At 69.9% G+C, this 57,419-nt stretch carries 49 protein-coding genes and 3 pseudogenes; 24 read left to right on the top strand and 28 right to left on the bottom strand.

Translation table 11 applies throughout. From position 1 onward, the window contains the following. Positions 1-40: 40 nt before the first annotated feature. The 3 genes and pseudogenes from ABT137_RS43570 to ABT137_RS43560 form a co-directional block, all read right to left on the bottom strand. Positions 41-751 (bottom strand): cation efflux transmembrane domain-containing protein, encoded by a 711-nt coding sequence (locus ABT137_RS43570; protein WP_351717917.1) that lies wholly within the window; start codon positions 749-751, stop codon positions 41-43. Positions 752-770: 19 nt separating this feature from the next. After that, positions 771-1,094, bottom strand: a pseudogene (locus ABT137_RS43565) (ArsR/SmtB family transcription factor); the annotation flags it as partial. A 71-nt stretch (positions 1,095-1,165) separates the two neighbouring features. Beyond that, positions 1,166-1,567, bottom strand: a complete 402-nt coding sequence (locus ABT137_RS43560; RefSeq protein WP_351717915.1) for a heavy metal-responsive transcriptional regulator — start codon at positions 1,565-1,567, stop codon at positions 1,166-1,168. A 121-nt stretch (positions 1,568-1,688) separates the two neighbouring features. Between ABT137_RS43560 and ABT137_RS43555 the strand changes: the two genes are divergently transcribed. Beyond that, entirely contained in the window at positions 1,689-2,618 is a 930-nt protein-coding gene (locus ABT137_RS43555; RefSeq protein WP_351717913.1) for an alkylmercury lyase family protein, read from the top strand. An 87-nt stretch (positions 2,619-2,705) separates the two neighbouring features. On the opposite strand, the gene ABT137_RS43550 is transcribed toward ABT137_RS43555, so the two are convergent. From ABT137_RS43550 to ABT137_RS43540, 3 genes are all read right to left on the bottom strand, one after another. Further along, positions 2,706-3,374 carry a hypothetical protein gene (locus ABT137_RS43550; protein WP_351717911.1) on the bottom strand — a complete coding sequence of 223 codons (669 nt, stop codon included), beginning with the start codon at positions 3,372-3,374 and terminating at the stop codon, positions 2,706-2,708. Positions 3,375-3,636: 262 nt separating this feature from the next. Beyond that, positions 3,637-4,044, bottom strand: a complete 408-nt coding sequence (locus tag ABT137_RS43545) for a hypothetical protein (RefSeq protein WP_351717910.1) — start codon at positions 4,042-4,044, stop codon at positions 3,637-3,639. 56 nt (positions 4,045-4,100) lie between these two features. Further along, positions 4,101-4,532, bottom strand: coding sequence for a hypothetical protein (locus ABT137_RS43540; protein WP_351717908.1), 432 nt, complete (start codon positions 4,530-4,532; stop codon positions 4,101-4,103). A gap of 46 nt (positions 4,533-4,578) precedes the next feature. On the opposite strand from ABT137_RS43540, the gene ABT137_RS43535 reads away from it, so the two are divergent. Further along, positions 4,579-5,124 carry a zinc-binding dehydrogenase gene (locus ABT137_RS43535; RefSeq protein ID WP_351717906.1) on the top strand — a complete coding sequence of 182 codons (546 nt, stop codon included), beginning with the start codon at positions 4,579-4,581 and terminating at the stop codon, positions 5,122-5,124. Here ABT137_RS43535 and ABT137_RS43530 read toward each other — a convergent pair. Then, positions 5,061-5,450 carry an Lrp/AsnC ligand binding domain-containing protein gene (locus tag ABT137_RS43530; protein WP_351717904.1) on the bottom strand — a complete coding sequence of 130 codons (390 nt, stop codon included), beginning with the start codon at positions 5,448-5,450 and terminating at the stop codon, positions 5,061-5,063. The genes ABT137_RS43535 and ABT137_RS43530 overlap by 64 nt on opposite strands. Here ABT137_RS43530 and ABT137_RS43525 point away from each other — a divergent pair. Further along, positions 5,362-5,829, top strand: a pseudogene (locus ABT137_RS43525) (thioesterase family protein); the annotation flags it as partial. The gene ABT137_RS43530 and the pseudogene ABT137_RS43525 sit on opposite strands and share 89 nt — an antisense overlap. 9 nt (positions 5,830-5,838) lie before the next feature. On the opposite strand, the gene ABT137_RS43520 reads toward ABT137_RS43525, so the two are convergent. The 11 genes and pseudogenes from ABT137_RS43520 to ABT137_RS43470 form a co-directional block, all read right to left on the bottom strand. Further along, a complete protein-coding gene (locus ABT137_RS43520; protein WP_351717903.1) occupies positions 5,839-6,924 on the bottom strand; it encodes an MSMEG_0565 family glycosyltransferase in 1,086 nt (361 codons plus the stop codon). A 22-nt stretch (positions 6,925-6,946) separates the two neighbouring features. Continuing rightward, positions 6,947-7,783 carry a carbon-nitrogen hydrolase family protein gene (locus ABT137_RS43515; RefSeq protein WP_351717901.1) on the bottom strand — a complete coding sequence of 279 codons (837 nt, stop codon included), beginning with the start codon at positions 7,781-7,783 and terminating at the stop codon, positions 6,947-6,949. Next, a complete protein-coding gene (locus ABT137_RS43510) occupies positions 7,780-8,631 on the bottom strand; it encodes a carbon-nitrogen hydrolase family protein (RefSeq protein WP_351717900.1) in 852 nt (283 codons plus the stop codon). The genes ABT137_RS43515 and ABT137_RS43510 overlap by 4 nt, the downstream gene beginning before the upstream one ends. Next, positions 8,628-9,452 (bottom strand): annotated as a pseudogene (locus ABT137_RS43505) (MSMEG_0567/sll0787 family protein); the annotation flags it as partial. The pseudogene ABT137_RS43505 and the gene ABT137_RS43510, both read right to left, overlap by 4 nt. Positions 9,453-9,706: 254 nt before the next feature. Beyond that, on the bottom strand, positions 9,707-11,101 hold the full coding sequence (locus ABT137_RS43500; RefSeq protein ID WP_351717898.1) for an MFS transporter: 1,395 nt from the start codon (positions 11,099-11,101) through the stop codon (positions 9,707-9,709). A gap of 570 nt (positions 11,102-11,671) precedes the next feature. Next, the gene (locus ABT137_RS43495) at positions 11,672-13,003 is read right to left on the bottom strand and encodes an acyl-CoA dehydrogenase family protein (protein WP_351717897.1); all 1,332 of its coding nucleotides are present in this window, start codon (positions 13,001-13,003) and stop codon (positions 11,672-11,674) included. Between the two features lie 264 nt (positions 13,004-13,267). Then, a complete protein-coding gene (locus ABT137_RS43490) occupies positions 13,268-13,783 on the bottom strand; it encodes a nuclear transport factor 2 family protein (RefSeq protein WP_351717896.1) in 516 nt (171 codons plus the stop codon). Then, positions 13,780-15,135: an acyl-CoA dehydrogenase family protein gene (locus tag ABT137_RS43485; protein WP_351717895.1), complete on the bottom strand. Its 1,356-nt coding sequence runs from the start codon at positions 15,133-15,135 to the stop codon at positions 13,780-13,782. The genes ABT137_RS43490 and ABT137_RS43485 overlap by 4 nt, the downstream gene beginning before the upstream one ends. Positions 15,136-15,246: 111 nt before the next feature. Beyond that, positions 15,247-16,545, bottom strand: coding sequence for an acyl-CoA dehydrogenase family protein (locus ABT137_RS43480; RefSeq protein ID WP_351717894.1), 1,299 nt, complete (start codon positions 16,543-16,545; stop codon positions 15,247-15,249). Between the two features lie 74 nt (positions 16,546-16,619). Then, positions 16,620-17,195, bottom strand: a complete 576-nt coding sequence (locus ABT137_RS43475) for a flavin reductase family protein (protein WP_351717892.1) — start codon at positions 17,193-17,195, stop codon at positions 16,620-16,622. 36 nt (positions 17,196-17,231) lie between these two features. Then, complete coding sequence (locus tag ABT137_RS43470) at positions 17,232-18,530, bottom strand: acyl-CoA dehydrogenase family protein (protein ID WP_351717890.1); 1,299 nt, start codon at positions 18,528-18,530, stop codon at positions 17,232-17,234. Between the two features lie 131 nt (positions 18,531-18,661). Here ABT137_RS43470 and ABT137_RS43465 point away from each other — a divergent pair, with 131 nt between their 5' ends. Continuing rightward, a complete protein-coding gene (locus ABT137_RS43465; RefSeq protein WP_351717888.1) occupies positions 18,662-19,366 on the top strand; it encodes a TetR/AcrR family transcriptional regulator in 705 nt (234 codons plus the stop codon). Between the two features lie 364 nt (positions 19,367-19,730). Then, the gene (locus ABT137_RS43460) at positions 19,731-21,038 is read left to right on the top strand and encodes an MFS transporter (protein ID WP_351717886.1); all 1,308 of its coding nucleotides are present in this window, start codon (positions 19,731-19,733) and stop codon (positions 21,036-21,038) included. 78 nt (positions 21,039-21,116) lie between these two features. Here ABT137_RS43460 and ABT137_RS43455 read toward each other — a convergent pair whose 3' ends face one another. Then, positions 21,117-21,734, bottom strand: coding sequence for an NADPH-dependent FMN reductase (locus ABT137_RS43455; protein ID WP_351717884.1), 618 nt, complete (start codon positions 21,732-21,734; stop codon positions 21,117-21,119). Between the two features lie 63 nt (positions 21,735-21,797). Then, positions 21,798-22,685: a nuclear transport factor 2 family protein gene (locus ABT137_RS43450; protein ID WP_351717882.1), complete on the bottom strand. Its 888-nt coding sequence runs from the start codon at positions 22,683-22,685 to the stop codon at positions 21,798-21,800. A 142-nt stretch (positions 22,686-22,827) separates the two neighbouring features. On the opposite strand from ABT137_RS43450, the gene ABT137_RS43445 reads away from it, so the two are divergent. The 5 genes from ABT137_RS43445 to ABT137_RS43425 all read left to right on the top strand — a co-directional run bounded on the left by ABT137_RS43445 (position 22,828) and on the right by ABT137_RS43425 (position 28,329). Next, positions 22,828-24,291, top strand: coding sequence for a benzaldehyde dehydrogenase (locus ABT137_RS43445; RefSeq protein WP_351717880.1), 1,464 nt, complete (start codon positions 22,828-22,830; stop codon positions 24,289-24,291). A 49-nt stretch (positions 24,292-24,340) separates the two neighbouring features. Continuing rightward, positions 24,341-25,894, top strand: a complete 1,554-nt coding sequence (locus ABT137_RS43440) for a carotenoid oxygenase family protein (protein ID WP_351717879.1) — start codon at positions 24,341-24,343, stop codon at positions 25,892-25,894. Positions 25,895-25,932: 38 nt separating this feature from the next. Next, positions 25,933-26,427, top strand: coding sequence for a VOC family protein (locus ABT137_RS43435; RefSeq protein WP_351717877.1), 495 nt, complete (start codon positions 25,933-25,935; stop codon positions 26,425-26,427). A 216-nt stretch (positions 26,428-26,643) separates the two neighbouring features. Continuing rightward, positions 26,644-27,498, top strand: coding sequence for a fumarylacetoacetate hydrolase family protein (locus ABT137_RS43430; RefSeq protein ID WP_351717876.1), 855 nt, complete (start codon positions 26,644-26,646; stop codon positions 27,496-27,498). Between the two features lie 42 nt (positions 27,499-27,540). Then, positions 27,541-28,329 carry an IclR family transcriptional regulator gene (locus ABT137_RS43425; protein WP_351717874.1) on the top strand — a complete coding sequence of 263 codons (789 nt, stop codon included), beginning with the start codon at positions 27,541-27,543 and terminating at the stop codon, positions 28,327-28,329. 111 nt (positions 28,330-28,440) lie between these two features. Here the strand turns inward: ABT137_RS43425 and ABT137_RS43420 are convergent, their stop codons facing one another. Continuing rightward, the gene (locus ABT137_RS43420; RefSeq protein ID WP_351717872.1) at positions 28,441-30,129 is read right to left on the bottom strand and encodes a bifunctional 3-(3-hydroxy-phenyl)propionate/3-hydroxycinnamic acid hydroxylase; all 1,689 of its coding nucleotides are present in this window, start codon (positions 30,127-30,129) and stop codon (positions 28,441-28,443) included. Between the two features lie 814 nt (positions 30,130-30,943). Here ABT137_RS43420 and ABT137_RS43415 point away from each other — a divergent pair. Both ABT137_RS43415 and ABT137_RS43410 read left to right on the top strand, forming a co-directional pair. After that, positions 30,944-31,306 carry a hypothetical protein gene (locus ABT137_RS43415; RefSeq protein ID WP_351717870.1) on the top strand — a complete coding sequence of 121 codons (363 nt, stop codon included), beginning with the start codon at positions 30,944-30,946 and terminating at the stop codon, positions 31,304-31,306. Continuing rightward, the gene (locus ABT137_RS43410) at positions 31,303-32,991 is read left to right on the top strand and encodes a sodium:solute symporter family transporter (RefSeq protein ID WP_351717869.1); all 1,689 of its coding nucleotides are present in this window, start codon (positions 31,303-31,305) and stop codon (positions 32,989-32,991) included. Before ABT137_RS43415 ends, ABT137_RS43410 begins: the two co-directional genes overlap by 4 nt. 338 nt (positions 32,992-33,329) lie before the next feature. Here the strand turns inward: ABT137_RS43410 and ABT137_RS43405 are convergent, their stop codons facing one another. The 5 genes from ABT137_RS43405 to ABT137_RS43385 form a co-directional block, all read right to left on the bottom strand. Beyond that, positions 33,330-35,717 carry an ATP-binding SpoIIE family protein phosphatase gene (locus tag ABT137_RS43405; protein ID WP_351717867.1) on the bottom strand — a complete coding sequence of 796 codons (2,388 nt, stop codon included), beginning with the start codon at positions 35,715-35,717 and terminating at the stop codon, positions 33,330-33,332. Positions 35,718-35,840: 123 nt separating this feature from the next. Next, positions 35,841-38,306, bottom strand: coding sequence for a SpoIIE family protein phosphatase (locus tag ABT137_RS43400; protein ID WP_351717865.1), 2,466 nt, complete (start codon positions 38,304-38,306; stop codon positions 35,841-35,843). Positions 38,307-38,582: 276 nt separating this feature from the next. Further along, positions 38,583-39,767: a cytochrome P450 gene (locus ABT137_RS43395; protein ID WP_351717863.1), complete on the bottom strand. Its 1,185-nt coding sequence runs from the start codon at positions 39,765-39,767 to the stop codon at positions 38,583-38,585. 30 nt (positions 39,768-39,797) lie between these two features. Next, positions 39,798-41,153: an NAD(P)/FAD-dependent oxidoreductase gene (locus ABT137_RS43390; protein ID WP_351717862.1), complete on the bottom strand. Its 1,356-nt coding sequence runs from the start codon at positions 41,151-41,153 to the stop codon at positions 39,798-39,800. Then, positions 41,143-41,352, bottom strand: coding sequence for a ferredoxin (locus ABT137_RS43385; RefSeq protein ID WP_089107210.1), 210 nt, complete (start codon positions 41,350-41,352; stop codon positions 41,143-41,145). Before ABT137_RS43385 ends, ABT137_RS43390 begins: the two co-directional genes overlap by 11 nt. A gap of 334 nt (positions 41,353-41,686) precedes the next feature. On the opposite strand from ABT137_RS43385, the gene ABT137_RS43380 reads away from it, so the two are divergent. From ABT137_RS43380 to ABT137_RS43360, 5 genes are all read left to right on the top strand, one after another. Beyond that, complete coding sequence (locus ABT137_RS43380) at positions 41,687-42,115, top strand: hypothetical protein (RefSeq protein ID WP_351717860.1); 429 nt, start codon at positions 41,687-41,689, stop codon at positions 42,113-42,115. Between the two features lie 325 nt (positions 42,116-42,440). Beyond that, entirely contained in the window at positions 42,441-42,860 is a 420-nt protein-coding gene (locus ABT137_RS43375; RefSeq protein ID WP_351717858.1) for an SsgA family sporulation/cell division regulator, read from the top strand. A gap of 41 nt (positions 42,861-42,901) precedes the next feature. Further along, entirely contained in the window at positions 42,902-43,231 is a 330-nt protein-coding gene (locus tag ABT137_RS43370) for an NIPSNAP family protein (RefSeq protein WP_351717856.1), read from the top strand. 46 nt (positions 43,232-43,277) lie between these two features. Continuing rightward, positions 43,278-43,994: a Clp protease N-terminal domain-containing protein gene (locus tag ABT137_RS43365; RefSeq protein ID WP_351717855.1), complete on the top strand. Its 717-nt coding sequence runs from the start codon at positions 43,278-43,280 to the stop codon at positions 43,992-43,994. A gap of 125 nt (positions 43,995-44,119) precedes the next feature. Further along, entirely contained in the window at positions 44,120-44,488 is a 369-nt protein-coding gene (locus ABT137_RS43360; RefSeq protein ID WP_502984668.1) for a transposase, read from the top strand. A 168-nt stretch (positions 44,489-44,656) separates the two neighbouring features. On the opposite strand, the gene ABT137_RS43355 is transcribed toward ABT137_RS43360, so the two are convergent. After that, on the bottom strand, positions 44,657-45,289 hold the full coding sequence (locus ABT137_RS43355) for a TetR/AcrR family transcriptional regulator (protein ID WP_351717853.1): 633 nt from the start codon (positions 45,287-45,289) through the stop codon (positions 44,657-44,659). Positions 45,290-45,531: 242 nt separating this feature from the next. Here ABT137_RS43355 and ABT137_RS43350 point away from each other — a divergent pair, with 242 nt between their 5' ends. From ABT137_RS43350 to ABT137_RS43340, 3 genes are all read left to right on the top strand, one after another. Beyond that, the gene (locus tag ABT137_RS43350; RefSeq protein ID WP_351717851.1) at positions 45,532-48,753 is read left to right on the top strand and encodes a bifunctional cytochrome P450/NADPH--P450 reductase; all 3,222 of its coding nucleotides are present in this window, start codon (positions 45,532-45,534) and stop codon (positions 48,751-48,753) included. Between the two features lie 160 nt (positions 48,754-48,913). After that, a complete protein-coding gene (locus ABT137_RS43345) occupies positions 48,914-49,960 on the top strand; it encodes a zinc-binding dehydrogenase (RefSeq protein ID WP_351717849.1) in 1,047 nt (348 codons plus the stop codon). A 114-nt stretch (positions 49,961-50,074) separates the two neighbouring features. Beyond that, on the top strand, positions 50,075-50,704 hold the full coding sequence (locus tag ABT137_RS43340) for a TetR/AcrR family transcriptional regulator (protein ID WP_351717847.1): 630 nt from the start codon (positions 50,075-50,077) through the stop codon (positions 50,702-50,704). 51 nt (positions 50,705-50,755) lie between these two features. Here the strand turns inward: ABT137_RS43340 and ABT137_RS43335 are convergent, their stop codons facing one another. Further along, entirely contained in the window at positions 50,756-51,391 is a 636-nt protein-coding gene (locus tag ABT137_RS43335; RefSeq protein WP_351717845.1) for a TetR/AcrR family transcriptional regulator, read from the bottom strand. 137 nt (positions 51,392-51,528) lie between these two features. On the opposite strand from ABT137_RS43335, the gene ABT137_RS43330 reads away from it, so the two are divergent. The 4 genes from ABT137_RS43330 to ABT137_RS43315 are packed head-to-tail and all read left to right on the top strand — an operon-like array spanning position 51,529 to position 57,263. Then, on the top strand, positions 51,529-52,674 hold the full coding sequence (locus ABT137_RS43330; RefSeq protein WP_351717844.1) for a VOC family protein: 1,146 nt from the start codon (positions 51,529-51,531) through the stop codon (positions 52,672-52,674). Further along, positions 52,671-53,609: a fumarylacetoacetate hydrolase family protein gene (locus ABT137_RS43325; protein ID WP_351717842.1), complete on the top strand. Its 939-nt coding sequence runs from the start codon at positions 52,671-52,673 to the stop codon at positions 53,607-53,609. The genes ABT137_RS43330 and ABT137_RS43325 overlap by 4 nt, the downstream gene beginning before the upstream one ends. Beyond that, on the top strand, positions 53,606-55,228 hold the full coding sequence (gene mhpA, locus ABT137_RS43320; protein WP_351717841.1) for a bifunctional 3-(3-hydroxy-phenyl)propionate/3-hydroxycinnamic acid hydroxylase MhpA: 1,623 nt from the start codon (positions 53,606-53,608) through the stop codon (positions 55,226-55,228). Before ABT137_RS43325 ends, mhpA begins: the two co-directional genes overlap by 4 nt. A gap of 43 nt (positions 55,229-55,271) precedes the next feature. Beyond that, on the top strand, positions 55,272-57,263 hold the full coding sequence (locus ABT137_RS43315) for an acetoacetate--CoA ligase (RefSeq protein ID WP_351717943.1): 1,992 nt from the start codon (positions 55,272-55,274) through the stop codon (positions 57,261-57,263). Positions 57,264-57,419 lie beyond the last annotated feature (156 nt).

Here is a 57,419-nt window from a genome sequence, read left to right as displayed (position 1 = left end):
ACAGCGCTGATCGGTGCGATGGAGCAGAACGCCAGGGAGGTCAGTTGCAGCAGTCCCAGCCGGGGCGGCAGCCGCAGGCGTCCGCCTCCTGCCGCTGGGCGGGCATCGCGGCGGTGGGAGCCGCGCAGCAGCCCTTGCCCTGCCAGGCGTCACGGCCCTCCTTGATGGCGATGGCGGCGATGACCAGGGCGGCGACCGGGTCGGCCCAGGACCAGCCGAGGGCGGCGTTGAGGACCAGGCCGGCCAGGAGGACGGCGGAGAGACAGGTGCACAGCAGGGTCTGCCTGGAGTCGGCGACCGCGCTGGCGGAGCCGAGTTCATGTCCGGCCCTGCGCTGGGCGGCGGACAGGAACGGCATGACCGCCAGTGACAGGGCGGCGAGCACGATGCCGGGGACGGACCGTTCGGCTGCGCCGGTGCCTGTCAGGGCGCGGACGGCGTCGACGGTGACGTACGCGGCGAGGGCGAAGAACGAGATCGCGGTGATCCGCAGGGTGCGCTGCTCGCGCGCTTCCCGTACGGCGTGGCCGGCTGCGGAGAACCGCCAGACGACCGCGGCGGCCAAGGAGACCTCGATGACGGAGTCCAGGCCCAAGCCGATCAGGGCGGTGGAGGAGGCACGGATGCCGGCGGTGATGGCGACGACCGCCTCGATGACGTTGCAGGTGATCGTGGCGGCGACCAGCAGCCGTATTCGCCTGGCGAGAGCGTCGCGGCGGACAGGTGAGGGGCCGAGGGATATCGCGGTCATCAGCAGCACCCCTTGGTCTCTTGGTCTCGGCGTCGACGCACGTGCGGTCGGTCTCGACGGCCACGACGGCGGTGCGCAGGCCGTCCAGGGCGTGGCCGAGGCGTTCGCCGGCGAGTTCGTAGCGGGTGCGGCGGCCGTCGGGGGCGGTGACGACCAGGCCGCAGTCGCGCAGGCATGCCAGGTGGTTCGACAGTCGGGTACGGGAGATGCCGAGGGCGTCGGCGAGGTCGGCGGGGCAGGCGGGCGCGTCGCGCAGGGCGAGCAGGATGCGGCAGCGGATCGGGGCGGCGAGCGCGCGGCCGAACCGGGCCAGCACCTCGATGCCGGAGGCAACATTCAGCACACCATCACAGTGCACAACTGAATTCAGGGAATCATGGATTGTCGATGCGCCGGGGGCTGCCGGTGTGGACTTCAAGCGGGCCGGCTGAAGATGCGGCAGATGTCGGCACCGCTGCAAGAAGCCGGGTCGGTTGCGACGGCACGCTGGGCGAGTTCCTTGAGCGCGCTGCGGGTTTTGCGCAGTTCGGCCAGGCGGCGGTCGATGTCGTCGAGGTGTTCGTGGATGAGGTCGCTGACATGGTTGCAGGGGGCTTGCCCGCTGTCGCGCAGGGTGAGGATGCCGCGGATTTCAGCGAGGGTGAGCCCGGCGTGCTGGGCGTCACGGATGAAGGTGAGCCGCGTGGCGGCTCCGGCGGGGTAGTCGCGGTAGCCGCCCGTGGTGCGCGGGGGCTCGGGCATGAGGCCGACCTGTTCGTAGAAGCGGACGGTCCTGGCGGGGACTCCGCTCGTGGTGGCCAGCTCGCCGATGCGCATACTTCCAGGCTAGCCCTTGACCTTCCAGTGCGCTGGAAGGTCTAGCGTCAGGCTTCGAACGGGGAGGTCGACGGCAATGCGGATCACGGTACTGGCGGTTCCGGACTGTCCGAACGCACCCGTGGCACATGAACGGGTCCGTGCCGCGCTGGCGGGACGGACGGCCAGGGTCGAGGCGGTGGAGGTGCGCGATGCGGCGGAGGCGGCCCGGTGGGGCATGGCCGGCTCGCCCACGGTGCTCATCGACGGAACCGACCCGTTCGCGCAGGCCGGGACGGTGCCGAGCGTGTCCTGCCGGATCTACCGGCACGCGGACGGGACCGTGGACGGGGCACCGCGCGTGGACGAACTACGCCAGGCCCTGGGCGCCGCCGGTGGGCCCGGGGCCGTGGAAGAGGGGTGCTGCGAGTCGGACCTGCTCGACCCGACCGGCCGGGCCGGACGCGGGCGGCGGGCCCCGGCCGAGCGTGGGCTGCGCGCCGTGCACCAGGCGGTACTGCGGTCCTTCACCGCCACCGGCCAGGCCCCGCAGACCGCCACGCTCACACCATTCGCGGCGAGCGCCGGACGCCCTGCGCACGAGGTCCTGGCAGAGCTGGCGCGCGAGGACTTCCTCACGCTGGACGCGAACGGCCAGATCAGGGCGGCATACCCGTTCTCGGCAGTACCCACCGCGCACCGGGTGACTTTGGAGAGCGGGGTGAGCATGTGGTCGATGTGCGCGATCGACGCGCTGGGCATCCCGGAGATGCTCGGCACCGACGCGGTGATCGCCTCCCCGGATCCGGTCACCGGCGAGCCGGTCACCGTTTCCAGCGAGAACGGGCACATGGTGTGGGAGCCCGACTCGGCAGTGGTGGTCGCCGGCCGCCGCTCATGCTCCGGGCCGGCCGCTGCCGTGTGCTGCGACGCGCTGAACTTCTTCACCAGCGCTGACTCGGCCCGGTCCTGGCTGGAGCAACACCCGGACGTGCAGGGGAAGACCCTGAGCCAGCAGCAGGCAGCAAAGATCGGCCGGCAGATCTTCGGGCCGCTCCTGGCTGCCGGCTGAACCACGGGGGCAAGCGCCCGCCACACCGGCGGCGGGACCGTCGGGCAGCCACAGCGCGATGACGCCAGTCGACGGCGCCGGCTTAAGTCAGCTGATGCCGAGCGTGGTGAGCGCCGTGGTCCAGTCGGTGACGATCGCCTGCTGGGCCTGGACGAGGGTGATCCTGCCGGCGCAGACCGCGGTGTGCAGTTTGGTCTCCACGGGGTCCTTCTTGTTGTTGACGCCCTGGCTGCTCTTGTGGCCCGGATCCGAGGGTTCGATCCACAGGTTGCGCGGGTCGTTGGGATCGCCGCCCAGCTGAAGGCTGATCAGATGGTCGTACTCGACCTCACTCATGGCGCCGGTGTAGCCGTAGGAGGCGGCGTTGAGCTTCTTCTCCTTGCCGGTGATGTAGGCGGAGGGACGGATGCCGGAGGTGTAGCCGCCCTTGCGGCAGATCGTCGTCTTCAGGTTGGCCTGGGTCACGGCCGGGGAGACCGCGCCCGGGGTGCACGCCGCATCCTCCAGCGGCTCCCCCTTCTCATACCGGAAGTGGCACGACCCGGCGGCCGGCTGCTGCTGCACCGTGTACTTCTTCTGCGGGCCCGCGCCGACCGCGATCGCATGCCCCGCGCCCGCGGCCCCGGACCGGGACACCTCCGGCGCCGAAGCACCCGACGAAGAAGGGTCCGACGTGCCCAGCGGGACAGACGAACAGCCCGCCAGCAGCAGACAGGTCAGCAGCGCGGGCACGACGGCAGGGCGGACAGGTGGCATGACGACCCCTCACGGGCAGGTGACAGCTGAGCAGATGCTGCCCTACCGGCCATCCCGCACGCCGGGCAGGGGGTGCGGGCAGGAGCACAAGCATCAGACGCCGGGGCGCACGGCGGGGCAGCCGAGGCGCCGACGGTCCCCCGGGTGCCCAGGCTGTGTACGCCGTTGACGTGCCACTCACGGTGAGCGGCACACCAACGGCTGCCGGGCCGCGGGGGGTGTGCCGGGCCCGTACGGTCACCGGCCCGCGGGACCGTGCCGGTCAGCGGCGCGCGTCGCGGCGCCCGCCATCACGGTCGCCGCGCTCGTCGCAGCCGCCGCCGTCCCGGTGCTCACCGTGGTGGTGGCTCCAGGAAGCGTCGACGACGAAACGGCCGACCTCGTCGCGCAGGGTCGCGGTGGAGTCGTCGCTGTTCCGCACGTAGTTGCGGCGGCCCTGGTAGACGTCGATCGCGGTGTCGCGGTCCTCGCCGGCGTGGACGCGGACCGCAGCCCGCCCCTCTCCAGCCGGAAGCGGCGGAAGGTGTAGGTGTGGCCGGCCCTCGACGCCACGACTGGCCTCACCGGCATCGCTCACGGCCTGCTGCCCACGGCCGGCCCTGAGCGATGCCCTCACCGCGAAGACCGCCGCCCACAGGGCGCGGGTCTTCCCGGTGGAACCAGCCGCCACGGGAATGCGTCGTGCCGGTGCTCTGCCGTGGGGTGACCGCTCGGGTGGGTGCCGGGTCAGCCGATGCCGGTGACCGCCGGCGCCGTGGCCCAGTTGGTCCTGATGGCGCTGCGGGCTGAGGCCAACGTGATCGTGCCCGCGCAGACCGCATTCTTCACCTTCGTTTCGACCCCGTCCTTGGCGGTGGCGGTCTCCGTGCCGGAATGCGGCTCTGGCCACAGATGGGTCGTCGCCGTCGGGGAGCCGCCGAGTTCGAGGGGCATCAGGTGGTCTTCCTCGTAGCCGGCGGTTCTGGTGTCGCTGTACCCGTGGTCGATGACGCCCTGGACCCTCAGCGGGTTGGTGTAGGAGGTGGGCGGGCGGACGGTCGCGGTCCAGCCGGACACGCAGATCGTGGACTGCGTCAGGGCCGAGTAGTAGGCGCCGGGCATGCACTTGGAATCGGGCAGCGGCAGACAGGACTGGGAGCACGTTGCGGCCTTCCTCACCGACATTCTCACCACCGGCTAGGAGGTCGGCGTCCTCAACGGCCAGGTGCGTCCCGGCGACACCGTCGTCATCGTCGGCGCCGGACCGGTCGGCCTGTCCGCGACCGTCACCGCCAAGCTGTTCTCCCCGCGCAACGTCGTGGTCGTCGAACGCACCCCCGCCCGCCGCGAGATGGCCCTCGAACTGGGCGCCGCCCACGCGGTCGGCGAGGACGAGGTCCACGGCCTGGTCGGGAAGCTGGCCGACGGCTACGGCGCCGACGTCACCATCGGGGCCGTCGGCTTCCCCGACGCCTTCGAACTCGCCGCCGACCTGGTCCGCTCCGGCGGCCGTATCGCCGACATCGGCGTCCACGAGGGCCCGGCCACCCTCCACCTGGAGAAGCTCTGGGCCAAGCAGGTCACCATCACCACCAACATCCCGTCCGGACTGACCATCCCCCAGCTGATGAACCCCATCGCCACCGGCGCCCTCGACGCCACCCGGCTCATCAGCCACCGCCTGCCGCTGGCCGAGACCATGCAGGGCTACGACGTCTTCACCCGCAGCGCCGAGACCGGCGCCCTGAAGGTGGTCCTCACCAACAACTGACCACTCCGGCAAGGCCGTCGAGCCGGGTCCGTTCTCCCCTGCGGGCCCGGCTTGACGGTCTTCATCGCGAAGTGCGAGGTGACGTTCTTGATGCGGGGGATGGTCATGACGCACCGGCCGAGGAATGTCCCGTAGGCGGGCAGATCGGCCACGGCCACGCGCACGAAGTAGTCGGGGCTGCCGAACAGCCTCCGCAGCTCCAGTACTTCCTCTGCGCAAGGCGCACGCCGTCTGCGCGCCGCCCTCGACACCAGCGCCGTTACCGGCGGACCCGACGACCGCCTCACCTCGCCGGAGTCCCTCGCCCCGTGGCCGGCGACCGGCATCCGGCCCGGCGGCTACATCGACTCCGTGGAGATCCGCCCGGTCGCACCGCCCCGACCGGGCCGTACGGCCGCCTGGGTCTCCACACCGCTTGAGCTGGTCGCCGGTGGGTCCGCCGGCCCGCTCGCGTCGTATGTCGCCCTCGTCGACACCGCCAACGGCATCGCCGTCCGTCAGCCGCCCACGGCGTGGATGTTCCCCAACGTCGACCTGACCATCCATCTCCACCGCCAACCGCGCGGCCCCTGGACGGGGTTGGACACCAAGGTCACGTTCGGCCCCACCGGTCAGGGCCTGACCAGCACGGTCCTGCACGACCTCGACGGCCCGGTCGGGCACGCCTCGCAGATCCTCACGGTCCGCCCGCTGCCGGGAACGTGACGCGTCCGGTCAGTGGAGGGAGCGGTACAGGGCCAGGTGGCGACGGGCCGCCTCGACCCAGGTGTGAGCGGCGGCCAGTTCCCGTCCGGCGGCCCGCCTGGCCGGGTCGTCGACCGTGAGGGTGTGGCCGAGTGCGGTGGCGAGCTGCGCGGGCGTGGCGGCGAAGTGGGCTGCTGGGCCGAAGACCTCGCGCAGGACGGGCAGGTCCCGTACGACCAGGGGGACGCCCGCGGCGAGCGCTTCCATGGCGGCGAGGCCGAAGCCCTCCTTGAGCGAGGGGAAGGCGAAGGCATTCGCGGCGGCGACGAGGGCGGGCAGCTCGTCGTCGGGTACCGGGCCCAACACGATTGGCTCGACGTGGAGTTCGGCCGCCCGCACTTCCCAGCGGGCGCGGTAGTCGCGATAGTCGAAGAGGGTCTCGCCGCCCGCGATCACCAGCCGGACGCCGGGGTGGTCGGCGCGCAGCAGGGCGTAGGCCTCCAGCAGGTCCAGGGAGCCCTTGCGCGGTTCGATGCCGCCGACGGTGAGAATGTAGCGGCCCAGGCGGGAGCGCCAGACCGCCCTCGCCGTCGGCTCGGTGGTCGCGAAGCGCTCGTACGCCACGCCGTTGGGGATCACCTCCGCCGTCAGGGCCCAGCCCGCCCGGAGCTCGCCCGCCACGGCCGCCGACACGCAGACGTGCGCGTACGGTTCGACGATGGCCCGCTCGTGGCAGGCGGCCAGCTCGGGCGTCGTGAAGTGGTCGATGTGGTGGACGGTCCGGACACAGCGGCCGACGGCGTTGGCGCTGATGCAGTCCTGGGCGTGGACGATGTCGTACGGGGCGGGGTCGAAGGCGTCGCGGAGGGTGGCGATGGAGCGCACGACGCGTCGGCCGACCGTCTCGTCGGCGGGGCCGGAGACGCTGTCGGAGAATGGCACGATCCGCAGCCGTACCGCCGGGGAAACGGGCCGGAAGAAGCCCGTGTCGCCGCCCCGGCCCAGCGTCCACACCGTCACGTCCTCGCCCAGCGCGGCGAGGGCCTCGGCGAGGTGGAGGGTGTGCACGACGCCGCCGCGCGGCTTGGTGGAGTAGCTGAGCAGGGCGATCTTCACGAGGGTGCTCCCGGAGGCTGGATTACGACGGGTTCTCGCGGTAGGCGGCGGGGCGGCGCTCGTCCAGGTGGCGCAGGACGCGGCGGGCGCGGTCGATCTCGGCGGCCACGTCGACCTCGGCGACGGCCAGGCCGGCCTTGGACCAGGTGCGGGCGAGGATGTCGCCGCCGGGGCCGACGACCTTGGCCTGGCCGAGGAAGCGCATGCCGCCCATGGCGCCGGTCTGGTTGGAGGAGGCGAGGACGAGCTGGTTCTCGGCGGCGCGGGCCTGGTCGTAGAGGTCGAAGAGCCTGGCCTGGCGATCCTGTGCCATGCGTGGCGCGCGGTTGGTGATGGAGGTGGGCCAGGCGGACAGGCAGGCGAGGATCTCGGCGCCGTCGAGGGCGAGCGAGCGGGCGGACTCGGGGAAGGTCTTGTCGTAGTCGATGAGCATGCCGAGGCGCCCGACCGGGGTGTCGAAGGCGTCGAAGCGGTCGCCGGGCGCGTAGGCGGCGACCTCGCCGGCCGGGAGGTGGACCTTGCGGTGGCGGCCGAGGACGCCGTCGCCGCTGACACAGACGGCCGAGTTGAAGCGCTCGTCGCCGGCGTCCTCGCAATAGCCGACGCACACCACCAGCTCGGCGGCCAGGCGGGAGACCTGGTGGATCAGTGGGTCGTCGGGCTTGAGGGCCGGGGGCAGGGCCCCGGGGTCGGGATGGCGCAGATCGGCGAGGTAGCCGCCGAGGGCCGCGTCGGGCAGCACGAGCAGTCCGGCGCCGGAGGCGCGCGCGTCGTCGATCAGCTTGGCGATGCGGGCGAGGTCGAACTCCAGGTCGCGGCCGAAGTGGGCGGCCGCGGCCGCGATCCGGATCGTGCTCATGCGGTGACTGCTCCTGCGTACGTATAGGTCTCGGGCCGCCGGTCGCGCAGGTGCCCCATCGACCGGCGGGCGGTCCGAAGTGCCTGGACGACGTCGAGTTCGGCGACGGCGATGCCGGCCGTGACACCCGTGTCGGCGAGGATCTCGCCGCCGGGGTCGACGACCTTGGCGCTGCCGACGAAGCGTAGCGACCCGAAGGTGCCCGCCTGGTTGGCCGACAGCCACACGATCTGGTTCTCCAGAGCGCGGGCCCGGTCGAAGAGGTCGAAGCGGCGCTTCCAGCGGTCCTCTTCGAGGTCGGCGACCGCGTTGGTGCGCGCGCCCGGCCAGGCCGACACGCACACCCCGATCTCCGCGCCGTCCAGGGCCAGTGCCCGCGCAGATTCCGGGAACGCCTTGTCGTAGCAGATCATCATGCCGATCCGGCCGACCGGAGTGTCGAAGGCGTGGAACCGGTCCCCGGAGGCATAGGACGCATCCTCGCTCAGTGGCTGGTGCACCTTGCGGTGGTTGCCGAGGACACCGTCGCCGGTGACGCAGACGACGCTGTTGTAGCGGTGGCCGTCCGCGTCCGCCTCGCAGTAGCCGGCGACGACCGTCATCTCCCCGGCCAGGGCGGCCAGTCGGCGGATCTCGGGGCCGCCGAGGGCGAGGGCGGGCGGGCCCTCGTCGAGTTCCGCGGAGTCGTCGAGGCTGAGCAGGTATCCGCCCAGGCACGCCTCGGGCAGTGCGAGCAGCCGCACGTTCTGCTCCCTGGCTTCCTTGATCAGCCCTTCGGCGACGCGGAAGTCCTCCTCCAGGTCCCGGCCGAACTCGGCGGCGACGGCCGCCATCCGCAGCGTGCTCATGCGGCTCCCATCCCGGTCACCGTCGAGGCGACCGCTTCGGTGATCTCACCGTCGGGCCAGCGCAGCCCGACGCCTTCTCCTGTGGTCAGCTCGCCGCACACGGCGCCCGTGGCCGGTCCCGCGGGCAGGGCCGGGGCGCCCGGCTCGTCGGCGGTGAGCATCGCGTAGCCGGGGAAGCAGGTCAGCCAGTCGCCGACGGTCGCCGCGGTCGGTCGCGGTACGGCGGCCACGTCGAGCACCGCCCGGCAGCCGCTCGCCTCGGCAAGCATGCCGAGGGTGCCGGCGATGCCCGCCATCGACACGTCCTTGGCCGCGGCGGGCCGGGCGGCGGCCACCGCGCCGGTCATGGCACGCAGATCGTCCGTACGGCGGTGGCTCGTCGAGTCCCACTGGCGGCCCCGGTATCCCGTGCGCCAGCCACCGCCGAGGTCGGCGGTGAGCCGCACCTCGTGCCCCGGGCGTCCGCCGCCGCCCGGCACCGGATGCACCGTCCGGCCCAGCGCGGTCACCGAGAGGGCGGCCGGAACGCCGAGCTGGGTGTGCCCGCCGAGGACGGGGACGGCGTACGCCCGCGACGCCCGGCCAAGTCCGGCGAGCACCCGGGCCGCGTGCGCGGCGTCGCGTGCGCCGAGGGCGTCGAGCAGGCCCAGGGGTGAAGCGCCCATCGCCGCGAGGTCGTTGACGTTGACGAGGACGGAGCACCAGCCCGCCCACTCGGGGTCGCGCTCGACCATGGACGGCACGATCGCGTCGCACGCGGCGATCACCTCGGTGCCGGGGACGGGCGCTCCGTCGTCACCGACGAATCCCACACCGCCGAGGACGGCCCGTGACGCGCTGCCCGGGGCCCCGCCGACCGGGTCCGGGGCGGCATCACCGACCGCCGCGGCGCCGTGCCATGGATCTCGGGTAGTACGGGGCGCAGCACGGGTTCGCGTGTCACCCTACGTGACGTGCTGTTCCTGACCGCCCGTTTCCGTCCCTCGGTAGGGTCACAGCGCCCGGACCAGCCCCCTCACGGCTACAGGTCTCACAAAGCGCCGACAGGATCGGCCCGGCATCCTGTTCGCCGCCGTCACGCCGACTCGGTGGTCTGCTCGGGAGCGTTTTCGATCTTCCACTGTGCCGGGAAATTCGGTAGCACCGCCGCCAGGACGACGGCGACCACCGTCAGCGCGGTGAGCGCGAGCACCGGCACCGTGTAGCTCCCGGTCGCGGTCTGCATCGCGCTGACCAGGAACGGCGACATACCGAGCGACAGGGTGGAGATGGCCAGCGTCGATCCCTGCAGCTGCGCGAACGAGGCGAGGCCGAAGTACCGCGCGATGAGGAAGGGTCCCAGCGACGACTCGGCGCCGGTGGCGAAGCCGAGGAGGATCATCGCGACGAACAGCAGCGGCGTCGAGCCGTGATTCGCGAAGGCGATCAGGAGCCCCACCGGCACCGCTGCGAGCATCGGGACCACCACCCGGGGCCGGTCGGTCCTGTCCAGGATCATCCCACCGATGAGAAGTCCGGCGACCGACGCGGCGAACAGCGCGGACAGGGAGAGCGAGACCGTCGTCTCGGTGAATCCGCGCTCGTCGAAGAAGTCGACCGCGTTCTGCCGCACGGTCATCGGGCCGGCTGCTGCCAAGGCGAGGGAGACCGTGATGGAGATCCAGACCCGTGTCCGGACCGCCTCGCGCAGCGGGATACCCGGAAGCTGTGGCAGCCCTGCTTCGGGCCCCGTCACACGCCGCTTCGTCGGCTCCATCGACTCTGTCAGTTCCATCGGCCCCGTCGGCAAAGTCGGCTCCACCGGCACCGTCGGCTCGGAGATGAGGAACACGGTGGTCGGGATCGCCACGATGGCGATCGCCGCAGCCACGAGTAGGTAGGTTCCCTTCCATCCGAGGCCGGCGCTGCCGCTGATCAGCCACTGGAACACGGGTGAGAACACAGCGGCGGCCAGGCTGGAGGCGACGCCGATGAGGGCGAATCCGATGCCCTTGTGCTGCGGCAGCCAGGTCGAGACGACTTTGAAGACGACAGCCAGACCTGACATGAAGCCGAACACAGACGCCAGGATCAGCACGACCGCCAGCACCGGCACGCTGGACCCGCACAGCGGGACGAGGGCCGTCAGCACCGCGTAGAGGACAGCGGAGGGGACCGCGACCCTGCGTGCGCCCAGTCGATCCACCCAACGGCCCGCGAAGGGCAGGACGATCGGCCCGATCAGCAACGGGACGGAGACGAACACGAGAATGCCGGCGGATTTGGCGACGCCCGTGTCCTTGGCGAACGCCGGCACGATGAACGTCGTCATCGCGGAGAGGCCGGAGGGACTGACCAGCATGAGGAGGAGACAGCCGGTCAGCGCCGCCTTGGCGCTCGCTGGTGCCCTCCAGAGGTCGGCGAGGTAGGACTTCCCGCCGGCTTCGGACGAAGACGGAGCGGTGTCGCCCCTCGGCACGGAAGTGGTCATGGGAAAGCCTCCGTTACGGATGCACCGCGGCCCCATTGGCGCGGCGAGCTATTCAGAGGGCGGCTCAATCGGTCATGGGCTGGGGTGGTGACGCTGTGAATTGCTTTGTTCCTGACCAGCTGTGGGAGTTGTTCCGGCCGGTGATGCCTGCGGCGACGAAGCGGCCGCAGAGCGGCGGTCGACGTCGGCACGGCGATCGGGAGGTGCCGGCGGTCATCGTGTTCTTCGGCATCTCTCGGGGTGAAGCCGGTGGCATCTGCTGCTTTGTGTCGGCCCGTTGGGCCCGACCGGGCACCGGCACCGAGCCGGGTGGCGCCGTGCCCGGGTCTGTGGAGCCGGTCCGGTCCCGGTGTGCACGATCGACTGCGAGAACGGGAGGGCTCTGGCAGGGGTGTGACAGATTCCGGGGCGTCTGGAGCGCCGTTGCCGGACTGTCAGGGGCACCGCTGCTCGGCTCACCAGGTGCCGCTGCTCCGGCGTCACTACGGGCGGAAAGGTGTCACTGCGAGCGGAAGGCCGAGTGCTTGCTCGGGATCACCGGTATCGCCGCAGCCTTCGAGTGGAATCGGGTCACGCGGGGTGCGGCACCGGGTCCGGGAACTTGCCGCCGGCCGCCTGCGGGGGCGTCTTCGCGGGAGGGGGCGAACTGAGGGCGGCCAGCATCGGCAGCGGCTCCAACTCGAAGATGTCCCGACCGTTGATCTCGGCCATCGGGTCGATACGGAAAGCGCCGTGGGTGGCCAGCACGTGCACGTCCCGGACGAAGCGCTGGATCGGGTTGGACAAGCCGACGGTCGAGGAACCGAGTGCCAGGTGCAGCCCGTCGATCACCTGGAGACAGGCGTGGATCTGATGGACGAGGTCCATCGTGATCTCCGGTTCGTCCCACGGGTGGAAGTCCTCACCCGCCAGCGCGCGCCGGTCGATCTCGTCCGCCTGCCGCTCGACGACGGCCGCGGCCGTGTTGATGACGGCCCTCGCCTTCCCCGCCACGACCTGCGTCGAGGCCATGTCGGCCATGGTCGGATACGGCAGGTTGAACGGCGGCCGCCTGGCGGCCTGTTCGACGAAGGCCTTCAGAGCGCCCTCGGCCATGCCCAGGGCGAGCGCACCGAACGCCGTCGTGGTGGCGACCATGGTTCCGGTCGCGGAGTGCATGAATCCGAGTCCCTGGTACTTGCCGCGCAGGGCGTCCATGCGCGCGGGCATGTCCATGGTGTGGATGACCCGGTACTCGGGGACGAACACCTCCTCGTCGGCCCGCACACTGTTGCTCGACGTGGCGCTCAGTCCCATGACCTGCCAGTCGTCGACGATCGTGTACTGGTCCTGGGACAGGAGTCCCATCGCGCGACGCCGTTCTCCGGTGTCGGGGTCGTCGTACTCGAAGCCGACCGAGCCCCACTTCGCGATCTTGCAGCTGCTGCCGAACGCCCAGCGGCCCTTCACCATCCACCCTCCCTCGACCTTGCGCCCGTCGCCGACCTTCGGCGCGAAGACGGTGGCGCCGAAAATGAGCGGTCCCTGCCAGGTATCGATGTCGGCGAAGACCTCGTCCTTCACCTGGTCACCGAGAGCGAGCGCGCCCCGGGCCGCGCTGGAGACGATCGCCGTCCACCCGGCCGACGCGTCCACGCGTCCGAGCTCACGCACGACCTCCATGGTGTCGCGTGCACCGAGTGCGAACCCGCCCAGCTCCACCGGGACGGTGATGCGGAACACCCCGATCTCGTGCAGTACCGAGACCGTCTGGGGCGCGAGCGCGCCCAGCAGCTCCCCCTCCCGGGCACGTTCGGCAAGGCCGGGCGCCGCCGCGCGCAGCGCGTCGCGCATGCGGCGTCCCTCCTCGCTGAGATAGGGCGACTCGGGGAACCTGCTCACTTTGGGCAACGTCATGGTCATCTCGTGCTCTTTCTTCATCTTCGGGCATCGCCGACGCGTTCATCACTGCGCACGAGCGGCGGCGGATTGCGATGCGGGGTCGGGAGCGCCCAGGTTCGGCAGCGTCGGTTACGGGTTCAGGGGCGGGTCCGAGATCGGCCAGGTCGACTTCGAACCCGCCGTGCGTCACCGCGCGGTTGTACGTCCGCTGCGCGACGGGGAAGTGGGCGGCGCGGACGGAGCGGGGGCTGGGGCGACGATCTGTGACTGTGCCGGGCTCGCCGCTCAGTTTCCCGGCATGGGCGCGGCCATCTTGCGGAAGGCGCTCCAGTGCTCGGCGAGCTTGCCGTCGCGCACGCGGAACACCGTCACGATGTACCAGTCGTAGGTCTTGTCGGGGCTCTCCGGGTCCGGCGTCGGCTGCTTCATCATGACGCACGCCAGGTCGCCGTCCAGGACCACGTTCACCACCGGCGGCGGCGTGCCGTTGCCGGTCGGAACGTTGCGGAAGTGCTCGATGATGTTGTCCCGGCCGTTGCCGGGCGCGTTCGGGTCGTGCTGGATGTAGTCCTCGACGATGTAACGCTTCATCACGTCGGCAACGTTCTCCTGCACGGAGCCGTCGCGGACCATGCGTGCGAGGTCGGCCTCGAAGTCGACCAGCAGACGCTTGGTGGCGGTCCGCTCGGGTGTGTCGGCCTGCGCGACGGCGGCCTTGTAGTCCTCGCGGTCGAGCCAGGTCTCGTACAGCTTGGGATCGGTGATGTGCGCGATGCCGTCGATGATGCTGAAGTCGTTCATGCGCGGATGGGCTCCTTGTCTCGGGTGGAGTCTGTTGAGGCGCGGCGTTCGGGGACGGCGCCGCCGATCATGGCGAAGGGGGGCAGGCCCAGGAGCCGGCGCCCGTTCTGCTCCGCGAGCGGGTCGATGCGGATCGCGCCGTGCGAGGTGAGTACGCGGACGTCTCGGACGAACCGCTGGATCGGGTTCGACAGGCTCACGGTGGACGAGCCGATCGTCTTCTGCAGCAGGTTGATCGCGTCCTCGCACAGGTTCGCCGCGTACGCGATGGAGAGGCTGATCTCGGACTCCTCCGGCGGGGTGAAGTCGAGGCCCTGTGCCGTCCGCGCGTCGATCTGGTCGGCGGTGCCTTCGATCGTCGCGGCGGCGAGGTTGATCATCGCGAGCGCCTTGCCCGCCGCGACCTGGGCCGACGCCATGTCGCCGATCGTGGGATACGGAAGGGTGAAGGGCTTGCGCTTGGCCGCCTGCTCGGCGAAGCAGTCGAGCGCTCCCCGCGCCATCCCCAGGGCGATCGCGATGTTCGCGAGGGACGCACAGAGCAGCAGCGCCATACCGCGCTGTGCGAAGCCGGCACCCGTGTAGCGGTCGCGCACCTGCTGCAGCCGCAGCGGGAAGTCGGCGAGGTCGATGAAGCGGTGGGCCGGGACGAACACCTCGTCCTGCACGCGCAGGCTGTTGCTGGCCGACCCCGACAGACCCATGACGTTCCAGTCGTCGAGGATCTCGTACTGCTCCCGGCGGAGCGCGACCATGCCGCGGCCGCCACCCCCTCCGGCCTCGGCGGGGTCGTACTCGATGCCGACCAGCGCCCAGCTCGCGTGCTTGCAGCAGCTGCCGAAGGCCCACTTGCCCTGTACCAGCCAGCCGCCGTCGACGGCTCGGGCAGTGCCGACCTTCGTGGCGAAGACGGAGGCACCGACGATGGCCGGCCCGACCCAGTCCTCGGTCTCGGCGCGCACCTCGTCGACCACCTGTGCGTCCATCGCGAGGAGGTTCTTCAGGCCCACGCCCACGAACCCGGCCCAGCCGGCGGAGCCGTCGCCCTCGCTGAGCGTGCTGATCACCTCGACCAGGTCCCGCGCGCCGAGCCCGTACCCGCCCCACTCGACGGGCATGGACATACGGAAGACCCCCGCCTCGTTGATCGCTTCGAGCACCTCGGGAGTGAGCGCCGCGATCTTCTCTCCCTCGCGGGCCTGAGAGCGGATGAGCGGGATCAGCTCGCGCACCCGGTCGCGGATCCGACGGCCCTCGTCGCTGATCCACGGGGAGACCACGGGTGCGGCGGGTACCGGTGGCACCGGCGAGAGCGGGGCGTCGGGTGAGAGCGGCGGAGGTGTTGAAGTCATCGAAGCACCATGGTTTCCATCATTATGCACTGCACAGTTCAGTACATATCGCAGATATGAAGAGGAACAGGTCGGGAAGGTGAAGCACCTGGTCGCCCAGCGGCGCCGTCCTCAACTCAGCGGAGGACGGGGGGCGTTGACGCCGCGCCGCGGCACTGCGGCGCCGACCATGGGGAAGGGCTCGAGTCCGAGGAGGCGTCGGCCGTTCTGCTCGGCGAGCGGATCGACGCGGATCGCGCCGTGCGAGGTGACCACGCGTGCGTCACGGACGAAGCGCTGGATGGGATTGGACAGCGAGACGGTCGACGAACCGAGCGTCTTCTGCAGCAGATTGATGGCGTCCTCGCACAGGTTCGCCGCGTACGCGAGCGCGAGGCTGATCTCCGACTCCTCGTCGTCGCCGAATTCGAGACCGGCCTCGGTGCGTGCGTCCACCTGGTCCGCGAAGCGTTCGATCGTCGAGGCGGCCAGGACGATCATCGCCTGGGCACGCCCGGTGGCCACCTGGGCCGAGGCCATGTCGGCGACGCTCGGGTAGGGCAGGGTGAACGGCTTGCGCTTGGCCGCCTGTTCGGCGAAACAGGACAGCGCGCCACGTGCCATGCCCAGCGTGATCGCGGTGCTGCTGAGCGCCACGGTCATCAACAGCGCGCGGCCGCTCTGCCGGAAGGCGGCGCCGCTGTAATGGTGTCGGATCCGGTCGAGCCTCGGCGGAAACTCGGCCAGGTCGAGGAAGCGGTGGTCGGGGACGAAGATGTCCTCGGTGACCCGCAGGCTGTTGCTGGACGTTCCGGAGAGCCCCATGACGTGCCAGTCGTCGAGGATCTCGAACTGCTCCCGCTCCAGCACCACGACACCGCGACCGGTGCCGCCGGCTTCCGCGGGGTCGAAGGCGACTCCCACCAGCGCCCAGCGGGCGTGCTTGCAGCCGCTGCCGAAGGCCCAGCGACCGTTGACCATCCAGCCGCCGTCGACCTTGCGGGCGTTCCCGACCGTGGTCGCGAACACGGAGGCGCCGACGAGAGCCGGACCCACCCAGCCCTCGATGTCCTTGCGGATCTCCTCGACCACCCGCGGCTCCAGGGCGAGGAAGTTGCGCAGCCCGACGCCGACGAAGGCACTCCAGGCCGCCGACCCGTCAGCCTCACCCAGGGCTGCGACGACTTCGACGATGTCGCGGGCGCCCAGCGCACTGCCACCCCACTCGACCGGCATCGTCATGCGGTAGACACCCGCCTCGTCCAGTGCCTGAAGCACGTCGGGAGTCAACGCCTCGATCCGCTCCCCCTCGCGCGCCCGCGACCGGATGAGAGGAACGAGGTCCCGGATCCGATCGCGCAGCTCACGTCCGGCGTCGGTCAGCCAAGGCGATTCCACGGTCCTGACCTCCAGGGCGATGTGCTCGGACATCGGCTCTCCTCATTGAGATTGAGCGAAAACAACGAACTGATCCGTATGGGTGGGCTAGTTGGTGGCAGCCCCTCTCAGGCGGGGACAGCCGACCTGTCTCCGTCGTCGAGCCGCCGGAAGCGGCTTCCGTGGAAGACCAGGGGCTCGGCCGACGGCAGCGTCCACAGGCGGTCTATCTCCAGCAGGGCGATGGTGTGGTCACCCGCCGGGAGTTCGGCGCGGAGCGTGCAGGTGTACCAGGTGACCGCCCCGGGAAGGACCACCGCTCCTTCCCCGGTCGTTTCCCAGTGCACGTCCGCGAACCGGTTCTCCTCCGCACCTGCGAGCGCGCGGCACACCGCTCCCTGCTGCTCTCCCAGGACGCTCAGGCCCAGCCGTGGCAGCTGCCTGAGCTTCGGCCAGGTGCGGGACGAGGTCTGAAGGCACACCGAGACGAGGGGCGGAGCCAGCGATACGGAGGTGAAGGAGCTCACCGCCATCCCGAGGGGGCGATCGTCCACCGTTCCGCACACCGCGATCACCCCGCTCGGGAAACGGCCGAACGCTTCCCGCAGAGCCTGCGCATCCATCGGTGCCACCGGTGTGGGCTGCGGCTCCAGGCCGGAGCCGGGATTCATGAGCCCCTGGGCCCCGTGCTCATCGATCGACATGGTCCTCACCTTCTTTCTTCCTGCAAGGCGGTCGGCTCAGCCCACCTGGGGCACGCCGCCGGCGAACATGGGAAACGGTTCGAGTCCGAGGAGCTGGCGGCCGCTGAGCTCGGCCAACGGGTCGAAGCGGATCGCGCCATGGGTGGCCAGCACGCGCACGTCCCGCGCGAAGCGCTGGATCGGGTTCTTGAGGCTCACCGTGGAGGAACCGAGGGCGAGTTGGAGCTTGTCGATGGCGTCGGCGCACAGCCGCACCGCGTAGACGAGGTCCATCGTGATCTCGGACTCCTCGGCGCCCGTGAAGTCGATCCCGGCCAGGGCGCGCCGGTCCACCTCGTCGGCATGGCCGAGGATGGTCGCCTCCGCGGCGTTGATCATCGCGCGGGCGGTACCGGCGGCCACCTGGGTCGACGGCATGTCCGCCACGGTGGGGTAGGGCAGGTTGAACGGCTTGCGGGCCCTCGCCTGCTCCACGAAGCAGTCCAGGGTGCCGCGGGCCATGCCGAGTGCTACGGCCACGTTGCTGAGACAGGTGATCAGCATGAGCGCGCGCGTGTCGTTGCGGAACCCGATGCCGTCGTAGCGCTCCCGCACGCTGTCCATGACCGCGGGGAAGTCGGCCAGGTCGACGAAGCGGTGGTCGGGGACGAACGCCTCCTCCTCGGCGGTGATGCTGTTGCTGGAGGTGGCCTTCAGGCCCATGACCTTCCAGTCGTCCAGGATCGTGTACTGCTCGCGGCTCAGCAGTGCCATCGCCCGGCCCGGCCGGCCTTCCGAGTTCTCGTAGGTCACGCCCACGGCCGCCCAGGCCGCGTGCTTGCAGCCGCTGCCGAACGCCCACTTCCCGGAGACCAGCCACCCGCCGTCGGCCCTGCGGGCCGATCCCACGCTGGTGGAGAACACGGAGGCACCGACGACCAGAGGACCGATCCAGGTGTCGATCTCCTTGAAGACCTCGTCGACGGTCTGCTGGGGGAAGCCGAGGACATTGCGGATGCCGCCGGCCACGAAGACCGTCCACGCGGCGGATCCGTCGCCTTCGCCGAGCGCCGTGATGATCTCCACGGTGTCTCGCGCCCCGAGGGCGTAGCCCCCCAGTTCGACGGGCAGGGCGGTCTTGAAGACACCCGCCTCGTGTATCGCCCTCAGCGTCTCGGGGGGCAGGGCGCCGAGCTCTTCTCCTTCCTGTGCTTCCTCCCGCAGCAGGGAGATGAGGGCGCGCACCTCGTCCCGGATCTGCCGACCGCGGTCGCTGAGGTGCGGAGAGGGGCGCCGATCGGCCGCCGTGGTAACCGACTCGGCACCGGAAGGGGTCGGAGAGGGTGGCTTGCTCATGAGGCTCCTTAACCGTTGAACTGCACTGCACCGTTCAGTTCAGTTGAACCGTACGGTAGGGTTCAGCGAAAGGTCAAGCGATGAGATGTGTACCGGCCCCCACCAGGGCCGGGGACTCGACGAGGAGCGAGATGGCAGAACAGGAGCGTCCCCAGCGCGCGGGCGCGAGTGGACGGCGGAGCAAGCGGGAATCCATTCTCGACGCGGCCGTCGAGCTGTTCCTCGAACTCGGCTTCGATCAAACCTCGATGGATGCCGTGGCGGCACAGGCCGGCGTCTCGAAGACGACCGTCTACGCCCACTTCGGCGACAAGTTGGAGCTGTTCCGTGCGGTGATCGCCCGCGGAGGAGCCTCCCTCGACTTCGATCTGGATCAGACGATGCTCGCCTCCGTCGACGATCCCCAGGAGAGGCTGGCGCGCATCGTTCTGAAGCTCCTCCAGGCCACGACCGCCCCGAACTACCTGGCCTTCATTCGCGTCCTGACCGTCGAGGCGGCCCGCCGCCCCGAGTTGACCGAGGTGATTCGGTCCCTCGGAGTACCCCATGTCGTCGATCTGGTGACCGTGGCGCTCCGCGAGGATGCGCGACAGCGCGGCTACGCCCTTCCCGACGCGGAGGCCTACGCCGGACTGTTCGTGCGCATGACGGCGGCCGGACCGCAGATGGACGCGCTGCTGGATCCGGAGGCCGACCGCGATCCGGCCCACTTCGAGGCGTACGCCCGATGGACGACGGCCATCTTCCTGCAGGGCCTGCGCGCCGGCGACCTGCCGGATGCCCCCGATTCCGCGATCGGTCAGGTCTTCCCGTGGCTGTCGCGGGCGAACTCCTGACACGCACCTGGGCGCGGGAGTGGGACCTTCCGCGCCACGGCGTTTTCGAGCACTCCTGCGGGATGCTCGGACACCTCACGCTCTGACCTCCGCGCTCTGCATGCGGGGCGGCGATGGCGATTCGGCCGTGCAGGCCTCTTGACCGATTGATTGCACTGGACCGTACAGTTCATCAATCGGGTGCCGCTCGGCGCCCGGCGCCCTCAGCGAGCCAACTGGCAGCACGAGACCGCCCCGCCCGCTCAGCCGGCGGCCGCGTCTCCTTGCGCGAGGAAGGACGACGATGTCCCCGCCCCAGTCCCACCCGGAATTCGCTCCACCCGGCCAGCCGGGTGTCCCTGCCCCCGCCTCCCTGCGGGAGTCCTTGTCCGCATTGCGCGGCTATCCCACGCCGGCCTGGAAAGCAGCGATCGCCTGTGTGCTCGCCATGGTCCTGAGTCCCCCGGCTCTCGTCACCGTTGTCACCTTCCTCGTCGACCCGGTCGCCAAGGACTTCGGCTGGTCCCACTCGGAGACGCTGAGCATCTTCAACATCCCCACCGTGGCCGCCCCCTTCGTGCTGCCCCTGGCCGGCCGCCTGGTCGACCGCTGGGGTGCCCGGGCGGTCGCCGTTCCGGGCACCGCCCTCTACGCGCTCTCAACGGCCGCGGTGGCGCTCGTGGGCGCGAACGGTGTCGTGCTGGCGGCAGTCCTGCTGGTGAGCACGGCTCTGGGATACACCTCCATACTCGGCGTGGTCTACAAAGTCGTCTCGGAGTGGTTCCCGCACCACCGCGGGCTGGGCTACTCCCTGCTCATCGGGGCGACCTCCAGCCTCGCCGGTGCCGCCCTCTCGCCCCTGAGTCAGCTGTCCATCGACCACTTCGGCTGGAGGACGACCTACCTGCTGACAGGCGGGTGCATCCTGCTGATCGTCTTCCCTGCCCAGTACTTCCTCATGTACGAGCCCGCGCCGGCGTCGCCCACCCTGGGGAACGCCGTTCCGCCGAAGGCAAAGGGCCGGCCGGCGCACAAGGAGCTGCCCGGCCTCCCCCTTGGCCGGGCACTGAAGACCCGGGCCTGGTGGTACACGGTGCTGGTGCTGACCGTGGCGGCAGGTGTGGCGATGAGCGTGCGTCTGAACGCCGTGTCACTCTTCGGCGAGCACGGCTATTCCGCCACCGAGGTGTCCCTGTCGGTGTCGGTCATGCTGGTGGCGTCCGTCGCCGGACAGATCGTCGCGGGCATGGTCCTCGACCGGTCGCGCACACCTCGTGCCTTCGTGCCGTTCACGGTGTGCCTGGTGATCGGCATGGTCATGGTCTTCGCCGCCACCGGAGGCATGTGGGCCCTGTTCGTCACCATGGGACTGCTCGGTGTCGTGACCGGCGCGGAGTCCACCACCGGGCCGTACCTCGTGGGGTGCTACTTCGGCATGCGGGCCTTCGCCCAGATCCAGGGCATCACGCTGGGCATCGTCAGCCTCGTCGGCATCGGAGTCTTCCCGGTGCTGGCACAGGGAGCCGCGGAGAGCACAGGTGGATACACCGCGACGCTCATCGCCCTCACCGCCGGAAGCGTGCTCGTCCTTGGCCTGTCGCTCTTCCTGCCGCGCTATCCGAGCCCCGCCCCGAACCCGGACGCCGACGAGCCGGAACCCAGCCTCGCCGACGGCCGCATGAGCAACTGGTGACAGCCGGCTGCACAAAAGATTCCGGGAGGGCACGCGCCGCGCGTGCCCTCCCGGCCGTTGACAGGGGCCCAGCCGTCGCTAGCCCCGCAGCACGGGTGCTCCCGGCGCCGGCGGCCCGGCGGGCGCGGGAGGCGGGTTCAGGCGCAGGGGCCGCAAGGCCTCGGTCCAGCGCAGCAGTTCGTCGAGCATCATCGTGGCTGCGGCCTCCAGCGGCTCGTCGGCCCGGAAACCGCCCTCCCCCATGAACTTGAAGACGAACGGTATGGCCACGGCCTCGGGAATCGGCATCATCTTGAGAGCCGTCGCGACCTCCTTGAACACCTGCACGGAGCGCAGGCCGGCCGCGACGCCGCCGTAGCTGACGAATCCGACGGGCTTGTACAGCCACTCCCGGTACAGGAAGGAAAGAGCGTTGAGCAGCGCGGCAGGCGGACCGGAGTTGTATTCGGGCGTGACGAAGACGAAGGCGTCGGCCTCGTCCACCGTTGCGCTCCACCTGAGCGTGTGCTCGTGGGTGTACTGACCCGCACGCGGATGACCGGGCTCGTCCAGCAGGGGGAGGCCGAACTCGGCGAGGTCGACGAGTTCGACGTCGAAGCCACCGTGCTCCTTCGCGGCCTGGGCCGCCCACTGGCCGATGGGCAGTCCCAGTCGGCCGGGACGGGTGCTTCCGATGACGACGTGCAATTTCGGCATGGGTGAGCCTTTCTGAGCATGCGTGGGTTCGAGTACGAACAGGAAGAGGGAGCCGACGACCGATCAAGTGCGGGCAGCGGGCGGTGGGCCGGGGGGCTTGGGCGGGGCGGTCCTGGTGATGCCGCTCCAGTGCTCCACGAGCCGTTTCCCGCGCACGCGGTAGGCGTCGTAGACGTAGTACGGGTAGAGCGCGCCGCTTCCGTCGGGTTCGGCCTGCGGGAGCAGTCCGGCGACCACGACGATGTCGCCCTCGGCGACGATCAACGCGGGCGGGATGAGGGGCTCGGCGGGCGGGGGCACGGGGCCGTCCGGGAATCGGCTGCGCACGAACTCCTCCAGCCCCGCTCTGCCCGGTGGGTAGTGGGAGACGTGCTGGAGGTAGTCCTCGGCGACGAAGTGCTTGACCGCATCCGGGTTCTGCGCGTCGAACACGCAGCGGTAGAAGTCCACCACCAGGCGTTTGTTCGCCTCGATGTCGATCGAGGGGGATGACGAGACGGTGGTCGTTCGCGTCGGCGTGCCCGGTGCGGGAGGCCGCGGTGGGGCGATCTTGTTGAGGGAAGGCCACCGCTCGGCGATCCGTCCGTCGCGGATCCGGTAGGTGGTGAACGCGTAGTGGTCGAAGGTGGAGCCGGGGGCGTCCGGGTCCGGTTGCGGCATGTAGTGGCAGACACAGACCAGGTCGTTCTCCCCGACGACGAACACCGGGTCCCGCGCCCCGGAGGCATCGGCGGCCGTGCCCTGGTCCGCCGTCGGTCCGCGGCCGAACTCGCGGCGCAGGAGATCGGCGAACGCCTCCGCGCCGTCGGGGACGTCGGCACCGTGCTGGACCAGGTCCGGGGCAACGTAGTCGGCGACCGCGTCGGCGTTTCTCGAGCCGAAGACATCGGCGAGAAACCGGTCGACCAGAACCTTGTTGACGCGCGGCTCTTGCTCGGTTGATGTAGCCATGCGCCTAACTAAACTGTACCGTACAGTGCACGTCAACATGACGCTTGACATCTCCCCAACCCAAAGGGAGTGTCCTAGATAGTGAATCGCATGTTCGGAATTACGGGACACTGACAGCTTGTCCTGCAGAGAAGGGGACACCATGACTTTTCTGGACGCCAGCGACTGGCAGGAGCGGATCTTCTCCGGAGAATGGATCGAGGCGGCGGGAGAGACGTACGACTCCACCGAGCCGGCCACCGGCAAGACGTTGGGCCGAATCGGCTCCGCCACCCCCGCCGACCTGGAGCGGGCCGTAGAGCGTGCGGCGCAGGCTCAGCGCGACTGGGCGGCGCGCCCGTACGTCGAGCGGGCCCAGGTCCTGCGGCGGGCGGCGCGTCTGTTCGAGGAGCACCAGGCCGAGATCGCGGAGTGGATCGTGCGGGAGTCCGGTGCCCTGCGCCCGTTCGCCGACTTCCAGACCTCGAACGGGGCCGCCGAGGAGTGCTACGAGGCCGCGGCGCTGGCGGCGGCTCCGTACGGAGAGGTCCTGCGGTCCATCGAGGACCGGCTGTCGTTCGCGCGGCGGCGCCCGGTCGGCGTGGTCGGGGTGATCTCCCCGTTCAACGCGCCGATGGTGCTGGCCATGCGCGCCGTCGCCCCCGCCCTGGCGCTGGGCAACGCCGTCGTGCTCAAGCCCGACCCGCGCACGGCCATATGCGGCGGTGTCACCATCGCCCGCGTCTTCGAGGAGGCGGGCCTGCCCGCGGGCGTGCTGCACATGCTGCCCGGCGGCGCCGACGTCGGCGCCGCACTGGTGGACCACCCGCGCGTGCCCGTCCTCGCGTTCACCGGCTCCACCCGCGCCGGGAAGGCGATCGCCACCGCGGCGGCACAGCGGTTGAAGCGCGTCCACCTGGAGCTCGGCGGCAACTCGGCGCTGATCGTCCTCGCCGACGCGGATCTGGAGAAGGCCGTCTCCGCCGGCGCGTTCGGCTCCTTCCACCACGCCGGACAGATCTGCATGGCCTCCAGCCGCCACCTGGTGCACGCCTCGGTCGCCGAGGAGTACACCGAGCTGCTGGCCCGGCACGCCAACGCCGCCCCGGTCGGCGACCCGGCCACCGAGCAGGTCGCGCTGGGCCCGATGATCGACGAACGGCAGCTCCAGGCCGCCCACTCCATCGTCACCGACAGCGTGGCGAGCGGTGCGCGACTGGCGGCCGGCGGCACCTACGAGGGCCTGTTCTACCGGCCGACGGTGCTGGCCGACGTCCCGCTCGACGCCCGCGCCTACGCGGAGGAGATCTTCGGTCCGGTCGCCCCGGTCGTGTCCTTCCAGGACCTCGAGGAGGCCGTCCGGCTGGCCACCGACACCGAGTACGGACTGTCGCTGGGCATCATGACCCGGGACGTGGCCAAGGGCCTGGCCCTGGCCGACCGCATCCCCACCGGCCTGGTCCACATCAACGACCAGACGGTGAACGACGAGGCGACCATCCCGTTCGGCGGCGTCGGCGAGTCCGGCAACGGTTCGCGCCACGGAGGGACCGTCGCCAACCTCGAGGCCTTCACCGAACAGCAGTGGGTCACCGTCCGCGGCGAGATCCCCGACTACCCCTTCTGACCCCGCTCTGGTCTGCCACCCCCGCTTCACCCGCACTTGGAGCATGCAGATGACACTTCCTTCGCGGCGGGGCCCGTTCCTGCCCGATCCCATGACCATCGCGCCGCGTACCACCCCGCATCCATCCACCCCTCGGCTCGCCCAGGATGCGGCCGGCTGGGCGCCCGGCAACAAATTCCTGGAAGGCCCCTTCACGCCCTGGACGGAGGAGAGCGGCGCGTACGACCTGGAGGTGGACGGGCGGATCCCGGGTGACCTCGCCGGGGCGCTCTTCCGTATCTCCTCCAACCCCCGCTTCCAGCCACGCGATCCCGACCGCTACCACTGGTGGGAGGGCGACGGCATGGTCTGCGGCATCTACCTGCGCGACGGGCGCGCCGCCTACCGCACCCGCTGGGTGACGACCGACTCCATGAAGTTCGAGGTCGAGCAGGGCGAGGCGGTCTACAGCGGCTTCGCAAACGGAGGCAGTACGGCGCCACTCCCCCACGGCGCTCCGCCCGCGAAGAACGTCGCCAACACCAACGTCGGCATCTTCGACGACCACCTGCTGGTCTACTTCGAAGGCGGACTGCCGTACTCGATGCACCCGGAAACCCTGGAGACGAACGGCACTTACAACTTCCACGGCGGCATCGACGTCCTGTGCACCGCCCACTACAAGATCGACCCCGACAGCGGCGACATGCTCTTCTTCGCCGCCACCGGGCCGACCATCACCTGGTACCGGGCGGACGTGAAGACCGGGCACGTCGTCGACAGCCACAGCTTCGACATCAAGGTGCCGGTGCTGATGCACGACTTCGCCGTCACCGACAACCACGCGGTCTTCTTCGTCACCCCGGCGCAGTTCCGCCTCGACCACATCATGCGGGGCGAGCCGGGCGTGGTCTGGGACGAGGCGTCGCTGCCGCACGGTGTGCAGATCGTGCTCATGAACCGGCAGACGCACGCCGTCAGTTGGCACGAGGTGGGCGGCCACTGGGCCAACACCCACTTCTACAACGCCTACCAGGACAACGACCAAGTCGTCATCGACGGACACCGCATCACGCGCCTGGGCACCCCGGCCGACCGGCTGGACACTCCGGAGACGTCCCACTCCTGGTTCCCGCCGTCGGTGCCCCATCGCTGGCGTGTCGACCTGGCGACCGGCCGGGCGACGGAGGAGCTGGTCGGCGGCGTCGCCGGAGAGTTCCCGAGGATCAATGACGCCTTCACCGGCCGGCGTCATCGCTACGGGTATTTCGTCACCACCCGCTACCTGGCCGACGACACGATGAGCGACGGTCTCGCCAAGCACGACGCCCTGCGCGACTCCACCACGGTCGTCGAGGGACCGGACCACCTCACCAACCCCGGCGAACCGGTCTTCGTCGCCCGCGACAACGCCGTCGCCGAGGACGACGGCTACCTGCTCAGCCTCTGGTGGAACCGCGAGACCGGTCTGAGCGAGCTCCTCGTCCACGATGCCACCGATCTGCGACGCACGCCTCTGGCCCGGGTGAAGCTGCCCAGCCGCGTGCCCTTCGGTTTCCACGGCAACTGGGCCGACCACACCACGCTCGATCAGGCTGTGGCCGCCCACAGCGACGCGAACTGACCCGTTTTTTGCATTGCGTGTTCTGAAAGGAGACGTCCATGGCTATCACCGGCCTCGGACACACCGGCTTCTGGGTGGACGACCTGGCGACGATGCGTGACTTCTACACCCGGGTCATGGGGTTGACCGTGACCGACGAGGACGAGGAGCGGGGCATCGTGTTCTTCTCCTCGCGTCCCGAAGAGGAGCACCACGAGTTCGTCCTCCAGCGCGGCCGCACCGCTCCTCCCGGCGCCAAGCTCACCCATCAGGTGTCGTGGAGGGTCGACTCGCTGGAGACGATCATCGACTTCCACCACCGGTTCCGTGCCGAAGGCATCGAGGTCCAGCAGGAAGTCACCCACGGCAACGCGATCGGGATCTACTTCTTCGATCCCGAGGGCAACCGCAACGAGGTCTACCTCCGGGTGGAGCGGGACGTACGCCAGCCCTTCCGCAAGTCGCTCAACCTCGACCTGTCCCCGGAGGAGATCTTCGCCGAGGCCGAGCGGCTGCTGACCGAGGGCGGCCCGGCCTACCAGCCGGTCCAGTGACGAGGGCGTCCTCGCGACGCCGCGCGCCCCGGATCGGTTCGGCCGGTGTACGCGTTCCGCTCGACGAGCGGAACGCGTACCCGGTGACGGCCCCAAGGCGATCAGCCTCGAACGCTCGGTACCCCGAGCCCTCTCCCACCTCACTCACACACCTGGGGCGTCGGCCGCTGCACCGCCCCTTGCCGCCGTTTCGTCCACTTTCTCCGGAGAACCTTCATGAGACTGAGTACGGTCCGTCTGCCCGCCCCCGACTCCGGCGCGCAACTTACCGCTGCTGCCCGCCAAGAGGCCGATGAACTGGTCCTGCTGCCGTACTCGGACGTCAGAGCACTGCTGGCGAGCGGGGAGGACTGGCAGCAGCGCGCCGCAGCGGCCGACGGCAAGCGGGTGCCTCTGGAGGGAGCGTCCCTCGCCCCCGTCGTCCCGCACCCCAACAAGATCGTGTGCCTCGGCCTGAACTACGCCACACACATCAAGGAGATGGGCCGGCCCACCCCGACCCACCCGACGCTCTTCGCCAAGTACGACGGGTCCTTGGTCGGTGCCCACGACGACGTCCATATGCCACCGGTCAGCGACGACCTCGACTGGGAGGCCGAACTCGGTGTCGTCATCGGACGGCGAGCCAGGCACGTCGCCCGGGACGAAGCGCTCGCTTACGTGGGCGGCTACACCGTTGTCAATGACGTGACCGTGCGGGACTGGCAGCATCGCACCCGGGAGTTCCTCTCCGGGAAGACGTTCGAGGCGACCACGCCGGTCGGGCCGTCTCTCGTCACTCCCGACGAGCTCCCCCCGGGAGCTTCCGGGTTGACGGTCGGCTGCAGTGTGGACGGCCACACCATGCAGAAGTCCAACACCTCCGACCTGCTCTTCGACGTCGCCGCGACCATCGCCTACATCAGCACCGTCATCACGCTCCTGCCGGGCGATCTGATCGCCACCGGCACCCCGGGCGGAGTGGGGGCAGGACGCGACCCCAAGGTCTTCCTGCGCCCCGGGCAGCAGCTGGTCACGTTCGTCGAGGGAGTCGGCGAGCTGCGCAACACCGTCGTCAAGGACCGGCTGTGATCTCCGGTCGCCGGGAGGTACCCGCACAGTAGAGTGTCTCTCATGTCAGGAACAGCGTCCCCCAGCTATCGCGAGCGCAACTCCACGGCCGACCGGGCCCTGGACATCCTGACGATGTTCGACGACACCCAACTTGTCATTTCCGGTAGCGCGGTCGCCGAGCGTCTGGGAGTCGCCCGTTCGACCGCCTACCGATATCTGCAGTCGCTGGTGAGCAGCAGGTTCCTGGAGGAGGCGCCGGGCGGCGGCTTCCGGCTCGGGCTTCGTGTCCTGGAGATCGGCCGGCTGGCAAGGCGCAGCTACGGACTGTCCGAGATCGCCGTTCCAGCGATGACCGAACTGTCCGAGGACGTCTCCGAGACGGTGCTCCTGACCCGTCGTGCCGGGGACCTGGTCGTCTGCGTCGACCGTGCGGAAGCCCGCGCACGGGCAGTGCGGATCTCCTACGAGCGTGGCAGCACCCTCCCGCTCAACGCCGGGGCTTCCGCGCTCGTCCTGCTGGCCTGGATCCCGCAGGACGAGGCACGGCGGCTGCTGGAGGCAGCCGAGCTGAGGCGTTTCACCTCGGCCACGATCACCGACGTGGACACTCTCATGGACCGGCTGGCGTACATCCGTCGCACCGGTTATTCCGTCACCCGCGGCGAACTCGACCCCGATGTGACGGGCGTGGCCGCACCGATCCGCAACGCCGAGCGGAAGGTGGTCGCCGCGGTGAGCGTCGCCGCGCTCGCCTCCAGGGTGTTTCCCGAAGCGGAAGCGGAACTGGCTCAGAAGGTGCTGGCCACGGCTCAGAAGATCACCGACCGCCTGATCACCGTCGGCGGTTGAGAACGCACAGGCCGCCTGTGGTTCCTGCTCGGCATCGTTACGGCGCATCCATCGCCCCAGGCGTTGATGTGCGTGACGTAGTCCAGGCCGCGCCCGGGCCACGCAGCGGGCTCAGTCCTCACCCGGCGGAAGGTGCAGTGCCGGACGAGGGCGCTCCGGCCCGCTCCCCTGCGCGGGGCGGGTCCGAGACAGGAACCGGGCCAGGGTCCGTGCGACGTGCTCCACCTGCCCGGGGGTGAAGACGGCCGCTATCAGCCGGTCCGGGCGGACCAGCATCAGACGGCCCGGCAGTGACGCCAGGTAGGCGTCGAGCGCGCCGTCCCCATCGGCAACCGCGGCCCGTCCGCCGCGCTCACGCGGTGCACGGTCGCCGAGTACGACGTCCACGCGCCGCGCGTCGGGCAGACCGGCTGCCGAGACCGGGGTCCAGTCGTCGTCGGACAGGCCGATGCCCAACAGGCTCCAGCCCGGGCCGAGGAGATCGTCGAGGCGCGTGAGCGAGCATCCGGGGCCCTGCAGCACGACCGGCTGGTACAGCAGGGTGCCGGCCAGCGCCTGTCCAGGGCCGTCGGCCGGTACCACCGCTCCGGCCCGCACCCGGGTGTCGGGCCGGTACCGCATCTCGGTCAGATACCGACGCCCGCGCCGGCTCCGCAGGGCCGCTCGCACGCAGAGATCCCTCACCCGGGCCCGTCTGTGATCGGTCGTCATGACGACACGGCCCAGCCGCACGGACAGGTCGATCATCGCCTGAGCATGCGGGCGGCGCTCCACGTCGTAGGTGTCGAGGAGCGTGTCGGCAGCCCGCCCGGCGAGCACTTCGGCCACCTTCCAGCACAGGTTGGCCGCGTCCCGGACACCCGAGTTGAGACCCTGTCCGGCGAAGGGCGGCATCATGTGCGCCGCGTCGCCGAGCAGGAAGCAGCGGCCGTCACGCAGCCGCTCGGCCAGCAGTGCGTGGAAGGTGTAGGCGACCGAGCGCTCGACCTGTCGCGAGGTGATGTCCCGATACGGGCGCAGCAACTCCCGTACCAGGCCAAAGGGCACCGCGCCGCCGGGAGCGCACTCGCCCTGGCGCAACCGGAACTCGTATCGGCACCGCCCCTCGCGCCCGGGCACGATGACGAGGGGTCGGTCAGGGTCGCCGACGTGCATGCCGTAACGCTCGTCGTGCGGATCCTCGAGAGTGTCGACGACGAGCCAGACGTCGTCGGGATAGCTGCGTCCGCGCATCGGGACGGACAGCTGCTCCCGCACGGTACTGCGGCCTCCGTCGCACGCCAGGACGTAGGCTGCCTCGATCTGCCGCGTCACCTCGTCACTGTCACCGTCACTGGATGCCAGGGTGGCCCACACGCGGTCGGGATACTGGCTCAGCTCCACGAGGCGGGTCCCGAAGCGAACGTCGACGTGCGGGAAGCGGTCGAGAGCGGAGCGCAGGACGCGCTCGAGATCGGGCTGGGCGAACGGATTCTTGAAGGGGTGCCCGTATCGCCGCACTCCGGTGCCGCGGGCATGGACGAGCGGTCGTCCGCCGACTCCGTAGTACCTCGTCCCCGTCCCCGGCACGATGATCGGGTAGACGGCTTCGTCCAGGCCGGCCAACTGCAGTGTGCGCAGCGACTCGTCGTCCAGACTGATCGCCTTCGCGTCATCGCTCGTGGTCGTATGACGCTCTACGACCAGCACGCGCACACCGAGCGCGCCCAGGAGGTTGGCCGCGGTCAGCCCGACCGGTCCCGCGCCGACGACGAGCACCAGTGGCGCCGCGCCGGACGACGCCGGGGGTGGTGTAGCCATGGAGGGGCCTTTCGGGAGTGTGAGCTGAACGTGCGGTCGTCCGGCCGCGCCGGGCTGACACGGCCCCCTGTAGAAGTCGCGCCGCCAGGTCCTCGACCCGGAATCTGAGTCCCAGACCAGCGACACTCATCCTGTCTCTTTTCTCAGGACCTACGTTCCATTTATCGAGACATTAGGCCCCGGCTCCTTCTCTTGACAACCCCCGACCTCGGCACGGTCGGGGAATTCCTCTGCCTTGACCCTGACTACCTCGAGCGCCCACGCTGCCGACGAACTGGACTGAACCGGGCAGAATGCGCTTCGCCGAGAAGGTGACTCCCACCCCCTCGCCACAAGCGGCGCGCGGCCAGCCATGAACACCACCCCGGTCCCGGCCAGCGGCGGTGCGCCGCGTCAGTCTCGCGGTGACACGTGTGTCGTTCACTGCAGGAGGCACACCTGGGCGCCGCCGGATGCCACTTCAGGCGCACCCCCGGACGGCCGCGCCCGCGAAAAACCAGGACGCGCAAGTCTTGACGCGCAATATGAACTGAACCGTACAGTTCATCATCCGGTGCGTCCCACGACGGTCGCCCCAGCTCAACCGAGGAAGCACGCCGATGTCCGCCACCCGGTCCGGCCCGAACCCCACGTGGCCCGCCGTAGACACCGCCTCCGCGAAAGCACTCCGGCGTGCCTGCCTCGTGCCCGCCTGCCGCTCGCCGCCCTCGGCGTGGCAGGCCGCCGCGGCTCCCCGCGCACCGCGGTTCGGGCCACTCCCCCACTCCGACCGCCCGCGCCCCTGCGATTCACTCACCTACCAGGAGAAGACCTGATGCGTCACAGACCCGACCCATCCGCGTTCCCGGCCCACCGCGACACACAGAGAGGTTCATCGGCTCTGCAACACGCGCGGCAGCAGGCCCTGCGACTGGACCGGGCCTTTCTGACGTCGAACGCGACCGGCTTCACCGTCACGTTGATTCTGGGCGCGACGGCCGGCGATCTGTTGGCCCTTCGGCTGCCCGGCACGCACGTGACCGTGGGTCTGCTGCTCTCCCTGGCCCAGGTGGCCTTGCTGCTGGTGACAGCCCGGCGCTTCGACCGGCGCTGCACCCGTCTGCTGGACCCCTGGCAGCAGGCGTACGGGCAGTCCGGTGCGGGAGCGGCCAACGGCGGTACGGGGGACACGAGATGACCGGTGGGACGGTGCACATGGCTGTTTCCGGCAGCCCGAATCAGGTCTTGATCGGCTTCATGCTGTTCATGATGCTCACCCTCTTCCTGACGGTCTTCTCCAGCCTGGACGACCACTCCGCACGGGAGTTCTACACCGGCGACCGAACACTGCCGGCGTGGAAGAGCGCGATGGCGCTGGCCGGAAGCTTCATATCGACAGCCCTGCTGCTCACCGTCACCGGTGTGGTGGCGACCGCGGGCTTCGACGGCATCACCACGGCCACCAGCATGTTCCTCTCTCTCGGTGTGCTCCTTCTCCTCGCCCGGCCGATCCAGCTGAGCGGCGCCTGCACGTTGGGCGAGCTCCTGTCCCTACGGGTGCCCGGAACGGCTCCCCGGATCGCCGCCGCGGTTGCCACACTCGCCATGGCAGGACCGTTCCTGGTCGTGCAGCTGACGGCCGCAGGCAATATCACCGCCTCCCTGCTCGGTTTCACCGGGATCGGCGTCCAGAAGATCTGCACGGTACTGATCGGCTGTCTGGTCGTCGTCTGCGGTCTTCTCAGCGGCGCCAAGGGGCTCACCTCAGTGCAGGTAATGGCAGTCACGGTGATCGGCACGGCGATCTTCGTGATGTGCGCGTACGCGGTCCGGGCGTTCCATGGCGACGTCGACACCCTGATCGGCGCCGCCGCCCAGGGCAGTACCCATCCGGGCCAGTACCTGTCCCCCGGCGGCACGATCGGCATCGGGAGCAGTTCACGCCTCGACTTCGCCGGAGGTCAGCTCGCGCTGGTCCTGGGCAGCGCCTGCATGCCGCACGTCCTGAGCCGGGTCTACGCGATGAAGGACCCAGCCACCGCTCGACGTTCCATCCGATACGCGGCCGGTATCGTCGCCGTGCTGTGCGCCGCGTCGGTACTGCTGGGATTCACGGCCGCGGCACGGATCGGCACTCGTGAGATCTTCAGCGGGCAAGCGCACTCCGACGGCGCGCTGATGCTCCTCGCGCGGAGCCTGACAGGGGGTACGGGGAACAGGTTCGGCGAGCTGATGTTCGCCGGTGTGGCCTGTGCTCTGTTCCTTTCCATCCTGTCGGTCGTCGGCGGCACCACACTGGCCGCTGCCGGCGCCCTGGCCCGGGACTCCTACCCCAACGTCGCGCGGCACAAGCGGTCCGGTCCGTCGGACGAGGTGTTCACCGCCCGTATCGCCGTGGCGCTCTTCGGCGCCCTGGGCATCGCGACCGCGGTGTTCCTCCAGGGTCACTCCGTCGGCTTCCTGGCCCAACTCGCCACCACCGTAGCCGCGTCGAGCGTCACACCTGCCCTGCTGTACACCTTCTGCTGGCGCCGCTTCAACCGGACGGGGCTGCTGTGGGCGGTCTACGGTGGAACGACGCTGCCGATCGGCCTGTACCTGTTCTCCACTGCCGTGTCCGGCAGCCCGACGGCGCTGATCCCGACCGCCGATTTCGCATGGTTCGGCCAGAGCAGCCCAGCCATGGTCTCCGTGCCCGGGGCCTTCCTGCTGGGGTGGGTGGGCAGCCTGGTGGGACGGCGACGCGGCGGACAGACCCAGGCTCCGGAGGAGTATCCGCACGCCGTCGACGCGCTCCTGTTGACCGGTCGGCCGCTCGCATCCCGCGCTGTCACCCCCCAGGATCCGTCCACACCCTTCCGCGGAATGCACCGACCGCTGTGACGCTCCCCGGCGGCATCGACAGTGGGTCATCTGCCCGGTCCCGTCCGTGTGTTCGGCGAGCCGTGAGCGCCGCACACCCGTGTGCGGGGGATCAGCAGGAATCCAGGCCGGAGTCGGCTGCGGGCATGACCAGGTGGAAGGTGCAACCTCGGCCGGGGGTCGTATCGAGTTCGAGGCGGCCGCCGTGGCCTCGGCGGTGGCGAGGCCGCAGCCGCCGTGGCGGCGCGAGCGGTCGGGGTCAGCGCGCTGGAAAAGCTCGAAGACGAGCACGGCCTCGACGGGTTCGTGGCCCGGCCCTTCGTCCGCCACCTCGATCACGCCGATCGGAAGTAGCGTGATCAGTGAGCGCACGCGATGGGCTGTTCGGACCAGATGGTCTTGTGGTTCTGGCCATGGCGACAGCCCCAGCGCTCGGCGAGTTGGGCGACGAGGAACAGGCCGCGTCCGCCCTCGTCGGTGGTGCGAGCGCGGCGCAGACGGGGTTGGGCGCTGTTGGAGTCGGTGACCTCGCAGACCAGAACGTGGTGGCGGATCAGTCGCAGCTCCGCCGGCGGACGGCCGTAGCGGATCGCGTTGGTGACCAGTTCGCTGACGATGAGTTCGGTGGGGAAGACGAGGTCGTGCAACCCCCATGCGGTGAGTTGGCGGGTCGCCCATGCCCGGGCCTCGGAGACGGCAGCGGGATCGAGCGGTATCTGCCAGTGAGCGGTGTCCTCCGCGTGTACGGCGCGGGTGCGCGCCAGCAGCAGAGTCGCGTCGTCGCACGGTGCTTCGTCCACCAGATCGTCGAGGAGGGCCCTGCCGGTCTCGTCCAGAGCGCGGTCCGGGCGGCAGGACGAGGCGAGCGCATCGGTCAGCCGCTGGAGCCCGTCGTCGATGTCGTGCGCGCGTCGGTGGACCAGGCCGTCGGTGTAGAGCGCGAGGACGCTGCCCGGCTCGAGGTCGATCGTGGTGGTCTCGTACGGCATGCCGCAGACGGCGAGGGGTGGCCCCGGGAGAATGTCGACAGCTTCGGCGGTTCCGTCGGGCCGGACGAGCACGGGCGGTGGGTGCCCGGCACTGGCCATGGCGCAGCGTCGGGTGACAGGGTCGTAGACCCCGTAGAGGCAGGTGGCGCCCATGGCGTCGTGGCTGCCGGGTGATGCTTCCGCTGCGAGGCGCTGGACCAGGTCGGCAATCCGGGTGAGCAATTCGTCCGGCTCCAGTTCGAGGTCGGCAAGCGTCTGGATGGCGGCGCGCAGACGGCCCATGGTGGCGCTGGCGGGTATGCCCTGGCCGATCACGTCTCCAGCGACGAGGGCCAGCCGGAGAGAGGGCAGGCTGATGGCGTCGTACCAGTCGCCTCTGGTGCCCGCTCCACGACCTGTTGGCAGGTAGACGCCGGCGGTCTCAGCGGCTGGGGTGTCGGTCGTGGCTGGAGGAAGCAGGCTCTGCTGCAGGGTCATGGCGGCTCTGTGCTCGCGCGTGTAACGGCGGGCGTTGTCCATGGCGAGCGCCCCCCGTGAGGCGATCTGTCCCATAAGGTCCACCTCGTCTTCGGTGAACGGCTCGGACAGGCCGGTACGCCAGACCACGATCGCGCCGAGGGTGAGGCCGCGGGCGTAGAGCGGTGCCGCCATCACCGCGTGGGCGTCGGGCGGGAGGAGCTGGTCGACCAGCTGCCGTCCGCCGATCAGCGCGCCGAAGTCGTCCGGGCCGTAGACGACCGTCTCACCGTGCTGGAAGCGGCGCAGGAGCGGGTGGTCGGACAGTGGTGGGACGAGGTTGCCGTGCTTGATGCCGGCCGGCCACGCTGCAGTGGCCGGCACCAGAGCCGCCATGCGCAGATGCAGATCTCCTCCGCCCAGCCGCTCGGGGGGTTCGTCACCGTCGAAGACGGCCTGCGCAAGGTCGACTGCGGCCATATCCCCGAAAGCGGGTACGAGTACGTCCGCGAGGTCGTGCGCGGTCCGCTCGACATCCAGGGAGCCTCCCACGCGCTCGGCAACCTCGCGGGCGAGATCCAGTTGCCGGCGGGCACGCAGTTGGTCCGTGTCGTCTATGTACAGGGCTGCGACCCCCGTGGGGCGTCCTCGTGCGTCCTCCAGACGGAAGGCGGACAGCGACAGCGCGTGCCGCCGCATCGCATGGTGCCGCCAGCTCACGTGCTGGTTCCTGCCGAGCACCGGGATGCCCGTCTCGAGGACCTGGCGCAGTACCGCCTCGATGCTCTCGGCGTCCTCGGCGCACAGCACGTCGTGCAGCCGGGTGCCCGGCTGTACGGGACGGCCGTCGAGCATCTCTGGCATGGCGTTGGTCTGCACAGTGGTGAGATCTGTGTCGTGCAGAGCGATCGTGATCCGGTTCTGTGCGGACAGTGCGCGCAGGAGCGCTGCGCCGTGCTGATGGTCGGCGGCGGGAAGGGCGGGGGCCGCGAGCACGAGGAAGTCCGCCGAGCCGCTCACCCGTGCGGTCCGGAAGGTGACGTCGATCGTGTTGCCGCACTGGTGCCGCAGTCGTACCCGGCCGGTCGCCGGCAATTGCGTGGCCCTGCGCAGGTCGCGCGGGAGGTCGGCCACCAGTTCCCGCACGGGGCGGCCGTTGACCTCGTCGGCGCAGAACCCGGTCAGGTCCTGTGCGGTCCCTGTCCATCCCACGACCGCCCCTTGATCGTCGAGTACGGCGGCGGCCAGACCCTCGAAAGGGTAGGGCCTGCCGCCGGGGCCGGCGCCGGAGATGCTCGTCACTCCTTGGGAAGCCCTTACCGGGTCGGCGTTGTCAGTATTCGATGTGTCCATGTCTGTGGCTTCCTTTGCGAGAGCCCACGGCTCCCAGAGGGGATCCGGTGGCGGCTGTCGGCCGCCGACGCGTCAGAGGGCGTCGGCTGTGGAGGGCAGGTCCTGTTCGGCCCAGACGACCTTGCCGTCTGCTGCGGAGCGGGAACCCCACCTGCGCGACAGCCGAGCCACCAGGGAGAGGCCGCGGCCGTGCTCGTCGAGCGTGCGGGGATGGCGTGGGCGTGGCTGGCCGGTGCTCGTGTCGGAGACTTCACACGTCAGCACCCGGTGCTGGATGAGCCGTAGGCGGCTCGGGCCGTCTCCGTGGCGGATCGCGTTGGTGACCAGTTCGCTGACGATCGACTCCATGGGTGTCACGAGCCGCTCCAGCCCCCATTCCCTGAGCTGACGGGCGGCCAGGTGCCGGGCTGTCGGGACGGTGACGAGTTCGTTCGGCAGGTCCCAGGAGGCGACCTGTGCGGGGCGCAGTGCCCGGGTCCGCGCAAGGAGCAAGGTGACGTCGTCGGCCGGTGCCTGGGTCGGCAAGGTGTCCATCGCCCGTGAGCACAGGTCCTCCAGGGAGGCACCGGGCTGTGCCAGGGCGGCACCCAGGCGATGCAGGCCGGCATCGATGTCCTCGTCGCGGGATTCCACCAGGCCGTCGGAGAAGAACGCGAGGACACTTTCCTCAGGTAGTTCCAGTTCCACGGACTCGAAAGGCACGAGGCCGAGACCGAGGCCGAGCGGGGCTCCTGCGGGCAGGTCGGGAATGGTGACCTTGCCCTGCGCGTCGACGATCAGGGGCGGGGGATGCCCGGCCCGCGCCATCGTGCACCCTCGGGTGACCGGGTCGTAGACGGCGTACAGACAGGTGGCACCCACCACCGCGGGCACCACGTCGGAAACGTCGGCGTCCTCGTCGTTCAGTCGCCGGACCGTGTCGTCGAGGTGCGCCAGTAGTTCGTCGGGGGGCAGGTCGAGGTCCGCGAGCGTTCGCACGGCGGTGCGCAGCCTGCCCATGGTCGCCGCGGCATTGATGCCGTGTCCCACCACATCGCCGACGACAAGGGCCACCCGGGCGCCGGACAGCTCGATCACATCGAACCAGTCACCCCCCACACCGTGGTCCATGTCGGCCGGCACATAACGCGAGGCGACCTCGACGGCAGCACCGCCCTCCATGCGATGAGGGAGCAGGTCGCGTTGCAGTGTGAGGGCCGTGGTGCGCTCGCGCGCGTACTGCAGCGCGTTGTCCAGACACAGCGCGGCCCGGGTGACCACTTCCTCGGCGAGGAGCAGATCGTCCTCCTGGAACGGCGTCTGTTCCAGGGAGCGGCCGAACAGCGCCAGTCCCAGCACACAGTGCCGCGCACGGATGGGGACGACCATCAAGGAGTGGACGCCGCTGTCGCGTACCTTCTGCGCCCGCACCGGATCGTGGTCGACCCAGGGGCCGGCATGGGTGTCCAGCACTGGCTCCAGGTACGACCGGCCCGTGCGCATGGCGGCGGCGAACGGGGACTCCGGGTGGGGGTGGACCACTTCTTCGCGCGCCCACGGCAACTCCAGGACGCCCAGGTCGACGGAGGCCAGACCGGCACGGCGCAGCAACTGCGGACGGCCACTCGTCGTGCCGATCCGTGCCGGCGGCTCAACAATGAACGGAACCGACTCCACCAGATCGACGAGGGCGTGGTCGGCCAGCAGGGGCACCGCGAGCTCTGCCAGTTCCTGCCCGGTCCTCATGACGTCGAGGGTGCTCCCGATGTGCGTGCTGGCCTCGCTGAGGATGGCGAGGCGCTCCCGCGCCCGGCGATTCCCGGTGACGTCCACGGTCATGGAGCACACGCCCAGTGGCATGCCGTCAGCGCCCTGGAGGCAGAAGAACGAGGCCGAGAACGCGTGCTCACGGGGCCGGTCCGCAGGCGGCCACGCACGGTACTCGTGCACCGTCGTCGTGCCGCTCTCCAGTACCTGCCGCATCACCACCTCGAGCGCTTCGGCCTCGACGGCGGGCAGCGAGCCCTTCAGACCGCGTCCGAAGCGTCGGTGACGAGGAACGCCGTCGTGACGCTCCATGGCGTCGTTCACCCACACACAGCGCAGCTGCGGGTCATAGACGACGATGCCGATCGGTGCGCGGGCAAGCAGCGACTCCCGCACCGGTCCGCTGCTGGTTGCCCCCGAGGACAGGGAACCGATGTCCGTCACGGACACCAGCCACCGGGTGCCGCCGTCCTGCCCTCGCAGCAACGAGACCCGCAGCGTCATCCTGAGCGTGTGGCCCTCCCGGTGGCGTATCGACGCGGTGCCGGACCAGCCACCCCGCGCACGGCACTGCCCGGCGAACGCCGCAGCCCTCCGGACGTCCTCGGGAGGCGGCAGCACGTGTGCGGCAGACCGGCCCACCACCTCCCCGGCCGAGTAGCCGACGAGCTGCTGAGCGGCATGCGTCCACCCCACCACGGTGCCCTCGGTATCCAGCATCGCTATCGCGGCGTCGGGCATCTCACGGGGAGTCACCGGCTCGGCGAGGAGGGTGTGGTCAGTGTTGGTCATCGCGGTCCGTCCCATCGGTGCGGAAGTAAGAGCGCCGGCACTTGGCCCGGCGGCCCTGTGTGCAGCCGTGGTGAACGGCGTCGTCCCGGTGAGCGGCACACGATGCGGTATATGCCAAATTGAGCCATATGACCACTTCTGATGAAATAGTCAGATGTAATCGTTCTCGCGTCAAGGCCCTCATACTTGATCAAATAATCAGATGTCCGGGCCGCCGCTCATCACCCGGCGCCCCCGTCCCGCTCCATCGGGACGGGGGCGCCGTGGCCGCGCGGTTCAGAGTTGGATGGGCAGGTGGCGGGGCCCGCGGAGCATGGCGTTCTGCCGGTACGGGGGCGGATCTTCGATCAGGCGGGCGCTGCCGAGGCGGGGAATCAGCGCCCCGAGCGCGGCGTACGCCTCGACGCGGGCCAGGGGGCCGCCAAAGCACACGTGAATACCACTGCCGAAGCCGAGGTGCTGGTTGTCCACGCGGGTGGGGTCGAACCGGTCGGGCTCGTGGAACCGCACGGGATCACGGTTGCCCGAGGCCAGCACCAGAATGACGGTCGCATGTTGCTGAATCTTGATGCCGGCGACGTCCATGTCGGCGCGCGGGACACGCTCGCGCATGTGGACCGGGGGCTCATAGCGCAGCAGCTCCTCCACCGCGCGCGACAGCAGGTCCGGTTCGCGGCGCAGGAGATCCAGCTGCTCGGGCTGGCGCAGGAAAGTGAGCGCCCCGTTGGTGATCAGGTTGACCGTCGTCTCGTGTCCGGCGATGAGCAACAGCACGGCAGTCTCGGCGAGTTCCTCCTGGGTGAGTCGCAGGGCCGGGTCCGGTTCGTTGATGAAGGCGGAGAGCATGTCGTCGCCCGGATCGCCGCGACGCTGCTCGGCGAGGTTCACCAGGTATCCGCCCATCTCCATCCGTGCCTGGTCGCCGGCTTTGTCCGTCTCGGTGGATTCGTCGTCGGGCCTGACGTCGGCGGCTGCGACCAGCGCGTCTGACCAGGCCCGGAACAGCGGCTCGTCCTCGCGCGGTACGCCGAGCAGCCGGCAGATCACCGTGACGGGCAGCGGGTAGGCGAAGTCGTCGACGATGTCGATCTGCCGGCCGGCCTCAAAGGACGCCAAAAGTTCGCCGGTGATCCGGTCGACCTCGCCGCGCATGGAGTCGACCCGGCCGGGGCTGTGCGGAGGGCCGAACGGCCGCATGGCCAGGGTGCGCAGCCTGTGGTGTTCGGGGTCGTCGAGCCGGAGGAACGGAGGCTTGTGGGTCGCTTCCCCCCGGGTGCGGGGGTCGACACTCATCCGCGGGTCGTGGAGCAGAGCGGCGATCTCGTGGTAGGTGCCGATCAGGTAGCTGCCGTCTGTCTGCTGTGCCACGGGACCGGCCTCGCGGAGTTCCGCGTACAGCGGGTAGGGGTCGGGGCGGCTGGCGTAGTCGGTGATCCGTGCCAGCAGGGTCTCGGATTCCATGGCGGATCCTCGTGGTCGGCGGGACGCGGGCTACACCACGGTCAGTCTGCGGTCGGGAAGATGGCCGGTGAGCGCGACGGTCGGGCCGTGGGACAGCCCCGACGGATCCGGCACGAGAGAGGGGATCGGAATGTCTGCCGCGATCGCCCGGTCCTGCGCGCCGGGCGGCGGCGGGAACGGAGCGGCCGTCTCGATCAGGTGCCGGTAGTAGTCGAGCGACTTGGCCATGTCGACGGTGACCGCGGCGGTGACCCGGCCCTGGTAGCCGTAGACCATGGCCAGACGTCGTGCCTCCAGGGAGCCCTGGGCGATGACCACATGGTCGGAGTAGGTGGGTACACCCACGGACTTGATGTTGAGGCCGAACTGGGTCGACCAGAACGACGGGATGGACAGGTGCGGTCTCCGCAGCGGCCCGGGGTTGACCATGTTGTGGGCCGCCACCCCGGCCTGCTCCACCGCGTTTCCCCAGTGCTCCAGGGACAGCATCTGGTAGCCGAACAGTGGGTGGGGGAAGCGGGAGACGTCACCGGCCACGAAGACGTCGTCCGTGACGATCCCGTACATGTTGAAGGCCCGGCACCCGGCGTCGCAGGCGATCCCGCGCGGGCCTGCCGCGAGGCCGGAGTCCGCCAGCCATTCGACATTGCGGATCGCGCCCAGCGCGACGACGCACACGTCCGCGTCCACATGGCTGCCATCAGACAGCTCCGCGCCGGTGAAGCTGCCGTTCCCGCCCAGGGCTGTGACCATCACCCCGGTGCGCAGGTCCACGCCGTGGTTGCGCTGCATGACGGCCGCGAGTTTCGACAAGGTGCCGCCGAGGGCGCCGACCAGGGGCGCGGGGCCGCGTTCGGTGACCGTGACCTCAAGCTCCAGTTCCCGGCAGGCCGAGGCGATCTCCGAGCCCGTGAAGCCGCCGCCGATCACCAGCACCCGCTCCGGCCTCGCATCCAGCCGCTCGGCCAGCCCCGCGGCGTCCTCCCGGGTGCGCAGGGTGAACACCCCGTCCAGGGCGGCTTCCTCCGCGTTGGGCCAGGGCCGCGCCCGGGTCCCGGTGGCGATCAGCAGCCGGTCGTACGGCAGCGGCTCCCCGTCTTCCAGCAACACTCGTTTCGCCAGCAGGTCCACACCGGTGGCACGCACACCCAGACGCCACTCGGCGTCAGGATCCCGGCGCATCGGCAGCTCGGTGGTGTGCGCCGTCGCCTGCCCTAGCAGCACCTGCTTGGACAGCGGCGGCCGGTCGTAGGGCGCGTGGGGTTCGTCCCCGACCACGGTCAGGGAGCCGGTGAAACCCTCCTCGCGCAGCGCCTCTGCGGCCCTGAGCCCGGCCAGCGACGCGCCGACGATGACGATACGGCCGGCCTTGAGGTCATCGGCCACCAGTGCTCACCTCTTCTCCCAGGAGGATCGCCTGCACCGGGCACGCCGCCGCGGCCTGACGCACGCGTTCGACCTGATCGCCGGGAACGGCTGTGGCGTACAGCAGTCCCTCCTCGCCGTGCAGCTCGAACACCTCCGGCGCGAGGAAAACGCACTGTGCATAGCCCTGGCAGCGCGTGAGGTCGACAACGGTCCGCATCTCCACCACTTCCTCCGTTGCCTCTCCCCCTCGTTTCCAGCATGAGCCGGGAAACACAGGCCCGCACGTCGCGGCTGCGGAACGCAAACCCCGGCGCTCCGATGGGGCCAGGAATGGCCAACGCTCTTGAAGTAAGCATCAGTTGTCGGCTTGGCCAGCTGAGGGCGCCTCGGTGACTCACACCACTTCGACGTTTCCATACAACGTATGGTATTAATGACGAGGAGATTCCATACAGCGTATGGAAAATCTGGCCCGGACCACACCAGGCACTACGCATCGCCTGCCCGTACAACCGGGCGGTGCAGATCACGCCAATCGCGAAGGAAAGATCATGAAGAAGCTCACGAAGCGCATCGCTGTCACCGTTTCCTCCGTCGCGGTCGCGGGTGTCGCCGTTCTCGGTGCCGGGAGCACCGCCTCGGCCGCGACTCCTGCGCCCGCACACGTCCACCGCCCGGCTGTCAGCGCCAAGGCCGCCGACTACCAGTGGGACCACGGAGTCGGCTACCTGCTCGAACAGGGCTACTCCTGCGACGGAATCCGCGGCTGGCACCAGGACCACCACAGCACCGATTCGACCCGGCACGACTGCGATGGTCTCTTCTCCCGCGACGGTCACTTCTACCGCTGGGAAGGCGAGGGACATGGCGGAAAGTCCGACCAGTCGTACCGGGACGGCTGGAACCGCCACGACTGGAACCGCTCAGAGCACCTTGGCTGGGACGGGGAACACCACAACCGGAACCACGCCGACTGGTGAGGCAGGTTCCGCTTGCGGGCATGGCCCAGGTCGTTTCCCCCACCTTGCAGTCCGTCGGCGGCAAGGGCCCGCTCGCTGGTCAGAGATCAGCGGTCCCTGACCGCCGCCCAGGCCGCCCGCCTGAGGGCCCGGCCCTCCCCCTCACCGTTGCCTGCGGATACCCCTCAGGCGCCGCGGGCTCACGTCGCCCATCGGCCGCGATGGGCACACGAATTGCGCGGTCCGGCCGACCGGGCCCTGCTGTAACGCCCCTTCCCCCGCCGCCTCTTCGTCGCCAGCCGGGCGGCGGGGCAGCCGAGGCAGAGGTGCTTTGGAGTGAATATCGATGAAGTCCTTGAAGACCGTCGTGCGGGGAGTGACCGCGCAGCTTGTCGTCTCACGCTGCTACTCCCTGCCCATGTGCATGCGCCTGTGCTACGAACCCACCGATCCCTATGCCGTCCGTGCCGTCTTCTTCGTCCACGGTGATGAGCCGGTCGAATGGGTCCTGGGTCGCGACCTTCTGAGTGATGGCCTGACGGGTCCCGCAGGCGATGGAGATGTCCGGGTCTGGCCGGCCGTTGGTCCTGGCGACGTGGCGATGTACATCACCCTCGGATCTTCCGCAGGCACCGCGTTGCTCGAGGTTCCCGTGCAGGACATCAAGTCTTTCCTGGAGAACACGGAGGCGCTGGTGCCACGGGGCACCGAGTCCGGACGTATCGACTGGGACACCGAACTGGCGTTCCTCCTCTCGCAAGACTGACTGCCGTCCATCCACGCTCAGAAGAAAAGGAACGAAAGTTCATGTCCCAATACCAGCTTCGTGTCTACACCTTGCGCAGCCCTGAGTCGCTCGCCGCCTACGAGAACATCTGGGCCAAACACATTCCCGGCATGGCCAAGCACCGGATCACCACACACGGCGTCTGGACGGTGCCCGCAGCGCCCGCAGGCGCGGCTCCCCAGCTGTACGCCCTCGTTTCCTACAGGGACGCCGACGACATGCAGGAGCGCCTGGAGGCGTACTTGTCGAGTCCTGAATTCCGCGCAGACATGGAAGGCTTCGACCTCACCCAGATCGTTGATGTCGCCGAGTCCGTGCTGACACCCACCGCCGACTCGCCCTTGCGATGACGGTTGACCTTCGACAGGTGACGCAGCCAGAAGGGTGAGCGTCCTCGTGGCTCTTCCGGACCTGGACGATCTCATCGCGGAAGTCGACCGGAGATACGACACCGCACACCGCCTCGGAGGGGAGGAACAGCCCGACGGGCTCGCCCTGTTGACCGCCGCTACCGGCCTTGCTGGCCAACTCCGGGCACTGGCCGATGACTTGGTCGAGGCTTACGTTGAGCACTGCCGGACGCACGGCTCCTCGTGGACCGACATTGGTGCCGCCCTGGGTGTGACCCGACAGGCAGTCCAGCAGCGTTTCAACGCTCCGCACAAGCGCTACAGCCCCGAGACGATGACCGACGACCTCCACCGGGCGATGGCGCACGTCAAACAGGCGGCGGTGCAGCACCGCAGCAACTACATCGGCACCGAGCACCTGCTCTGGGGGCTGACCGCCGAGGACAACAGCGCCACCCGGCTCCTGCAAGTCGCCGGGGTCTCGCCGCAAACGGTCCACCGGTCCGTCGGCAATCGGCTGAGCATGGATGCCTCCCAGGCAGCCGAGCGCATCGCCTGGACACCCTACTCCCGTAAGGCCATCGTCATCGCCAAGACGCGGTCCGAGCACAACAGCTCCGACCGCATCGACTGCGACGACCTGCTGATCGGTCTTGCCCAGCTCGGCCGCGGAGTGGCCGCCGACGTCCTGACCGGGGCCGGGTTCGGCCCAGCCGCCCTCGACGCCACACTCACGGGCCCCCATTCATCACTGCACGACTGACCACGACCCACTGCACTGATCCTCAGGGGCCGTCGACCTCGCGGTCGGCGGCCCCTCACATACCCGAATTCCCCCCACCAGCTCAAGACCACGTCCCACATGGCCAGTTGGCGGTTGTGCCAGCAATGGGGAGTGGTCGGTGGGGACGGATCGTTCCGGAGGGTCTGTGGGAGATCGCGAGGCCGCCGCTGGCGCCGACACCCGTGCGTTCACGGGGCGGCGGGGTCGCGAACATCGTTGATGAGGCAGTCTTCGCGGCGATCAGCTGCGTGCTGGTCACCGGCTTCACTTGGCGGCCCCTGTCGCCGTGTTTCGGAACGTCGAAGCCGACGGTGCACCGCCGGTTCCTGATCTGGTACCGGGCAGGCATCCGGGGACGGCTGCACCAACAGGTCCTTGAGATGCTCGCCGGCCAGGACCTGGTCGACCGCCCTCGACGTGGGCCGACCGGATATCCGGACCGCGGCCCTGGCAGTGGCGGTGCCGGCCGGTAAGGCCCACCCCGCTGTTCGCCACCACGCAGCCGGGTCCGCAACACACGGGCACCGGCAGCGGTTGCCCCGGGATGGCCTGCCCGGATGTGACGGATGGCTCCCAGTGCGTCGCAGACCGAACTGACCGATCAGGGGCGCCCCAGGCCGCGACGCCTCAGAAGCAGGGACTCAACGGACGGGGCCCTGGCTGTCACGTTCGGCGGCAAGCCGGCCTTCCAGGCCCGCGATGAGAGTGTCCATCACCAGGCGGAACCTGCGGTCCTGGACAGGCCCTGACGGGTCTGCGTCCGTGGACTCGTCTTCGTCGGCGGCGAGACCGGGGGGCTTGAGGCTCGCCCACTGGTGAAGCGAGCCGTTGAGTTCAGCGGTGAGGACACCGACGACGACGGCGACCACCAGAGCAGCGGCCTCCGAGACCTCTGACTCAGGCACTCCTGCGGCGGCCACGATCGCGGTGAGCGCGGTCCAGAACGGATCGTCGGGCTGGATGAAGTCCGGCTGGTGGCTGAACGAGTAGGCCATCAGCTCGGGGTGACGGTGCGCCAGCGTACGGAAGTCCGTGGCGAGCAAACGGATGCGCTCCTGCCAGGGGGCGTCCTCAAGCGTCACGGTGCGGAACTGGGCGCCGACCATTCTCGTCACGCCGCGCAGCACGGCTTCCTTGTTCGGCACGTGGTGGTACAGCGACATCGGGTTCGCATCGAGCACGGTGGCGAGTTTGCGCATGGTGAGCGCCTCGACCCCGTCCTCGTCGATGAGCCGCAGGGCGGCGGCATAGATCCCGGCCTCGGTCAGAGGCACGTCTCTCTTCCTCGTTCCCCGCGGGGGACGCCTCACCTTATTTTCCATACCTCGTACGGTATCAGTTTCGTACATCGTACGGAAATGGCCTTGATCACACCGGTCAGCCGCACCGTCGGGGGTTGCGTCGAGTTTCCATACGGCGTACGGTACTGATTCCATACAGCGTATGTTTTTGTGAGGCGCCGCGGCATAGAGCAGCGCACCCCTTGCCCAACTCCCTCCCCACACAGGAGCAACCGATGACCACGAACTCCGCGAACGACCTTCGCCCCATCCGGTCCCCCCGCGGGATCCCCCTGCTCGGCCACACGCCGCAGATCCCCGACACCAACCCCGTCGAGTACTTCAACGAGCTGTCCAAGCAGTTCCCCGAGGGCATCTACGGCATGGACATCGCCGGCATCGAGCAGGTCTTCGTCTATGACCCGGACCTGGTGGCCGAGGTCTGCGACGAGACGCGGTTCTTCAAGCAGATCGAGAAGACGCCGCTGAACCATGTGCGGGACTTCACGGGGGCGGGGCTGTTCACGGCCCACCAGCACGAGGAGGAATGGGCCATGGCCCACCGGATCCTTCTGCCGGCCTTCAGCCAGCGGGCCATGAAGACCTACTACGGGCAGATGCTGGAGATCGCCCAGAACCTGGTCGGCAAGTGGGAGAGCCGGGAGGGGCAGCCGGTCAACATCACCGACGACTACACCCGGCTCACCCTGGACACCATCGCTCTGTCGGGTTTCGGCTACCGGTTCGACTCCTTCGCCGAGGAGCAGCTGCACCCCTTCCTCAACGCGCTCCTCGAGTCGCTGATCGAGTCGCTGCGGCGCTCCCAGGAGCTGCCGATGATGACCAAGCTCCGGAAGGCGGACGACAGGAAGTACCGCGAGAACATCCAGCTGATGCGCGACCTCGTCGAGAGCGTGATCAAGGAGCGTCGCGAAGGGAAGGGCAGCGGCGAGGAGGACCTGCTCGGCCTCATGCTGGAGGCCACCGACCCGGAGACCGGCGAGCTGCTGGCGGACGACAACGTCCGCGACCAGGTGGTGACCTTCCTGATCGCCGGTCACGAGACCACCAGTGGCCTGCTGTCGTTCGCCACGTACTCGCTGATGCGCAACCCACACGTCCTGGCACAGGCGTACGCCGAGGTGGACCGCCTGCTGCCCGGTGACACGGTCCCGGACTACGACACGATCATGCAGCTCGACGTCATCCCGCGGATCCTGGAGGAGACCCTGCGCCTGTGGGCCCCCATCCCGATGATCGCCAAGGCGCCCATCGACGGCACCGTCATCGGTGACCGGTACGAGCTGAAGAAGGGGACCAGGGCCAACATCCTCATGGGCGCACTGCACTCCCACCCCAAGGCGTGGGACCGCCCGGAGGAGTTCGACATCGACCGGTGGCTGCCGGAGAACCGTGTCCAGCAGCACCCGCACGCCTACAAGCCGTTCGGCAACGGTGTGCGTGCCTGCATCGGCCGGCAGTTCGCGCTCACCGAGGCCCGCCTGGCGCTGGCGCTGGTGCTGCAGAAGTTCAGGTTCTCCGACACCACCGACTACAAGATGGACGTCCGCGAGGCGCTGACCCGCAAGCCCGGCGACTTCCAGCTGGTCGTCCGCAAGCGTCAGGAGCACCAGCGGACCGTCTTCGGCACTGCCGACCTCCAGGCCGGCGACACGCAGGCGCAGACGGCGGTCAGCGGCGTCGGTGTGAACCTGACCGTCGCCTACGGATCCAGCCTCGGGTCCTGCGAGGACCTGGCGCGCACCATCGCCGACCGCGGTGAGCGCTCCGGCTTCGGCACAACACTGATGAGCCTGGACGAACTCGGCGACAACCTGCCCACCGAGGGTCTGCTCGTCGTCGTCGCCGCCAGCTACAACGGCAAGGCGCCCGACAACGCCCAGTGCTTCGACGACCTGATCGCCGCCGGCCTGCCCCAGGGTTCACTGTCCAACGTGCGGTTCGCGCTGCTGGGCGCAGGCAACACCCAGTGGGTGGCCACCTTCCAGGCATTCCCCAAGCGGATCGAGGAAGGTCTGCTGGCCGCCGGCGCCACCCCGGTCGTCGAGCGCGGCATCGCGGACGCCGCCGGTGACTTCGACGGCATGGCGAGTCGCTGGATGGACACCCTGTGGGCCACCCTGGCCGAGGAGTACGCGGCCGACACGTCCGAGGCGAGCGGCCCGCGCTACGAGGTCCAGCTGCTCACCGAGTCCGACGTGCGCCCCGCCATCGTCTCCGAGCAGGCGTACCCGCTCACGGTGGTAGCCAACGAGGAGCTCGTGGCCGACGCGACCGGCCTGTGGGACTTCAGCATCGAGCCGCCGCGCCCGTCCGCGAAGTCCGTCACCGTCGAGTTGCCCGAAGGTGTCACCTACGACACCGGCAACCACCTGGCCGTCTTCGCCAAGAACGAAGCCGTCCTGGTGGAACGCGCACTGAGGCGGCTGGGTGTCGAGTACGGCCAGGTGCTCCGGCTCGACCAGCCCGGCGGCGGCCGCACCCACCTGCCGGTCGGCGTGCCCGTCACCGCCGGCATCCTGCTCACCGAGTTCCTGGAGCTGCAGGACGTGGCCACCCGCTCCCAGATCCAGACCCTGGCCGAGTACACCCAGTGCCCGTGGACCCGGCCGCAGCTCCAGGCGTATGCGGCCGACACCCAGGAGGCCGAGGAGCACTACCAGAAGGAGATCCTCGGCAGGCGGGTCTCGGTGCTGGGCCTGCTGGAGCGCTTCCCGGCGGTCGAGCTGCCGCTGGCGGTGTTCCTGGAGATGATGGGGCCGATCCGTCCGCGCTTCTACTCCATCTCCTCCGCCCCGTCGGCCAACCCGCGCCATGTGCGCCTGACCGTCGGCCTGCTGGAGGGCCCGGCCCTGTCCGGCGACGGCCAGTACCGCGGCACCTGCTCCTCCTACGTTGCGGGCCTTGAGCCCGGAGACGTCGTCTACGGCTACGTCCGCGTGCCCTCCCCGACGTTCGCCCCGCCGGCCGACCCGGCCACTCCGCTGATCCTGATCGGCCCCGGCACCGGCATCGCGCCGCTGCGCGGCTTCCTGGAGGAGCGGGCCTGGCAGCACGCCGATGGCACGCAGGTCGGTCTGTCGCAGGTCTTCGTCGGCTGCCGCCACCCGGAGCACGACTACTTCTACCGGCAGGAGATGCAGAACTGGGAGCGGGCCGGGATCGCGCAGGTCCACACCGCTTTCTCCGCGGTGACCGGCCACCCGGCCCGGTTCGTGCAGAACGCCATCGCGGGCGCCGCCGACACGGTGTGGCAGGCCATCGAGGACGGCGCGTACATCTACGTCTGCGGTGACGGCCGCCGCATGGCCCCCGCCGTCCGCGAGGCACTGGCCGCCGTCCACCGTCAGAAGACCGGCAGCGACGACGAGACCGCCCAGCAGTGGCTCGCCCGGCTCGAGGCCGACGAGCGCTACCAGCAGGACGTCTTCGCCTGACCGTCGCACGCCGTCAAGGCGTGTGACCCCCAGCCGCCGGGAGGCGTGCGGCATACCCCGCTGCCGGCCGTACGCCTCCCGGCCACCACAAGCCCCTCAGACGCCCCATGGCACGCATCGGCCCGAACCGCCGAGTGCCGCTCGCAGAAAGCAGATCTTCATGGACACCATGCTCGCCGGACGCTTCCACCTGGACAGCAAGAAGTTCGCCGTGGAAGAGGTCCCCATCCCCGTGCCGGGCCCGGGCGAGGTCCTCATCGAGGTGAAGGCCGCAGGCGTCTGCCTCTCGGACGTCCACCTCCTCGACGGCTCACTCGTCCCGCTGTTCGCCACCTCCGACACGGTCACCGTCGGCCACGAGGTCTCCGGTGTGATCCACACCCTCGGCCCCGGCCTCAAGCGCGGTCTGTCCGTCGGCACCCGCGTCACCCTGGAGGCCGGAAAGACCTGCGGCCAGTGCGCCGGCTGCGTGCGCCGCCGCCCCTGCACCCGGATGCTCACCGCCGGCATCGACTACGACGGCGGCTGGGCCGAGTACGTGATCGCCCGCGAGGACACCCTCATCCCCATCCCCGACGCCCTCCCCTTCGACCAAGCCGCGATCATCCCCGACGCGGTCTCCACCCCCTACGCCGCCGTCGTCGCCACCGCGGGCGTCCGCCCTGCCCAGTCCGTCGGCATCTGGGGCGTAGGCGGAGTGGGCGCGCACAACGTACGCCTCGCCCGCCTGGTCGGCGCCGCGCCGATCATCGCCGTCGACCCGCTGCCCAGCGCCCGGGAGCGCGCCCTGGCCTTCGGCGCGGACCACGCCCTGGACCCGGCCGCCCCCGACTTCGCCGACCAGGTACGCGCGGCCACCGACGGACGGGGCCTGGACTTCGCCTTCGACTGCGCCGGCGTACCCGCCGTCCGCGAGCAGGCCGCCTCCGTGCTCGGCCTGGGCGGCTCCCTGATCCTGGTCGGCATCACGCCCAAGCCACTCACCATCACCGAGGGCCTGACCTTCAACTACCTGCAGAAGCAGGTACGCGGTCACTACGGCGGCTTCCCGGAGTCGGTCTCCGAACTGGTGCGGCTGGCCGCAGCCGGCCGCCTCGACCTGGCCCCCTCCATCACGGACCACATCCCGCTCATCGACGCGGCCGACGCGGTCAGCCGCCTGGAGAACAAGATCGGCGACCCGATCCGCCTCATCCTTGTCCCCTGACACCCGTCAGCAGGACACCAAGCCACCTCGGGCAGGGGTGAGTGGGCGCCGGTGGGTGGGGGGGCACCGGCGCCCACGGCTTTCCCGCAGCCAAGAACTCGGAGAGACGGAGTCATGCAGAGGACCGATATCCCGGGCCGCCCCCCGCAGCGCAGTAACGCCCGCTCGAACCACAGACGCATCCTCGCGACCGCTCGACGGACACTGCGGGACGACCCCGACGCGAGTCTCGACAGCATCGCTGTAGCGGCCGGCGTCACGCGGCGCACCCTCTACGGACACTTCCCCGGCCGGCAAGCGCTGATCGACGAGCTGACGCACGAAGCAGGCCAAGCGCTTCAGCAGGCGTTCGCCGCAGCCCGTACGCCGGGTGCTGATCCGCTCGAGGCGATGGCGCGGATGGCCCTGGCGGCATGGGCGGTGGGCGACCGGTTCCGCATGCTCATCTCCTTGGGGCGGCGCCATCCGGGAGGGGATGCGGTCCACACCACCCTGGCACCGGCCCGTGAGGAGGCCATCGCGACCATCCGACGTGGTCAGCACGGAGGCGTGTTCGCGGCCCACGTCCCAGCGCCGGTCCTCGCCCACGCGCTGGAAGCACTGATGCTGGCCCTCGCCGAAGAGAACGGCGCGGGCACCTGGACCGATCCCTCGGGCGAGGCCGCCGCGACCGCGTTCCTCGTGGCCGCCGGCGTGGCACCGCAGGCCGCCGCACGCCAGGTGCACGACGTGATGAATGGTTGACGCCCTCCCGGGAGGCCCTTCGCGGTCCGCATGACGTCGGCTGCCGAGCTGTCAGGCGAGGCCCGGCAGAGGACGTCGGGTGACCTCGTGGGCGTCGTCCGGGGCGATGCCCAGCATGCGGAGGACCATTTCGGCCAGGTCGGAGGCGACCTCGTCGCCGTCGAGCTCGGGGCGGGCCAGTCGCAGCGCCACGAGGGACAGCAGGGTGCCGCCCACGGCGGACAGGGCCGTGGTCGGGTTGCGGCAGGCGAACCGGCCGGAGGCGATGCCGATCTCCAGGTCGCGCAGGGCCCGCGGGGCAAGGCCGCGGTCGGAGTGGATGTGGGCCAGCCCGCGGTCATGCAGGATCCGCAGGAGTTCCGGGTGGGAGTCGGCCATCAGGGCAGTGAGCCGGAAGCCCGCCGCGACCAGCTCGGCCGGGTCGTCGATTCCTTGTACGCGCTCGTCGATGACCTGGCCGAACTCCTCCAGGGCGTCCGTCACCGCGGCGTCGAACAGCTCCGTCTTGGACTCGAAGTGGTTGTAGAAGGAGCCGAACCCGACATCCGCGCGCTCGGCGATCGCCTGGATGCTGACGCTGGTGTCCCCGGTCTCCGCGAGGATCTGCCGCGCCGCACGGACGAGCGACTGACGGGTCTCGGCGCGGCGCCGCTCGAAACGGTTCTTGGGCGGGGCTGACGTCGGCATACGGACAGTGTAACCACTGAAGCGATGACCCCGCCATTACTGATGAGATCCTCAATTATTTGAGCCACCCCTATTGACGATGAGAAACCACAGAGTTGATGATTTCCTCACTACGGCAGTGTTGCTTGGAGGACACCATGTCCCACACCTCTGTTAACAGAGGCGCTCACCAGACGCCTCACCAGGACCTTCACAGTGAGCAGGGCGCCCTACGCGGAGAGCACCCCGGACGAGCCCGCAATCCCGTGATCAAGGCGGCGGACCTGGCCTGGCTGGAGTTCGAGAAGCCCGACCTGGACCGGGCCGAGGTGTTCGCCCGTGACTTCGGTTTCGCGATCGCCGCCCGCACCGACCACGAACTGTGGCTGCGCGGCACGTTCGCGGGCTCACCCTGCATGGTCATCCGGCGTGGGCGCGCCTCCCGCTTCCTCGGGCCGGCGTTCCGCGCGGCCGAGCGGGCCGACCTGGACCGGCTGGCCCGCACCACCGGCAGTACCGTCCGGGACATCGGCGTACTGGGTGGTGGGCAGTCGGTCGCCCTGCTCGATCCCTCGGGTTTGCCGGTCCGGGTGGTGCACTGCGCCGAGCCGCTGCCCGCACTGCCCGGGCAGGAGCCGCTGGTCCTCAACTTCGGCTCCGATCACCGTCGTACGAACGCCACCCAGCGTCCGCCCCGCGAGCCGTCCCGTATCCAGCGGCTGGGCCATGTAGTGGTGGAGACACGGACGTTCGCCCGCACGCTGGACTGGTACCTGGACACCCTCGGGATGATCGTGTCCGACTTCCTGTTCCTGGACGGGCAACGCGGGCGCGGGCCGACGATGGCGTTCATCCGGTGCGACCAGGGGAGCGTGGCCGTCGATCACCACACGCTGGCCCTGCACCTGGGGCCCGGGACCGGCTATGTCCACTCGGCCTACCAGGTCACCGACCTGGACTCGATCGCCGTCGGCGGGGAGTACCTGGCCGAGCGCGGTTACCAGCGCAGCTGGGGCATCGGCCGGCACATCCAGGGCAGCCAACTCTTCGACTACTGGCGCGACCCCGACCACTTCATGCTGGAGCACTTCGCCGACGGCGACCTCTTCTCCTGCGACCTGGAGCCCGGCTGGGCGCCGATGTCGGCGAGCGGCCTGGCCCAGTGGGGGCCGCCCGTCACCCGCGACTTCCTGGGCACCAACCCCTCCCCCGCCAAGCTCCGCGAGGTCATGACGGCCCTGCGCGACGACAACGAACTCGACCCCGCACGCCTGCTGGGCCTGATGAAAGCGATGAGCTCATGAGCACCAACGTTCTGCGCACCCCCGACGGCTGGTGGACCGTCCGGGACGAGCGCGCCGTCCGCATCGAGACCAAGGCGGTCACCACCGCCGAACTGCTCGCCGAACGCGCCGCCGTGCGGGAGGCCGACGCCTCCGGCGAGAGCGGCACGCCCGTCGCCGACCTGGTGGCGCTGCCCCCGGTCACCACCCCGTGCCGGGTGGTCGCCCAAATGGTCAACTACCGCAGCCACGCCAAGGATTCGGGCTTCACCGGCGACATCCCGCCCACCTTCTTCCGCAAGGCGTCCGGCTCGGTCAGCGGCGCCCACGACACGATCATCCGACCCACGCACGTCAAGTTCCTCGACTACGAGGTGGAACTCGGCCTCGTCATGGGCGCGACCCTGCCCGTGGGCACCGTCGTCGAGGAGCAGGACCTGCCGCGCTATGTCGCCGGCCTTGTCCTGACCAACGACGTCAGCGCCCGCGACGTCCAGCTGACCAAGACCCAGTTCTACGAGAGCAAGTCCTACCCGACCTTCACGCCGACGGGTCCGTACCTGGCCCTGCTGGAGCCCGAGGACTTCACCCATCTGCTGAATCTTCGGCTGCGGCTGTCGGTCAACGGCGTGTCACGCCAGGACCGCACGCTGGCCGACATGATCGTACGGCCCGCACAGGCGCTCACCCTGCTCGCCCGCTTCCAGACCCTCGACCCCGGCGACCTGCTGCTGACCGGCACTCCCGGCGGCACGGCTCTGAAGGCCCCGCCCAAGGCGGCTGAGAAGATCGCTGCGCTGCTGCCGCCCGCACTGAAGTGGAAGGCGTTCTTCAAGGGCCAGGCCAGGAACCCCAAGTACCTGCGCAACGGTGACCTCATCACCGCCACGATCGCCACCCCGGACGGACGGATCGACCTCGGCGAGCAGCGGACCCCCGTTACGGCCGCACCATGAAGGCCACAGCCCGTACACCGGTGGTGATCATCGGTGCCGGACCCGTCGGGATCACGGCCGCCCTGCTGCTCGCCCGGCAGGGAGTGCGCAGCGTCGTACTGGAACGCCACCAGGACATCTACCCCTTGCCGCGTGCCGTCGTCGTGGACGACGAGATCCGCCGGATCCTGCAGAGCGTAGGTGTGCACGAGGAGTTCGCAGCCCTGGCGCGACCGGCGTCCGGACTGCGGCTGCTGGACGCCGGGCGCCGCGTGATCGCCGAATTCCCGCGGTCCACGCACGGACACCACGGCTTCCCCCAGACCAGTATGTTCGACCAGCCCGAGCTGGAACGCCTGCTGCGTGACGCCCTGGCGCGCCGCCCTGAGTGCGAACTGTGGAGTGGGGTGGAGTTCGTGTCCGTCACCCAGTCCGTCGCACGGGACACCGACGGACCGAACGATCCGACGGGTCCGGTCCGGGTCACCTTCCGGCGCGACGGCAGCGACGAGGAGGAGCACCTGTGGGCCGATGCCGTCCTCGGCTGCGACGGCGCGGGCAGTCTCACCCGTGACGCCATCGGCGCCGTGTGGGAGGACCTGCGCTTCGAGGAGAGCTGGCGGGTCATCGACGTGCGCACCAGTCGCCCTGTGCGTACCTGGGAAGGTGCCGAACAGATCTGCTCTCCCACTCGGCCGGCCACCTTCATGCGCGTCGGCGAGGACCGTTACCGCTGGGAGTTCCGGCTGGCCGACGACCAGAACCTGGACGGCCCGGACGGATGGGAGCGCCTGCGCGAGCTGGTCGCCCCCTGGGTGGACCTGCCGTCCGACGCCTCGCAGGGCACCGGCTTCGAGGTGATACGGCAGGCGCAGTACACCTTCCGGGCCCGTCTCGCCGACCGGTGGCGCAGGGGGCGTGTCTTCTTGTTGGGCGACGCCGCCCATCTCACTCCGCCCTTCGTGGGGCAGGGGCTGTGCGCCGGCCTGCGCGACGCCAACAACCTCGCCTGGAAGCTCACCCGCGTCCTCCAACAGGGCGCCCCCGAGGGGCTGCTGGACACCTACGAACGCGAGCGCAAGCCGCACGCCCGCCATGTGATCCGCGTGGCGGTCGCCGTCGGCTGGGCCATGACCGGCGGCCAGGACCGCGGTGCGGCGTTCCGCCGGGCGGTCGTGGGAACGGCCTGTCGCGTCCCCGGTGTGACCGAGGTGGTGAGCCGTGACCTCAGTCCGGCGCTGACCGCAGGTCCACTCGTACGGCGCCGCCCCAGGCTGACCGGTCGCGTGCTGGCCGGCACCTTCTGCCCGCAGCCCTGGGTGCGGTACGACGGCAGGCGAGTGCGTCTCGATGACGTCCTGGGAGACTCCTTCGCCGTCCTGACCGCTGTGCCAACCACAGCGCAGATGACGGTCGTGGCCACGGCACTGGGCGCCCCGACGATCCACGTCGACGACCTGGGCGACGACGGCACCCTGGCCGGCTGGCTGGCCCGCGGCCGTGCCGACGCCGTCCTGCTGCGACCCGACCGTGTCGTGATGGACACCGTCCCGGCCGGCACCGGCGACTTCAGGGACACCGTCGCGTGGGCCCCCCTGCTGCACACGGCCCGCCGTACCGCCGATGCCCGGCCCGTCTGACGAGGAGCACCACACCGTGACCACCCCGCGCCCTGACTCGTATATGGAACCCTTCTTCACTCCCGATCCGCAGTCGGCCGCTCGTAGCCGCATCGCGGACTTCGCCCGATGGGCGGCCCGGCACCGAGGCGCCGAAGGGATACAGGACCCCACGGACTACCGAGCCCTGCACCAGTGGTCCGTCACCGACCTCGAAGGGTTCTGGGCCGCGGTGTGGGAGTACTTCGACGTCGACGCGGCGACTGAGTACGAGCGGGTGCTGGACGAGGAGACCATGCCCGGAGCCCGCTGGTTCCCCGGCGCCACCCTCAACTACGTCCATCACGCGCTGCGCAACCTGCGGCCGGACGCTCCGGCGATCACCGCCCTGGACGAGACCGGGGCCGGCTATGAGATCACCGGCCGGGAGCTGCGCGCCCGGGTCGCCTCCGTCGCTGCCGGCCTGCGCGACCTGGGCGTCGGACAGGGCGACCGGGTGGTGGGTTACCTGCCCAACACCCCCCACGCCGTCATCGCCTTCCTCGCCGCCGCAAGCCTGGGCGCGGTGTGGTCGGTGTGCGGCCAGGACTACGCACCCAAGGCCGCCGCCGACCGCTTCGCCCAGCTCGAACCCACGGTGCTCATCACCGCTGACGGCTACCTCTTCAACGGCACGACCCACGACCGCCGCGCCGCCGCGCTCGAACTCGCCGCAGCCCTGCCGACGCTGAAAGCCACGGTGCTCGTGGACCATGTGGGCCTTGAGTGGCCCGAGGGCGGTAACTCGGGGCTGAGGGTTCCCTGGGAGGACGCGGCCACCCGCGTCGAGCACCTCACCATCGCCCCGGTGCCGTTCGACCACCCCCTGTGGGTCGTCTTCTCCTCCGGCACCACCGGACTGCCCAAGGGCATCGTCCACGGGCACGGCGGGGTCCTGCTCGAACACCTCAAGATCCTCGGCCTGCACACCGATCTGGGCACCGGGGACCGCCTGCTGTGGTATACCACCACCCACTGGATGATGTGGAACCTGGTCGTCTCCACCCTGCTGACAGGTGCCACCACCTGCACCTACGACGGCAGCCCGGTACCGCAGTCGCGTCCGGACGTCCTGTGGGAGCTGGCGGCCCGTCACAGAGTCACCGTCTTCGGCACCAGTCCTCAGTACCTGCTGGCCATGGCCAAGCTGGGCATCGAACCCTCCGTGCACGACCTGTCGGCCGTCCGCGTCGTCGGCTGCACCGGCTCCGCTCTGGCCGCCTCCGCCTACCCCTGGGTCCGCGACCACGTGGGCGCCGGCGTCCAGCTGGCCTCCACCAGCGGCGGAACCGACATCGTCTCCGGCTTCGCCGGCAGCGCCTCCACGACCCCCGTCTGGGCGGGAGAGCTGTCCGCCCCCAGCCTCGGCGTGGCCCTGGCCGCCTACGACGCGACGGGCAACCCTGTCCTCGACCAGGTCGGCGAACTGGTCGTCACCCGGCCCATGCCATCCATGCCGCTGTACTTCTGGAACGACCCCGACGGCAGCCGCTACCGCGACGCCTACTTCGGCGCCTACCCCGGCGTGTGGCGGCACGGCGACTGGATCACGCTCACCTCGCACGGCTCGGTGATCGTCCACGGCCGCTCCGACGCCACCCTCAACCGCAACGGCGTGCGCCTGGGCAGTGCCGACATCCACGACGTCGTCGAACGCCTCCCCGAGATCACCGAGGCCCTCGTCATCGGCGCGGAGGAACCCGACGGCGGCTACTGGATGCCGCTCTTCGTGGTCCTCGCCGACGGGGTCGCCCTGGACGACTCCCTGCACGACCGGATCCGCGCCGCCATCCGCACGGGCGCCTCACCCCGCCACGTCCCCGACGAGATCCTCGCCGTACGGGCCCTACCGCACACGAAGACCGGCAAGAAGCTCGAGGTTCCCATCAAGCGCCTGCTCCAGGGTGCCCCCGCCGAGCAGGTCCTGAACCCCGAGGCGATCGACGATCCCGACCTGATCGCCTACTTCGCCCGCCTGGGCGCGGAGCGGAACAAGCGGTCGGCACACGACACATGACGTCGGCCAGGGGACCACAGGCCCACGTGACAGCACCGGTCCTTGTGCCCTGCCCGGCTCCGCAGACCCCGTCCCCAGGGGGTGGTGCCGGGGCGGTGAAACACGATATATCGCGGGCATGGGAAGTCAAGACACCCGCGGGTGTGGTTGGTTGGG

The organism is Streptomyces sp. NPDC001980, from assembly GCF_040296885.1.
GTDB lineage: Bacteria > Actinomycetota > Actinomycetes > Streptomycetales > Streptomycetaceae > Streptomyces.
Note: the sequence above shows the minus strand (reverse complement) of the source record. Positions and strands in the feature narration are given on the sequence as shown.

Coding starts and splice junctions, on each gene's coding strand:
- ABT137_RS43570 (WP_351717917.1), bottom strand. CDS start 751: ATGACCGCGATATCCCTCGGCCCCTCACCTGTCCGCCGCGACGCTCTC.
- ABT137_RS43560 (WP_351717915.1), bottom strand. CDS start 1,567: ATGCGCATCGGCGAGCTGGCCACCACGAGCGGAGTCCCCGCCAGGACC.
- ABT137_RS43550 (WP_351717911.1), bottom strand. CDS start 3,374: ATGCCACCTGTCCGCCCTGCCGTCGTGCCCGCGCTGCTGACCTGTCTG.
- ABT137_RS43530 (WP_351717904.1), bottom strand. CDS start 5,450: ATGCCGGTCGCCGGCCACGGGGCGAGGGACTCCGGCGAGGTGAGGCGG.
- ABT137_RS43515 (WP_351717901.1), bottom strand. CDS start 7,783: ATGAGCACGATCCGGATCGCGGCCGCGGCCGCCCACTTCGGCCGCGAC.
- ABT137_RS43510 (WP_351717900.1), bottom strand. CDS start 8,631: ATGAGCACGCTGCGGATGGCGGCCGTCGCCGCCGAGTTCGGCCGGGAC.
- ABT137_RS43500 (WP_351717898.1), bottom strand. CDS start 11,101: ATGACCACTTCCGTGCCGAGGGGCGACACCGCTCCGTCTTCGTCCGAA.
- ABT137_RS43495 (WP_351717897.1), bottom strand. CDS start 13,003: ATGACCATGACGTTGCCCAAAGTGAGCAGGTTCCCCGAGTCGCCCTAT.
- ABT137_RS43490 (WP_351717896.1), bottom strand. CDS start 13,783: ATGAACGACTTCAGCATCATCGACGGCATCGCGCACATCACCGATCCC.
- ABT137_RS43485 (WP_351717895.1), bottom strand. CDS start 15,135: ATGACTTCAACACCTCCGCCGCTCTCACCCGACGCCCCGCTCTCGCCG.
- ABT137_RS43480 (WP_351717894.1), bottom strand. CDS start 16,545: ATGTCCGAGCACATCGCCCTGGAGGTCAGGACCGTGGAATCGCCTTGG.
- ABT137_RS43475 (WP_351717892.1), bottom strand. CDS start 17,195: ATGTCGATCGATGAGCACGGGGCCCAGGGGCTCATGAATCCCGGCTCC.
- ABT137_RS43470 (WP_351717890.1), bottom strand. CDS start 18,530: ATGAGCAAGCCACCCTCTCCGACCCCTTCCGGTGCCGAGTCGGTTACC.
- ABT137_RS43465 (WP_351717888.1), top strand. CDS start 18,662: ATGGCAGAACAGGAGCGTCCCCAGCGCGCGGGCGCGAGTGGACGGCGG.
- ABT137_RS43455 (WP_351717884.1), bottom strand. CDS start 21,734: ATGCCGAAATTGCACGTCGTCATCGGAAGCACCCGTCCCGGCCGACTG.
- ABT137_RS43450 (WP_351717882.1), bottom strand. CDS start 22,685: ATGGCTACATCAACCGAGCAAGAGCCGCGCGTCAACAAGGTTCTGGTC.
- ABT137_RS43445 (WP_351717880.1), top strand. CDS start 22,828: ATGACTTTTCTGGACGCCAGCGACTGGCAGGAGCGGATCTTCTCCGGA.
- ABT137_RS43440 (WP_351717879.1), top strand. CDS start 24,341: ATGACACTTCCTTCGCGGCGGGGCCCGTTCCTGCCCGATCCCATGACC.
- ABT137_RS43435 (WP_351717877.1), top strand. CDS start 25,933: ATGGCTATCACCGGCCTCGGACACACCGGCTTCTGGGTGGACGACCTG.
- ABT137_RS43430 (WP_351717876.1), top strand. CDS start 26,644: ATGAGACTGAGTACGGTCCGTCTGCCCGCCCCCGACTCCGGCGCGCAA.
- ABT137_RS43425 (WP_351717874.1), top strand. CDS start 27,541: ATGTCAGGAACAGCGTCCCCCAGCTATCGCGAGCGCAACTCCACGGCC.
- ABT137_RS43420 (WP_351717872.1), bottom strand. CDS start 30,129: ATGGCTACACCACCCCCGGCGTCGTCCGGCGCGGCGCCACTGGTGCTC.
- ABT137_RS43415 (WP_351717870.1), top strand. CDS start 30,944: ATGCGTCACAGACCCGACCCATCCGCGTTCCCGGCCCACCGCGACACA.
- ABT137_RS43410 (WP_351717869.1), top strand. CDS start 31,303: ATGACCGGTGGGACGGTGCACATGGCTGTTTCCGGCAGCCCGAATCAG.
- ABT137_RS43400 (WP_351717865.1), bottom strand. CDS start 38,306: ATGACCAACACTGACCACACCCTCCTCGCCGAGCCGGTGACTCCCCGT.
- ABT137_RS43395 (WP_351717863.1), bottom strand. CDS start 39,767: ATGGAATCCGAGACCCTGCTGGCACGGATCACCGACTACGCCAGCCGC.
- ABT137_RS43385 (WP_089107210.1), bottom strand. CDS start 41,352: ATGCGGACCGTTGTCGACCTCACGCGCTGCCAGGGCTATGCACAGTGC.
- ABT137_RS43380 (WP_351717860.1), top strand. CDS start 41,687: ATGAAGAAGCTCACGAAGCGCATCGCTGTCACCGTTTCCTCCGTCGCG.
- ABT137_RS43375 (WP_351717858.1), top strand. CDS start 42,441: ATGAAGTCCTTGAAGACCGTCGTGCGGGGAGTGACCGCGCAGCTTGTC.
- ABT137_RS43370 (WP_351717856.1), top strand. CDS start 42,902: ATGTCCCAATACCAGCTTCGTGTCTACACCTTGCGCAGCCCTGAGTCG.
- ABT137_RS43360 (WP_502984668.1), top strand. CDS start 44,120: ATGGGGAGTGGTCGGTGGGGACGGATCGTTCCGGAGGGTCTGTGGGAG.
- ABT137_RS43350 (WP_351717851.1), top strand. CDS start 45,532: ATGACCACGAACTCCGCGAACGACCTTCGCCCCATCCGGTCCCCCCGC.
- ABT137_RS43345 (WP_351717849.1), top strand. CDS start 48,914: ATGGACACCATGCTCGCCGGACGCTTCCACCTGGACAGCAAGAAGTTC.
- ABT137_RS43340 (WP_351717847.1), top strand. CDS start 50,075: ATGCAGAGGACCGATATCCCGGGCCGCCCCCCGCAGCGCAGTAACGCC.
- ABT137_RS43335 (WP_351717845.1), bottom strand. CDS start 51,391: ATGCCGACGTCAGCCCCGCCCAAGAACCGTTTCGAGCGGCGCCGCGCC.
- ABT137_RS43330 (WP_351717844.1), top strand. CDS start 51,529: ATGTCCCACACCTCTGTTAACAGAGGCGCTCACCAGACGCCTCACCAG.
- ABT137_RS43325 (WP_351717842.1), top strand. CDS start 52,671: ATGAGCACCAACGTTCTGCGCACCCCCGACGGCTGGTGGACCGTCCGG.
- mhpA (WP_351717841.1), top strand. CDS start 53,606: ATGAAGGCCACAGCCCGTACACCGGTGGTGATCATCGGTGCCGGACCC.
- ABT137_RS43315 (WP_351717943.1), top strand. CDS start 55,272: ATGGAACCCTTCTTCACTCCCGATCCGCAGTCGGCCGCTCGTAGCCGC.